A 45,596-nucleotide genomic window follows, 5' to 3' on the forward strand; every position below is an offset into this window, starting at 1 on the left:
AACAATGGGATGAAGTAATTAACACAAATCTTAAATCTGTTTTTAATTTAACAAAAGCGGCTCAAAAGCCGATGTTAAAACAACGCAGCGGATCCATCATTAATATGAGCTCTGTAGTTGGAGTTAAAGGGAATGCGGGTCAGGCCAATTACGCTGCTTCTAAAGCAGGAATTATAGGTTTTACCAAATCCGTAGCGCTTGAACTCGGATCCAGAAACATCCGGAGTAACGCGATTGCTCCTGGTTTTATTGAGACTGAAATGACAGCCGTTCTCGATGAAAAAGTAGTGCAAGGATGGAGAGATTCTATTCCCATGAAACGCGGCGGATCACCTGAAGATGTTGCCAATGCTTGTTTGTTTTTAGCATCGGATATGTCGGCCTATATTACCGGACAAACCCTCCACGTTTGTGGCGGAATGTTAACCTGATAATACATCGGTTTGAAAATTCTACTGACTTACCCGGCCTGGTATATACTGCTTTGCTTAGTGGCTGGAGCACTATATGCCGGGTTGCTTTATTACAGAGAAACCAGATTCGAAGAACTATCGAAAATCTGGAAAAGGATTTTGGCTGTTTCCAGATTTCTGGTGGTAAGTATTATTGCATTTTTTCTGCTTCAGCCATTGGTAAAAACAGAAAACAGAAGAGTAGAAAAACCAGTGGTGGTCATTGCTCAGGACAACTCCTCCTCTATTTTACAAAACAGCGATTCTTCGTTTTATTCTTCCGGATATTTATCCTCCATTCAACAATTACAAAAAGATCTTTCGGATGAATATGATGTTAGAACTTACACAATTGGCGAATCGGTACGTGAAGGATTAAACATCGATTTTAAGGACCGTACTACCGATCTGGGTACTTTGTTTGATGAATTATTTACCCGCTATTACAATCGAAATCTCGGTGCCGTTATTCTTGCCAGTGATGGAATCTATAACCACGGTTCTTCACCCGTTTACTCTGCACAACGCTTAAAAGGCGTTCCTGTTTTCACCATTGCACTGGGTGATACTACCGTGCGAAAAGATGTTTTAATTGGCGAAGTTGAATACAACCGCTTGGCTTATTTGGGAAATGATTTTCCGGTGAATGTAATTGTTGATGCAAAAAAATGTAAAGGTTCCGAGATTGATGTAAAGATTAGTCAGAATGGTCAAGCACTGAAATCGCAAAGGGTGAGTATTGCGGACGACCATTTTAGCAAATCCATCCCCTTTTTGTTGGAAGCGAGAAAAACAGGAATGCAACATTTCCGGATTGAAACCACCATTCTCGAAAATGAAGTAAGTACGCAGAATAATGTTCGAGATATTTACATTGAAGTCCTCGACTCCCGACAAAAAATTCTTCTCCTGGCCGCTGCCCCGCATCCGGATATTGCAGCCATTTCTTCTGCCATTACTTCCAATAAAAATTATGAAGTAGTAAGTAAAACAGTTTCAGAATTTACAGAGAATGTCAATGCCTATGATTTAATCATCCTGCACCAGATTCCTTCTATTACGAATCCCTCCAAAACAATCATCGACCAGGCGAAAACAGCAAAGGTTCCGCTGGTGTTTGTGTTGGGGTCTCAAAGCTCAATTCCATTGTTCAATACGCTGGAAACCGGATTGCAAATTCAAAATTTCAGAAACGGTACTACCAATGCATCGGCCGTATTTAATACCGGATTTACTCTCTTTTCCATGGATGAAAAATCGGGAAGAAACTTTCAGCGCTTTCCACCATTGCAAATTCCGTTTGGCGACTGGAAAAGCTCAGTGGCCATGAACACCTTGTTTTTTCAAAAAATCGGAACGGTTGAAACACGGATTCCTCTTGTAATGTACAATAGCGAACGTGATCAAAAAATTGGAATAATCGGCGGTGAAGGAATCTGGAGATGGAAAATGCAGGAATTTGCCATGAACGGAAATTCCAATTCGTTTAATGATTTTATTCAAAAATCGGTTCAATTTCTCGCCTCGCGGATTAATAAAAGTTACTTCCGCGTTAATGCAGAAAACCGTTACGAAGAGAACCAAAGCATTATCGTTTCTGCTGAATTGTACAATCAGAGTTACGAATTAATCAACGATGCTGAAGTGGAATTTATTTTGCTTCGCGAAGACAAAAAAGATTTTCGTTACCAGTTTTCACGCAGTGGTTCTGCTTATCGCCTCGATTTGGGTCGACTCCTCCCCGGTCAATATTCCTACACGGCCAACACCACTTCCAACGGAAAAAAATATTCGGTAAACGGTCAGTTCACCGTCACCCCGGTGATGGCGGAATTTACCAGAACTACGGCCGACCATCAGTTGCTGCGTCATTTAAGTTTCGTCACCAAAGGTGAAATGGTAAATAGCAGAGATGTTGCAAAATTGAAATCCATGCTCCAGCAATCAGAAGACATTGTTGAAGTGGTTTATCCGGAACGCCGGTTTGATGATCTGCTTCATTTTAGAAGTCTGTTTTTCCTGATTGTATTCTTATTGGCCATGGAATGGTTTATCCGGAAATGGCTGGGTGCTTATTGATTCAACGAAAAGAATCTTTTAGTTTTAAAAAGTACCGTTCAATAAGGTAATAGCTGATCAGTGCAGCAATTAATGCTCCAATGCAATTTTGAGGAAACTGTTGAAACCATAACTCGCTTCCCGGTCCTGTGCGCAGAAATAATCCCTGCCAGAGGTAAAATCCGTACGATATTTTTCCAAGGTAGTTCATGGGCGCAAATTCCAGGAATTGCACCGATGTGGATTCCGGTTTACAATAAATCCATCCCAACATGATCGCTGCTGCACTTCCCTGGATTATCCATGAAAGAAGCAAAAACTCTTCCGGCAAATAAAGTGGGGATATCCAAAAAAACAGGGCCAGAAAAGGAACCAACGGATGCAGTATTAATGTTTTTAACTCCCGCCTAAAATGAGCCATCAGTGCTCCAAAAGCAATGGGCGAAGCAGCCGGGAATAACCAACGCAAGGGACGATAAGCCTCCATCAGCGGCATCGATTTTCCTCCAACAGTGGTCTGTAAAAAGGGGAAAATTAAAATCAGAACCACCGACAGAACGATAACCAACAGAAGTGCAAAAGGCAATCCGTTTCGCGGAATCCATTTTACCAAAAGAGGCCAGGTTAAATAAAACTGCTCCTCAACACCCAGCGACCAGGTATGGGTCAACTCCACCACATTGTGAACCTGGGGCAAAAAATTATAATAATAAAAGATAGCCGCCAGATAGGCTTCGCGATTGACCAGCAGAATTTCTTTTTTATCTAAAGCAAAAACTACCAAAAGGAAAAACACCAATGCCGGAACCAAACGAAGCAACCTACGGATCATGAATTTTCCATAGTTGATGCTTCCTGTTTTTTCCTTTTCCACCTGCAACAGCATGGTGATTAAAAAACCCGACAAGGTAAAAAACAGCAATACGCCTGATTCCCCCGAAAACAATCGCCACACCCGTTCGTGCCAGAAAAATGATTCCGGCAAAAGCTCATACAATCCGGCGTGACTCCCCACCACGAGCAAGACGGCCAAGGCACGAATACCGTCGAATCCGGGGATGTATGTAGATTTGCTCGACAAATTCAATTTAATTTGAATTCAAATCTAATTAGAAATGTGGAAGAAGTTCGGGTTGATGCTGTTCCTTACCGGGATTGTTGTAACAGGGAAAGGACAATCGTTTGAAATTCCAAATGAGTGGACCGACGATTTTGAATTGGAATGGTATCGGTCTTCCGGTTCAAATCAGGGAATCGAGCGGATTAAGTTTAAAAAAAATTACTGCAATTACCGGGAATCACGACAAGGCCAGCTTTTGGAATTTCCCTTTAAATGGTCGGAAAAGGATCAAAATGCACTTCTGATTTTTCTTAAAGAGAAGCGGTTTAATCATATTAAAATCAATAAAATAAAGCAGGTTAAAACAGATAGCCCTTCAGATTATATTATATGCAGGTATAAGGGTCAGCAATACACTATCGGAAACGATAATCTGCAAAAAGTCCATCCCCGTGATTTAAAGCGCTACCAATCGATTCAACTTCATCTTTACAATCTGGCTCATCGTTATCTTGAACCTTTAAAGGTCAATTGCACCATTCCATTTTCAGACGAGCTGATTAATCAACTTACTGAAATTGAACTTGAATTTGTGGTGAACAATATGCAATTGAAGTGGAAATCTGGTGAGATCCCCGGGCACTTTTCAGTTCAATTATTCCCGGGTACATATTTGATCCATGTAAAGTATAGACTGAAAAATCAGGTCGACCTCAACTTAAAATCGAAATCGTTTTCGATAGAAATAAATGCCAATAAGGGGATCGGAATCAAATTTTCGGATAATGAAGTTTTATTTGAATAAAGATTAATTAAATAATTTTAAATCAAACGATTAAAATATTTGTATTCAAGCAGTATTTTGATCCAAAATTTCCTGAACCCATCCTTTTGCCAGCTCAAATTGTTCCTCCATACTGAGCATTGAATTATCGATTACCCGTGCATCAGCAGCCTGTACCAAGGGGGTTTCTTTTCGATGGGTGTCTTCATAATCTCTGCTGGCAATATTTTCCATCACTTCATCCATCGTCACCTGAACCCCTTTTGAGCGGAGTTCATCGTAACGTCGTTTGGCTCTGGTCTCCTTATCTGCTGTCATGAACATTTTAAGTTCAGCATCCGGAAAAACTGCTGTGCCAATATCGCGTCCATCCATTACAACCCCTTTGTTCTTTCCCATTTCTTGTTGTAGAGCAACCAACTTTAAACGGACTTCACGGATTAGACTCACCAATGAAACATAACGCGACACCTCCATTCCACGAATTTCGCCTTCCACATTTTCGCCATTAAGAAAAGTCTCCGAACGTTGAATTTCAGGGTTAAAATGGAAGGTAATGGATAATTGAGGTAAGATCTCTATTAGCTGATCCTTCAGAACATAATTATCCTTGACCATCCCATTCCGAATACAAAACAAAGTAACCGCTCTGTACATGGCTCCTGAATCGACATAAATAAAATTAAAATGCCGGGCCAGATGCTTGGCCAATGTGCTTTTCCCGCAGGAAGAATAACCGTCGATCGCGATGTTGATCTTTTTCAAGACGAAGGATTGAGAGGACAAATATAGCCTTTAGAACAGACTTTAATTGCGTTTAAAATCGTCCAACCGGAAAGAAAGTGTGATGTGATTAGAAAGTCCTGCCTGGTTATAGGTGGCCAGCGCATAGGAAAGCTGGAACTTTTTAATTTTCATTCCCATTCCAAATGAAAATCCTGCCAAGCCTCCTTTTTCATTCACCTTTAACTCTTTTCTCCTGCGGTAATTATATCCGAAACCAATGAAGAAATTCTTGGTCGTCAGCTCGGTACCTATCACCATGTGACGCATAAGTCTATCTCCGAATCCGGGTGTTTTTACAGGAATTTCCTGTCCGGTGGTTGGATCAATACTTGGTTTTAGCGTTGGATCTACATAACTCAAATCCCATTTCTGAAGATTTTCTGCAGCAAGATGAAAACGAAATGGTGCATGTTTCAGCTTTTGAGAAATGGCAAATTGAACTTCGAAGGGTAAAGATTCTCTGTTCCCGGTATACATGGGCTTTAGATTATACCCCAGGTTGCGCATCATCAAAGCAGCCGTGAATCCTTTACCGGGTTTGTGATAAGTTCCTGCCACATCCACAGCCATGGATAAGGCATTATAGGTGTAATAAGAAGAATAAATAGTTTTCAGATTCGCTCCAATTGAAAAGGAAGAATCGATTTGTCGACCCGCACTCAGGTTTAACACATAATCTCCGGCGCTAAATTCCCCCAGTTTTTCTCCGGCTTCATTTCGTTCTTCGAATCTTCCGTAATTAAGATAATTAAAGGTCGCAGCAAATGTTGCCAAGGAATCTTTGTGCTTTACATAACTGAGAAAACCATAGTTGATGTCGCCAAAATAATTGACATACGACAAGGAAAAGGTATTGTCCATGCCTTTATTCAGCAGAGAAGGATTGTAAATCCCCAGGGATGGATCAGCATCTTTAACAGCAATCATATTCCCACCCGAAGCAGCAATACGCGCACTGCTCACCAAATTGAGTGCAGAAGATGTGCTATTGCCTCCGGTTTGGGCATGGATGAGCCCCGGAAACAGGATGATGAGAATGGAAAATAAAACCTTGTTCATCGCTTTCAGAAACGCAATATAGCTATTCTTATTTTTTGGTACCGACAGAATTTTTCAGGTCTCCAACTTGTGGGTATTTTTTCCGAACAATCGGAAGCTCTTTTGGTTATTTTTGCGCAAAACAATCTGTATTATGAGCGAACAAGCCAGTGAACATGTGAGCTGCCTGATCATCGGATCGGGTCCTGCGGGATATACTGCTGCAATTTATGCGGCACGTGCTGAATTAAAACCGGTAATGTATCAGGGGTTACAACCGGGTGGACAATTAACCATTACCACCGAAGTAGAAAATTTTCCGGGTTACCCCGATGGCGTTGAGGGTCCTGAAATGATGATTCAATTACAAAAACAAGCTGAACGTTTCGGTACGCAGGTTCGTTATGGGATGGCTACGAAAGTAGATTTCAGTGGACCCGTACATAAAGTTTGGATTGATGAAACCACATTGATCACCGCCGATACAGTTATTGTATCTACAGGCGCATCGGCAAAATGGCTTGGAATTCCTTCTGAGCAACGTTTAAATGGATTTGGTGTTTCTGCATGTGCCGTTTGCGACGGATTCTTTTATCGTGGTCAGGATGTAGCCATTGTAGGTGCAGGAGATACTGCAGCAGAAGAAGCTACTTACCTCGCAAAATTATGTACCAAGGTTTACATGCTGGTGCGTAAAGGTGAAATGAGAGCATCCAAGGCGATGCAACAACGGGTATTAAATACACCAAATATCGAGGTGCTTTTCAATACCGAAACAGATGAAATTTTAGGCGACAAAGCCGTTGAAGGTGTACGTGTAAAAAATGACGTAACCGGAGAAAAACGCGATTTAAAAGTGACCGGATTCTTTGTTGCGATCGGACATAAACCCAACACCGACATTTTCAAAAACTGGCTTGATATGGATGAAACCGGATATTTAAAAGTAGTTCCGGGTACCACCAAAACAAATATCCCAGGAGTTTTCGCAGCGGGCGACTGTGCCGATAAAGTGTATCGTCAAGCCGTAACTGCAGCAGGAACCGGATGTATGGCAGCTTTGGATGCTGAGCGTTATTTAGCAGATAAAGGTCACCACTAACATTTAATAGCAATAAAAAAGCCCTCTTTAGGAGGGCTTTTTTTATGAAATAATGTACGATTAACGAACAAACAATTTTTCAGTTGCTCTTCCTTGATCAAACACAGCATTAACCACGTACATACCGGAAGCGAGTCCGCTTAAATCGAATGTAGCCGTTGTAGAAGTGAATGGGAACGAAGCAACTTCTTTACCTGTAAGGTCAAGAACGATTACGCGTCCATTGCTTAATTCTGCATTGTTATTTCTAAGATTCAACGTTTCGTTGGCAATGAACATATCAATTTGATTGCTCAAATCGAATGATTCAACTCCTGTAACTGTTGCACCAGCTGGAATACCAGTACCTGCAGTTCCATCATAAGCATAATCCTTAATGGTAAAAGTAGTACCGTTAGCAGCAACATCTAAACGTGCCCAACCGTAGTGGTTAGAACCGGAAATGTCGAATACTAATCCAAGGTATTTATTGCTTTGGCCTAACCAATCTCCAAATGGAACAGGGTTACCAAATACTACTGCATTCACACCAAGTGCCATACCTCCAAAAGATGAGGAAGTTGGAGCTGTGTTGAATGTAGCTGCGTTATCAATTAAATCATTCAGAGCCATTGCATCGGCATAGTTAGCAGGAATGGTTGTACCCGGATGTGATACAACACCATTGGAACCAACAGTATTGATCAATACGCCAACACCGGAATAAGGAATTCCGCTCATTGACCCGCTGCGGGCAGAAGTGGTGATAATGAAATCTGCATTACCATCGTTATCCAGATCAAGATTGTAGCTATTTCCAACACCAATGGTAGCATCAGCAATATCAGTGTAAACAATTTGTCCATTCGCTGCACCGGCAACTGTAGCTGCTCCTGCAACCAATGAATAATTCAGAAGACGTTTTGAACGAGTAGAATTTTTCTTTTTCATAGGTTCTTTGGTTAGTGGAACAATAATAAAAAAAATTCTGCCACGATTATCTACCGATGCTGAAGTAGATATTAGACAGCCTTAGTGGAAAAAAGAAAGGATCTGCGATAGAATTTCATCATTCTCCTGATCCAACAGATTCACTTTTAGCACTTCAAGTCCGCTACGTTGCGATTGCCATTGCAAGAACGCATCCTTCTCAATTCGATTTAGGTGCGATAGGTTGGCCGGAAATATTTTTTTAGAAGCCAGGTGTTCTTTTCCGCCAAACACCAATTGAGCGTTCAATAAACTTATTTCTTCGGGATCTGAAAGCAACAAACGAATCTTGAAATTTTCCGGTACACGCATTAATTGCGCCATGGTCATCAGGTGAATTTCTGTGTCACCCCCGGGTGATGAATTCAACAAAGACAACTGAAGTTCTGCTTTTTGGTCAACCTGAGAAGGTAAATGATTCAGCACCTTCACACCGTTGGAAAGAAGCTTCTCTCCTATTTCACCTATTCCCGAAGCAGGTGGTCCACTGATAACATTTATTTCCCTATTCTGATGTGCATTTAAAATCGCTAATTGTTCATTTGCTTTTTCTTCATTCTTCAATTGGTTGCGATACAATTGAATTAATTGATTCCGCGCTTTCAGCATTTCGGGATTTTGTTTCAAAGCAAACAAATAAGCATTTTCTGCATCTTCAACATCACCGTTTAATCGCAATGCTTCTCCCAATTGAAAATGGGCCTGTGGGAAAAAATTCCTGATTTCAATGGCATCTAAAAAATGATCTATGGCAGTATCTGCATCGCCGGAGCGTAACATCACCATTCCCATTCCAAAATGACCAAACACGTTTTTCGGATTGCGCTCCACTACTTGAGAATACCATTTTTCAGCATCCTTATATTCTTGTAAAACCAGAGAAGTATCACCCAGTCGCAATAAAATATCGATGGACTTCGGTGCTTTTTCGTGTGCCCGGTAAAATGATTTGTAAGCTAATTTACCACGGTGCTGACTCAAATAAATCTTCCCTATAAAATACCAAACCTGAATATCGAGCGAATCGGAAATTCCTTTTAGTTTTTCCAGTTCAAGCAGTGCATTATTCCACTGACGGGTATGTATCAGATTTTGTACGAGCAAGGTCCGGAATCGATGAATATCCGGAAACTGGTTGCATATTTTTTCAAGGATGGAAATCGCCTCTTCATACCTATGACGAAAGGATAAACTTTGTGCGAGATAATAATCTACTTCAGCTTTTGAAACGGCGATAATATGTTCTGTCGTTCCCTCAGGTCGTTCAATGTATCCCAATTCAATCAACTGCTCTAAGGCCTCCTGTGCATTCCAGGCATTCACTCTTAAATCACCGGGGTGAAGTCCGGGATCTAAATTTGTTTGATGGTTTTCCCAACTGTCGATCCATTTAATTTCGCGCTGCTCGGTAAATGAAGCCAGCAGCGGTTTCCCTATCATATCCTTAGCAACAGGGAGACCGAAATAATGCAGAATCGTGGGTGTAATATCGGTAACTGATGCACCGTAAATTTTTTCGTTGGTGGGAATTCCGGGTCCTTTTAGAAAATAAATTCCGAACGGACTATGCTCCTTTGTTGGTCCGGATGGTTCTTTGGGGACATAACGTGGACGAAGATCGCCTGATTCAAATCCATGATCCGATAGAATCATGATGGCGGTTTGTTCATCGATCAAATCAAGCATTCGACCCAGCATCATATCCTGAAACCGATATGCACCATCAACTATTTTGCTGTAGAATCTGAATTTTTCTTCCGGTACACTCGACAATTTTGGAGCACGAAATTTCATTGCCAGGTGCGACATATGATCGATAAAATCGAAATAAACACCCATGATATCCCATTCACTATGCTGCATGAGCCATGTACTTACGGCCTGAATAGTGGCAGCGTGCGCTAATTCTTTTCGAACTGCCCAAACTATTTTCTCATCCTCATGCGGAATTTGATATAATTCAGGAATAAAGGGCATTACTAATTCGGGTGTAATTTCATCCGGGTGTACGCGTAAATCTGCAATTTTATCACCAAGGTGATCCGGAAAAACAGTTCCCGGAGCGATTTTCCATTGAGAAGGATCGTGATGCGTAACCATTTGGAAAAAATTGGATACCATCACACCATTGATCGGTTCAGCAGGATGACTCGGCCACCATCCTACTATATTTGATTTTAATCCATATTGCGAAAACATATTCCAGAATGCTTTCACCTTACGTGATGTGGAAAAAAGCGGACGCAAGCCCTTTCCTTCCGGATCGGGTTCGGCAAAGCCAAGGATTCCATGTTTTTCAGGTTCAACACCAGTGGCGATGGTGGTCCATAACATCGGTGAAATCGGCGGATCCATCGTTGCCAGATTGCCTCTTACGCCTTTATCTAAAATACGTTTTAAAGCCGGCATTTCACCCTTAGCGAGCAAATCATCGATCACTTCCCAATCTGCCGCATCCCAGCCTAAAACCAGTAATTTTCGCTTAGAATTCATTATTTTCTGTTGCGGTATAAATCGCCGGAAACGGCATCGATCATGTCTTTTGCTTTTTCGGGTAATCCGATAAATTCTGCCACTTTAATGGCTGTAGCTTCGGGATTTTCGATGGTTTCTTTATAATTGATGATGATTTTTTCTACATCAGGAGATTCATTCATAAATTTCATAATCCCCTCAACCTGTTTTTTAAACACTTCGGCAATGGCAGGATTAACCGGTTGATCTTTTTTCCCCAGCATTACATTTTGAGAAACCAATACTTCATCAAGGTTTCTGTCCATATAAATGATTTTATATTTCAATCCCTTTTTAATAAATGGAATTAACTGGGCAATAATTTTTACGCATTTCCCTTGTGCCTGATCCATCCAGGAATTATCGGCAGCAAGTTTTTTTACCGGTTCATATTCGTAATATCCTTTCGGATTGGAATGGTCGGCAATTCTGATTTCATCGGTTAGAATACTGATTCCCGATTTAGAAATCATTTGCATCATCATGGATGTCCCGCTTCGTGGTAATCCGGAAACAATTAGAATTTCGTTTTGCATAGCGTAAAGTAATGAAAAAAAGAAAGGCCTGCGTTTCGGCAGACCTTTCTGTTATTTCGTAATCAATTATTTTACGAAGATCTTCTTAGTGAAAGTACCAGTTGGGTAAACGATACTTACAGTGTAGATACCAGAAGCAAGAGTGCTGATATCGAAAGAAGTTGAACCGTTAACAGTGTGCGTCATAGCAACCTGACCATTCATAGAAATGATGCTGAGGTTACCGGTAGATTCAACACCGTTAGCAGTTACTTGAAGCATGTTGTTGATGTTAGCAACAGATACCTTGCTAGCGATTTCCTCGTTAACAGATACGTTACCCATATCTCCAGCATTGATTGCTCCGTTAGCAGTTGTATTGAAAGCGAAATCTTTGAAGATTACGTGATCACCAGCTGCAGGGATGTCCATACGAACCCATCCGTAGTAAGTGTTACCACCAGTTACGAAACGAAGACCCATATAACCGTCAACTACACCGTCACCCCAGAATGAGCTGTAAGGAGTAGATCCGCTAACTACTAAAGTAAGAGTACCTGTAGAAGTCAACCAAGTTTGAGCAGCGTCGATAACGTCACCGTTATTTAACTTGAAAGGATAGTTATATCCAGCAGGAGCAGAACCAGCGATACCGTTAGAGCTAGTTAATGGAGCTGCAATAGCAAGCCATACCGCACCACTGTTTAAGTTGGTATCAACTACGGCAAAGTCAAACGTACCGTCTTGGTCGATATCAAGACCAATAGTACCGTTGCTCAGATCGTAATCCGGATTAACATCGTAATAAACTACTTGCGCATCAGCAGAAGCTGCACCAGCAAGAACAGTACCTGCAACTGCAGAATACTTCAAAAGATTTTTTTCAATGGTAGATTTTTTTTGCATAATCTCTAGATGATTAAGGTTTATGAGGGGTAAATTTACAATAATTTTTCATTTTCATTACATAGAAATCAAAAATAACCATTCAGGTTTTCCTCAGAGTTATTAACATCGACCATCAGGCCTCATTTTGAGATGAAAGCTCCAATTGTGCCAAATCAAAATCCTCACCCAGGAAGTAAGCCAGGGACTCCAATTCTGCTTCTTCACGGTTTAACAGGGCTTCGTAGCTGAGTTTATGGACTTGTATATGAGGACGTTGTTCCAAAAATTCTTCAGTTTCCTTTATTTGCTCACCCAATTCCATGGCATCTACCAGGTCAAATGCATTCTGACTACGCAATTTGCCTTCTGATTTTAATTGCTGGCGCGATTTCAGAATATCTGCGGAATTACGCTCCACCAGAATCAGTTTGTATTCGTAATTATCCGGCAAATAATTCAAAAAGTGCATTGGAATTTTTACGGCATGGCCATCGCAGTCCTTGAGAAACGCATTTTCATTCGCTAATTTCTGCATAGGAGTGTATTCAAATCTGCGATAAGGATTGTCCTTATCTCCGGCATCCATGGAATCGTATTTAACGGGATAACCCGCTTTTTCGAGTGTCTCCATCACCAAACTCATACCACTGCGTGCAGGTCCGCTTACCAATGTAATTTGACCTTTGATGTTTTCCCTCAGAATTTTTTCATGATGGGCGCGCTTGGCTTCCATGTTAAGCTCAGAATATATTTTCACGAGCCATCTTCTTGTCCGTGCTAATTTAGGTCCAATTACAGCAGCCACTTCAAAGGCTTCAGCCGCTTTATCTTTTATTCCCAAATGATACAAACAAGTTCCGATTCCCTGATGAGCAGGAATGTAGTAGTACGTATTTGAAATAACCTGCATCCATTCGTCAATCGCCTCTTCATAGCGACCAGTTTTTAAATAAACTGAAGCTAGACTGTTGCGTGCAAAAATATTATCGGGATCAATACTTACGGCCTTTTGAAAGTATTTCTCCGCTTCCGAAAAATTCTGACGCATTTGATACGCGACACCAATTTTGCGGTACATGTTGGCCGAATTTGGTGTTAGTTCAATCACTTTGCGAAACAATTCTTCGGCTTTAACCGGATTTTTATTGGCCAAATGAAAAGATGCTTCGTGGTACATCAGGAATGGTTGAGAATCTTCATTCCCTTGTGCTTTTAATTTTTCTAGTAGCGTAAAGGCTTCTTTATTCATTCCTAATGAAAGGTATAAACCTAATAGACGATACCCGTAACGGAGATTATCTTTTGCTTCCTTCGTTTCTTCTACCAGACGCTCTAACATAGGTAAAGCTTCACGACGCTTTCCTCCGTCAATAAGATTACGAGCCACATAATATTCACCTTCATTTACGGCCTGGCGAATGTTATGTGCTTTATCACCGGTTGGTGCTTCGATGTAACCTAAATCAACCAATTGTTGCATTGCCTCTTGCTGTGCCCATGGATCTTGTCCCTCACCCTTGTGCATGCCATCATTCCCTTCTACCTCTTCCCACGAATCGATATAGGATAAAGCAGGAGCTTTTTCATAGATCTGAACCAATGGTTTTCCTTCCATATCCCTGCCAATTGGTTTTTCGTATAGAGATAGAACGGTTGGAGTAATATCAATAACAGATCCTCCAAAAATGGCATGATTCTTTTTGATGCCGGGTCCCTTAATAGCAAAAAAGGCATAAGGCGAATGTTCGTAGGTTGGACCGGCGGGCTCTTTTGGTAATTGGCGCGGACGTAAGTGATCCGAATGGAAACCATGGTCTGAAACAATAATCACCGTAGTGTCATCATCAATTAACGACAAAATGCGATCGAGCATCATATCATGAAAACGATAAGCTCCTGTTATTGCTTCTTTATAAAAATCGAATTTATCTTCTGGTATGGTAGGTAATTTCGGTGGGTGATACTTCATCGTAGCATGCGAGAAGTGATCGATGGAATCCCAATACACGGCCATGAAATCCCAGTCCTCATTTTCCAATAAATAGGTGGCAGCATTGTGGATACTAAAAGTATGTGCCAATGTGGTTACAATAGCACCCATTACTTTGTCTTTCGACTTAATTGCTTCCTTGAATTTAGGAACAAAAGGTTGCATCATTGGTCCCGTTACTTCCGTTGGATGCACCCTGATATTTTTCATGGTTTCTTCAAGGCTCAATGGATGAACTGTTCCTGGAATCCATTTCCAATCTTCTCTGGTTTTATCTCTCGTTTGCTGGAAAAATTGCGAAACCATTACACCATTGATAGGCTCGGCAGGGTGACTCGGCCACCACCCTACTACATTGGATTTCATTCCTTCCTGATTGAAAATATTCCATAGTGCTTTCACTTTTCTGGAAGTAGAAGCAACAGGACGAATTCCATTAGCGGAATTTGGATCAGGATCCGGTTCAACAAAGCCATGAATCCCGTGTTTATCGGCACGTTTTCCGGTAGCGATGGAGGTCCACAACATAGGAGAAATCGGAGGATCTAAAGTGGCAAGTTTTCCGGAAGAACCTTCTTTTAAAAATTTAGCCAGCGTGGGCATCATTCCTTTAGCCACCAGGTCGTTAACTACTTTCCATTCGCAGGCATCCCAGCCTAATAATAATACCTTACGCTTGCTCATTCTCTTTCGTATCGTTTTCCTTTTGATCTTTCATTTTTGCTACTGCTTCATCACGAACCTCACGCCACATCAAATAGCCTTTATAGCCAAGAGCCATTATTCCTAATGCTCCTTCAACGGGGATATCTACCTTTTTACCGGGGGTAATATCCATTTTCGTTCTTTCTGACATTCCTGTATTTTTTTGCAAATGTAATAAATGAAACGCCCATGGCCTATTAATAATCCAGCCAGGCCGAATCGACGGAATCGTTATTGACCGGATGACTTCTCTTTTTTGTCCTTTTCATTGGACATCTTCTTCCGTTTCGCCTCTCTCCATGCCCGCAGTCCTACATCACCCAGTGCCAATAAACCTAACATTCCTTCAACGGGAATCTTTTCCGGGCTTAGCATTAATTTTTCCTTTTCCATTGGTGTAAAAATAAAAAAAGCGAAGGAAATCCTTCGCTTTTCTTAGTTGAATATCGATTAGTGCATTACTACCAACTTACGGGTACTAACTACCCTACCGCTGGTAATGGTTATGTAATATACACCATTGGTGAATTGGTTTGTCTCCAATCGGGTGGTTCGCAGTCCAGGAGCTAGTCCTTTTATTCCTTCGTTGTAAACTACCTTTCCGGAAACATCACTCACGTGAATTTGAACATCTCCTCCATTTACTAATTCGAAAGTTAGATTAACCATATCTTTCGAAGGATTTGGTGTAAGGAAAAACTGGAATCCATCGGGATTGATTTCATTGACTTCGTTTACGTTTACATTATCCCAAATCTGAATATCATCAACAGCAGCTTCTACAAGACTTCCACCATCCAGGTTTTGTCCAAGATGAGTTGAATCTGATGCAACGAATCGAATTTTAACTGTAGCTGTAGGTGTTACGTAATCCGCCACACGGAAGGCATATCTTCTCCAGCTTCGATCGGATGTTTTGGTATTTTCTACAGGAACCCAGGTAGTTCCTCCATCATTCGAAATAGAAACCTGCCACCAGTCAGCATTTGGATTTGCTCCTGAAGGAGGATTGTTGATGTACCAGCGATAATAAGTAACTGCCGGATTGGTATAGGGTGTCATGTTGATATTGGCCGATTGCAATGTGGTATGACCACCATCCACATCTGCGGTTCCAATTGCATCAGATGATGTTGCTGCATTTCCGGTAACAAAACAAAATTCTCCTGCAGGTGTATGCTGATAATACGGTTGAACCGCTGTGCTGGTATCTCCTGCAGTAGAGAACGATCCGATTGGAATTGTTGCTACCCAGTCGCCGGTTGTATTATTATCCGACACCAATCCCGTTTGCCAGGTTCCTAATTCATTGAGGAAATCGGCTACATCATCGGTTTTCTTCAAGGCATAACCTACCAGAATGAAATAAGGAATATTGGGATCCACTGCTTCTGCTCCAATGGGAATTACTGCGGTAAGGTTGGAGTTGATATCTTCTGCTCCCAGGTAATATGAAACAACTGTTCCAATTGGTTGCGAAGGAATATCGTAGGTGTAATTGTTTCCACCTGAATTGGTCATTGCAACTGCATTATAAGTTCCGTTATTTATTTTATAAAACAGTTTTACCGCATTGAGGTAATCGGTATAAGGAAAGTTCAGCGATAACGTTGCGTTAATGGTAATCGGATCGTTTTCGATGTGCGATGCCATGGAGGTATGATTCAACGTCGCATTGGAAATAAGTGTAATTCCATGCAGATAAAAGGCATCAACGATGGCCTGACCATTCGGTGTTCCGTTCAGTAAATTGGCATCATCGTCATCGGCCTGCAATACATCAATTAAAACATCGGTATAGGCTTTACCTTCATTTCCGTTGAAGGTTTGCGCTTGTAATCCGGGATAAGCTGCAACAAATAATTGTAAAGTGTGGTTCATATCGCTTCCGAGGTTGAGATAAGTATCCCACCAAGCTCCGGCAATGATTTCACCGTCGGAATGCACTTCGCCTACAATGTTGATCGGGTACACTTTTCTGTCCTGATCATAACGACGGATATAATCTGTTGCAACGGCATTATCTGTTCCATAACCGAGGACCGCATTTTCAGTAATGGAAAAAGCCCAGAAATCGGCATATCCTTCGCCCATGGCACCGTTAACGAAATTCCCTCCATTGTCGGTATAGAAATTATCATTGATACCATGTCCATATTCGTGATAAACAACATCACCTACTGTGGCAAACGAAGTGCAACCATTGGCTTGTGCATAAAAATTAATGGATGTTCCATTGTAAAAAGCATTGCAGTTTCCGGTGGTTAAGTCGACATTCGTTGGTAATGAAAAATCCATTCCCGTAAATGTGGGCATTACACTTTTCATGTGATCATGAACTACGTTTACGTGGTAATAGGCAGAACGCTCTCTGATATTTCCACCTGTGAAATCTACTGCATTGGCACCATCTACCAATCCAAAAGTGAAACTTGGAGTAACGTTGTTGGTGAATACGGTGGACCAATCTCCTTTTAAGAAAAAGGTTCCGGTTTGCGGACCAGCTATTCCAGTGGATGAAAACCCTGCTCCATCGGTAGTAAAGTTGTTTGCACTAATTGTAAAATCGAGGTTAGGAAGAATTTCGGTGGTTGCCGGATTATATGAATGCGTGGTGTAAACCTGACCCGTGGTTGTGACATCAATTCCTACCGGACGTTTTTTCGTTTTGTTGTTATCACCATGGTGAAAATGTTGAATGGTGTTCTGGCGATAAATCACATCTCCTGATGTTGCATCGATATAGGTAAGGTAGTTGGAAGGAATTTGATCTTCATCGATGGTTTCAACATTTACTTTGTAAACCAATTTGAATTCATAGGATTTATCTTTCGGAATGGGGAAAATAAAGAGGTTATTGTCCACCTGAACATTGCTAATAGTTCCCGGAATTCCTGCCATTGCGTAGGATGATGCTCCATTGGCATTTAAAGCCGCAGATGCAGGTGCCTGAATCTGATCATAAACATCAGCGCCGAACATGATAACTTCGCCGGCATTCGTGATTTTTACAGTTAAACGACTTTCCAGCACAGCATATCCGTTGTGCACCTGTGTAAAATTAACGAAGTGATGCTTTTCATTGGAAGTGATTCCTGCTAATACCAATTCACTTACGGGAATACGAAAATCGGATAATTGTCCGCTAATAAAATTCCTCGCTTTATCTTCTACACTTGCACCATTGACCATAATGGGTGTTCCAAATGCACGATGCGGTTTTCTGTTCTCTTCATTAAACATCACCCACCAATCGCCATTGCGTTGAAGAAAACGTTGCCAGGGTGCTTGTTGGCGTAATTCTGCCTGATAGTATTTATCGGGCATCCATTTTGCATTAAACGGCGTTTTTTCTGCCGGATCTAATTTACCGGTTACGTGTCCCCCACCAAAAGCATGGAGCGACAACAATAACAACACAGAGGTAGAGAGTTTCCTCATGAAAGAGAGCGTTTTTGGTTGAGCTCTCAATATCGGAAAAATCTCTGTTTATGCCAATTTAGTATGACTGAAAATGAAGGAACGGCATTCAGACCAGTATTTCCTGATCTTCTTCTTTTTTGTTCCAGGCCGAATATTTATTCCAACCCTGAATGATGGATCGCAATAATAAAAGTTTGATCAATAAAAGCAATGCCATGAATACATGAAAAACGTTGAAGTCATTATACTCCACAAAAAACAAATACACCTGTATGGCGGTACTTCCTCCCAATAATGAAGAAGCCAGCCAAAACGCAAAATCGAATCCTTTCCGAAAAAAGAAACTCATCACAACAAGTGAGAACGAATATCCCGCCAGGTATTTATTGTAAACAAACCATAACAAGCTTGTATCGTATTCCCATGTGAGTACGATCATGGATGAAATAATCAACATGATGGAGGAATAGATGACGAGTGCAAAAAATGGGAAGGTTAAAAAATCGAGCGGATTTACACCGGATACGGACAGATATTTGCCATTGCGTTTAAATTCGAATCCCGCCATTTCGCGGTTGAACCGCACAAGCAGGATTTCGCCATTGTTAAAAACAAATTCCTTACCCCGAACCAATTCTGCCATTGAATTAAAAACCCCAATTACCTGTCCATAATACGTTATCCGGCAAGGAATAAATCCCGGATCCCAATAAATGGCTAATTCTTCTTTTCCTTCTTTATTACTTGTAATTCGTTTTCCGGCCATAGTTTAAATATAGTACAATTCTTTACTTTTGCAGCGAATGAAAGAAGAGATCGATAAGGCCCTGGAGGTATTAAAAAACGGAGGGGTAATTTTATATCCCACCGATACGGTTTGGGGTTTAGGCTGCGATGCTACCAATGCCGATGCCGTTCAGCGGATTTATGATATTAAGCAGCGATCTGATTCCAAAAGCATGATTATTTTATTGGAAAATGAAGCAAGGCTTAACCGATACATCAAAGAAGTTCCGGATTTAGCCTGGGACCTGATTGAACTTTCTGAGGAACCATTAACCATTGTATATCCCGGTGCAACCCAATTGGCGCCGAATGCAATTGCGAACGACGGAACAGTGGCCATTCGCATTACCAGAGATGAATTTTGCAGTCAACTAATCCGCAAATTCAATAAGCCGATTGTTTCTACATCTGCCAATCTATCCGGAGAAGCAACACCTTCCCTATTCAGAGATATTTCTACTGAAATTAAATCTAAGGTCGACTATATCGTAAATTTGCGGCAGAACGATCAACAGAAGCGCAAAGCTTCAACTATTATCAAGCTTCAACTCAATGGCGAAATCACCATTCTCCGTAAATAAAGACCGATTGGTTTCCGCATTGGAGAATCCTATTTTTGCATTGATAGCAGAAGTAGCTAATCGTCAGAATAAACGCGCATTTGTAATTGGCGGTTATGTGCGGGATATTTTGTTGGGCAGACCCTGCAAGGATATCGATATCGTTACCGAAGGCAGTGGAATGGAACTGGCGGAAGAAGTTGGGAAGAAGCTGGGATGCAAGGTAACGCTATTCAAAAATTTCGGAACGGCTCATTTCAGGTATCAGGACCTCGATGTTGAATTTGTTGGAGCTAGAAAAGAATCCTACCAACGGGAATCGAGAAAACCCATCGTTGAGGAAGGGAGTCTGGAAGATGATCAAAACCGCAGAGATTTTACGATTAATGCATTAGCCATTGGACTAAATCAGTCGGATTTCGGAAAATTGATCGATCCCTTTGGAGGAGTGGAAGATCTTGAAAACGGAATCATCCGAACCCCACTGGATCCGGACATCACCTATTCCGACGATCCGCTTCGTATGATGCGTGCAATTCGCTTTTCTTCGCAGTTGCAGTTTACCATTGAAGAAAAATCCTTCGAAGCCATTGCCCGCAACAAACAGCGCATTGAAATCATTTCGAAGGAGCGCATTTCGGATGAACTCAATAAAATTATTTTATCCCCTATTCCATCGCACGGGTTTACTCAATTATTCGATACGGGATTACTCGAATTGATTTTCCCGGAAATGGCAAATCTTTATGGTGTAGAAGAGGTAAACGGACATAAGCATAAAGACAATTTTTACCATACCCTGCAAGTGCTGGATAATTTATCTAAAACCACGGATCAGTTATGGTTAAGATGGGCCGCCATTTTGCATGACATTGCCAAACCACCAACCAAAAAATATTATCCGGATCAGGGCTGGACATTCCACGGTCATGAAGATCTTGGTTCCAGAATGGTTCCCGGAATTTTTAAGCGACTGAAACTTCCGTTGGATCATAAAATGAAGTATGTGCAAAAACTGGTTTTCCTTCATTTACGTCCCATTGCTCTCACCAACGGAAACATCACCGACTCTGCGGTGCGCAGATTGTTGTTTGAAGTGGGTGATGATCTGGAAGATTTGATGAAATTATGCGAGGCAGATATCACAACCAAAAACAAAGCGAAGGAAGAGAAATACCTTCAACGCTTTAAGCACGTTCGTGAAGTTATTATGCAAGTGGAGGAAAGAGACCGCATCCGTAACTGGCAACCTCCCATTACCGGAGAATTAATTATGCAAAGTTTCAACCTGAAGCCTGGTCACGAAGTGGGAATAATTAAAAACAAAATCCGTGAAGCCATTCTCGACGGACAGATTAAAAATGATTTTGAAGAAGCCTTGCAATTAATGTATAAATTAGGAACTGAATTAGGACTAAAACGAAATAACTGATATGAATATTTACAGATTCAGAGTTGTGCTCGACACAAAAGATGATGTTTTCTGCGATGTGGATATCGATACACAAGCGAGTTTTGAGGATCTCTACAACACCATTGTAAAAACATTTAAGTTTGGTGGCGGGGTGATGTCGAGTTTTTACCTCAGTAACGAAAACTGGGATAAAGGGGAAGAAATTACTTTGCTGGATATGGGTGAAGGGGATCAAAAAATGTTGACCATGCAAGGATGTAAACTTGCCGACTACATGACGGAGCCTCGTCAGCGTTTGATTCTGGTTTATGATTTTATGCGCATGTGGTGTTTTCTCGTGGAATTAATTGGAGAAGACAGCGCTGAAAAAGGCGTTAAGTATCCTGATGTTCCAATGATGTTTGGTAATCCACCTAAAGAGGAAAGCAAACAAATGGAAGATACCATGTTTGGCGGTGATGAAATGAGTGGAACAGGCCGCATGGTAGATGAAGAATTCGGTATTGATGAGGATGATGATTTTGGAGAAGGTGAAGAAGGGATGGACGACGAGATTGGTGGAATGTTCAACGATTTTGGTTACGACGATTAATTCAATTTTTTATTCAAAAAAAAAGCCCCGATTCAATAAAGAACCGGGGCTTTTTTGTGTATTGATTGATTATCGTGTAATGATGATTTTCTTCACTGTTTCTTTTCCTTCACTTTTCAGTGATACAGTGTAAATACCTGTAGCTTTTTCGCCAAGACTAACCTGCTTAACGAAAGCACCACTAGATTTAATTACTTCAGTAAATACAATCTGACCCAAATCGTCGAACAATTCGAGCGTGTAGGTTTCATTCGCTTTTGCATCGAACGAAATGCTGAAGTTTCCACTGGATGGGTTCGGATAGATTACCAGTAAATGTGGATTAGCTTCATCTACTCCAGTTCCTGTTACGTTGATTGGAGAAGAATCGCCGGAAGAGCAACCGTTGATGGTTACCACTACTGAATAAACTCCATCTGAAGTTGCAGTGTAGGTTTGACTGGTTGCACCCGGAATAATGTTACCATTCAAATACCATTGGTTACCTGTAGCAGAGCTAGAAGTAAGTACAAATCCATTTTGTGTAATGGTTGGTGTAGAAGGTACGGAAGTAATGGTCATTGTAACCGGACTTCCAACAGTAGCTGTAGTTGGTGTAGCACAGTTTGCGTTAGAGGTCATAATAACAGAAACCACATCTCCTGTATTCAATGAAGAAGAAGAGAAAGATGATCCTGTTCCAGCCGGATTACCATTTACTGTCCATTGATATGTTGGTGTAGTTCCACCATTCGAAGGAGTTGCAGTAAAGGTTACGTTGGAACCTTGACAACTTGGATTAGCTCCTGAAGTGATGGCCATGGTTACAGCCGGAGTTACGTTTGCATTTACAGTTACTGCTACTGTACCTGCAGTACTTGTACAACCATTTGCAGTTGCAGTTACGGAATAGGTTCCGGTGTTTCCAGTAGTTGGAGATGCAATGGTTGGATTTTGGCTGCTTGAAGTATATCCGGAAGGACCTGTCCATGCATAAGTAGTTCCGGCAACTGTAGATGCAGTTAAGTTAAGTGCAGTACCTGCACAAACCGGTGAGTTACTTCCTGCAGTTGGAGCAGAAGGTGTTTGGTTAACTGTTACAGAAACCGAACCTGCAGCTGAAGTACATCCGCTCTTAGTTACAGTTACAGAATATGTACCGCTCATTGCCGTTGTGGCGCTTGGACGGGTTGGATTCTGACTGGTTGAAGTATAACCTGAAGGACCAGTCCATGCATAGGTTGCACCTGATACTGTAGCAGTGGTTAAATTCAATGTATTTCCTGAACACAATGGTGAATTGCTTCCCGGTGTAGGTGTAGCCGGAATAGTGTTTACAGTCATTGTAATTGAATTGGACGTAGCCGGAGATCCGATTACACCACCCAGGTTAGAAGTCATGATACATGTAACAACAGCTCCATTCGTTAATGAAGTGGTGGTATAGGTTGGACTGTTTGTTCCAACATTTGCACCATTCACCTGCCATTGATAGGAAGGAGTAGTTCCACCGTTAGTTGGAGTAGCAGTAAAGGTTACTGATGTTCCGGTACAGATGGTGTTATCGGCATCATTGCTAGTAATGGAAACCGAAGCAACTGGTCCTGGTACCTGCAATTGGAAGGAATAAATTCTTGTTTTAGCAGCAGTATAGGATCCGGTTGTTCCACCCATATATTCACCCGTGTGCCAGAAGGTAAATCCATCCGGATCGAGTGAAGTTTGAGAATAATCTCCGAAACGATTGATACCTCCTGTTTGAGAACAAACACCTGCCTGAACTGTAGTTTCAGCGAAAGTCATTGTTCCGAGTGGGTCGTTCGCTAAACGTCCGGTATAACATGGTGAAGGATAAATTGTGCTTGAACCTGATTTGGTATAACACAGCGCGATGTTTCCGTTATCATCCATTGCAATGGATCCGCACCAGCGTGAATAGGTTGCATCCGGAGTATATATACCTTGTTGGTAAACTGACCAAACCCCCGTAGTTTGATTTTGACGTAATTCTGCCCACATGATACTTCTTTGGGTAGAAGAAATTTTTACCGCCCAGTTTAAAACTACACTGTTGTAACCTGACCATTTTCTCCATTGTGCACGGTAGTTTAATACACCACCGATACCATCGAGTTTTTGAGTTGTTCCAGGTTGAGAAATATCATTCCATGATGCGTTGTATGAAGCATCAAATGCATTAGTAGCAAGATTGGTTGGACCAGTGAAAGTAGCTGTAGGAGTACCGCTCCAGTTTACTGAAAGCTGATAGATTTGAATTCCGTCGATAGCTCCACCACCCCATGCGTTGTCGGTGTAAGAGAAAATCGGACATGGTGTACCTACTGTAGGTAATCCACCGTTTCCATCTGCATCACCAGGAAGTGGAACGAAAAATCCACCACCTTGGGTTGGAGAAAATGTTTTATATAACGAACGAGCAGCAGGATTACCTACTAACATTTGATCTCTTTCGAATACAAACACTTTTTGTGTCCCCTGATTGGAAGTCATGTAGTATCCGTCTGCCCAAATAGAAAACTTCAGGTAATCCGGAAACTGTGGTGAAGTAAATGTATAGGTATAGTAAGATCCGGTGGGGTCATTGGTAGTAGAAATAGCGATATAAATTTTATTTCCACTTGTACCAAATTGTGAAATGAACCAACGGTCTGCGTAACGGTCGTACATAATGATAGGGTCACCATCATTAGGTGTAGCCGGACTCCAGATATTCCCCATGGTGGTAGTAAGTACATTTCCACCAGTAGTTTTATTAAATACTTTTAACGTGGTGGAGTTGATTGCCTGAACATAATAGTTTGTTCCTGCAGCTCCGGACGGGTCGAATGGACGAAATCCTGAAGCGCTTTGTCCCAACCAGTTTTGAATAGGTGCACGTTGATCGCGACCTCCGCCTCTTGTTTGGATAATGGCAGGATCGTTACCATAAAGTTCACCGTCTTTTTCTGCCGAGAAAACGAAGTTATGCGCCTTACGGTGCTTTCTGTCCTTCGATTCTTCTTCGCGAAGACGTTCGCGTTCGATTTTTTTAATGTTTACGGGGTTTTCTTTAGCAAGATCCCTAAGTGGTCTGGTAATATGAAATTCTTCACAAGTGATTACGCCAAAATCATCATTGTTTTGCGCAACAACCGGAGAAATCATTACCAGAAAGCCACCAAAAAAAGAAAGTAGATTCTTTTTCATGCAAGCAAAATTTAGGTTAAATGAGAGGCCTAAATTTAACCAAAAATGGTCTGTTGTTCCAACAAATAATTAACAAAAGGCGGTGGAAATGACCAAAACCTGAATTAATGAGACGAAAAAAGGTTTGATAATGATACTAGTAGGACCACTTAATATACATACCACCCCAGGTAAATCCTGCTCCGAAGGTGGTAAGAATCAAATTATCACCCTTTTTGAGGTCCTTTTCCCATTCCCACAAACAAAGTGGAAGGGTGGCCGATGTGGTATTTCCAAATCGCTGGATATTAAGCATAACCTTTTCCATGCCCACTCCCATTCGTTCGGCCGTAGCTTCAATAATACGTTTGTTGGCCTGATGGGGAACGAGATAGGCGATATCGTCGGAATTTAAGTTGTTTCGGCGCATCATTTCTTCCGCTACATCAGCCATTTTAACAACGGCTACTTTGAAGACGGACTGACCTTCCATGGTAACAAAATGCTGTTTGTTAAGAATGGTTTCATAGGAGGCAGGATTCAAAGAACCACCTGCTTTTTGGTATAAAAACTTCTTTCCGCTGCCATCCACATACATTCGGGCATCGATAATTCCGGTATCATCGGTGCTTGGTTCCAGCAACACTGCTCCTGCTCCATCTCCGAATAAAATGGAAGTGGAACGGTCGGTATAATCCATAATGCTCGACATTTTATCTGAGCCAATCACTAGAATTTTCTTGTGCGTTCCCGATTCAATAAACTTGGAACCGGTATTTAAAGCATATATAAAACTGGAACAAGCCGCCTGCACATCAAAACTCCAGGCATTGACTGCTCCAATCATATCGGAAACTATATTGGCTGTAGCCGGGTATTGATGGTCTGGCGTAACGGTTGCCACGATGACCAACTCAATGTCCTTCGCATCTGTTTTCGTTTTTTCTAAAACCATTTTGGCAGCTTCTGCAGCCATATAGGCGGAGGCCTTATCCTTATCCTTTAAAATTCTTCGCTCCGTGATTCCGCTTCTGGTTACGATCCATTCATTGGTGGTATCCATCATGGTTTCCATTTCTTCATTGGTAAGAATGTATTCCGGAACATATCCGCCAACGCCTGTAATTGCCGCTTTTGCCATAGTGATGTTTATTGCGAGTGTATGAATTGTTAAGGCAATTTATAGTAAGTATCCTTGTCCACCAATAAAAAAAAAGCTATAATTACACTATCTAAATCGATAATATCGATTAAAAATTGTTGTTAATAGTTTATATTTCAATTAAATAAAGAACAATTTAATTACAGTGTCCAAAAACAAAAATGAACATGTTTTCCGGCTTATCAAGTCGATGACCAAGGCTGAAAAAAGGGCCTTTAGAATGGAGCATCCGGAAAGTGATTTGAAGTACATGATTTTGTTTAAAGCCATTGATGAAAAAAATGAAATCGACGAACAAAAGCTACTTCGAAAAAACCCCACACTCCTACCCGCTCAAATCTCTAACCTTAAAGCTCATTTATACCGGGAAGTTTTATTAAGTATTCAACGCCTGGAAAGCAAGAACCATCCTGAAATACAAATTTCAGAAATGATGGATCAGGCACGCTTGCTTTACGACCGGTGTTTATATAACGATTGTTTGAGCATGATTGATAAGGCGAAGAAAAAAGCCTCTTCTAACGACAGTTTTCTTTTACTGCTGGAATTACTTGAATTGGAGAAACTGGCCGTATCGCGATCAGGTGTTTCCCACTCTGCCAAACGGGTCAATCAGATTATATCTGAAACTGAAAAAACGGCAAATGCTATCCGGAATATTAATTCATTTTCCAATTTATCGCTGCTATTAACGAACTATTATCAGCAAAGCGGATTTATCCGAAATAAAAGGGAACTGGATAAAATAAAAAAGCTTTTTTTTTCTTCATTGCCTCACTACAAGGAAACAGAATTATCTTTTCATGAATTGCTCTATCTCTATCAATCCTTTATCGGTTATTCCTTTTTTGTGCAGGATTTAAAAAACGGTTTGCATTACGCTTCTCAACTTGTCCGGCTTTTTGATTCGCATCCGGAAATGAAAATCAGAAGGACTGAAATGTATATTAAAGCCCTGAACAGTTTGCTGGTGGTGCAAAACAAATTGTATTTGTATAAAGATTTCATGGATACCCACCGAAAGTTAGTCGCACTGAAAAGAAATAAGCCCCTGCGTTTAACCGACAACATCAGTTTGCACCTTTTTAAAGCGATTTACATTCACGAAATAAACCGGCATTTTATGCTGGGCGAATTCCGTTCGGGTACAAAAATCGTTTTAAAGCTGGAGAAGGAATTAAATGATTTTATTCCCAAACTCGATACCCATACGGTGCTGATTTTTTATTATAAGATTGCGAGTCTGTATGTAGGTGCCGGAAATTATAAAATAGCCTTAAAATGGTTAAACAAAATTTTTCAGGCAGAAGAACCGGATCTGCGGGAGGATATCCATGCTTTTGCGCGAATACTCCGGTTGATTTGTTATTTCGAATTGCAGGATGATGAAATGGTGGACTCCGCCATTCGTTCTGCCTATCGTTTTTTATTGCAGAACCGGAATTTTGCCAAATATCATTTATTGATTATCCGCTTTTTAAAAAACCTGAAAAAAGGTGCTAAACCGGAGGAAATTATTCGTCAGTTTAAGGACCTGAAATCGAAAATGATGCTTCTGACCAACGATCCATTTGAAAAACGTGCATTTTTGTATTTCGATATGATCAGCTGGCTGGAAAGTAAAATTGAAAACAAATCCATCCAGGATATTATCAAGCTAAAAGCTCAAAAACGAATACAACAGGCATGAAAACGATCGGACTCCTATTACTCTCTAATATTTTTATGACCATAGCATGGTATGGTCACCTCAGTTTTAAACATGTTTCATTGTGGAAAGTCATTCTCATCTCCTGGGGAATTGCCTTTTTTGAATATTGTCTGATGGTCCCCGCCAACCGGATTGGTCATGGTCAGTTTAACGCCTTCGAATTAAAAACGATTCAGGAAGTCATTAGTCTGATTGTATTTATGATTTTCGCTGTTTTCTTTTTAAAGGAAGGTTTAAAATGGAATTACGTTTTGGGATTTGGATTGATCGTTGCCGCGGTGATGGTCATTTTTTACAAGGGAAATGCCTAAATGCTGTATTCCGAAATCAAGCCGATTGTTTTGATTCTAATTCAACAAAATATAGAAAAGTAGCAATAGAAAGATAACGTTACTTTGATTGGTGTGATGGGGTTGTTTTGATAAGGGAGGTGACGATTAAATACTATTACCACTTATTCATCTGAACTAATATTAATTCCCGAAACAGGGTGCTTATATTCCATTTTATCTAATGTCCCTTTCAACATTAGTTTTATTGCTTTTTTACCCATATTTGTTTTGAAATATTGCTCTCTTTTTAAGGCATCTTCTTCAAACAGGTAATGTTCTGTAAATATCAGTTTTAAAGGTCTTCTTGGTGCTGTGCTTTTATTTTGCCCGGAATTATGTCTTTTAATTCTTTCCTCCAGATCAGTAGTGAATCCAATATATAGCAGGTGATCCACTTCACTGAATAAAATATAAACACAGTATGGTAAATGCATATCCTAAATCATTTATTGATCCCCCCCCCCCTGAAGCAGATGCTCATTCTTCGCATCGCTTCAGGGTTGTGGAGAGAAAAAATTCAGTTCTTACGTTTATTATTATTCTTCCCTGAAGCAGATCCTCCTGCGTCGGATCGCTACAGGGCAATGAAGCGAAAAAGTCCAGGGCATACCCTGGACTTTTTCTGCTTCATTGGTAGCGGGGACGGGAGTTGAACCCGTGACCTCAGGGTTATGAATCCTGCGCTCTAACCAACTGAGCTACCCCGCCAGGATGTTCACCCCTAAAAAGAGGCTACTTTGTTGATTGAGGGCGCAAATATAGTTTTTTTTAAAAATCAGGAGTGAAAAGCTGAAAAAAAATGAAAGCACAACCAAGATTAGCCTTAGGTTTGCAAAAAAAACAGAACTTGAAAGGACTATTCAGCAATTTTTTCGTTTGGTTATTCCTTCTTGCCTTGCTGGCATGTTTGCCTTTCATTTCCATGGAAAAATTGAGCGGACATCTTAGCATTACCTCTCATCATTCTCCCGCCGGCGATTTATTATTTCCCTATATCACCCATTTGGGTGACGGTTTATTTGCCGGTGTGTTGATTCTGATTTGTCTATCCTTTTCATACCGATCCGGTCTTTTTCTGATGCTTACATTGGGACTATCTTCATTGATTGCGCAAACATTAAAGCATTTGGTATTTGATGATTATTTCAGACCCGCTCATTATTTATCCGGAACTCCTGGTTTTCATCCGGTTGAAGGGGTGATTTTGCATCTCAACAACAGCTTTCCTTCGGGGCACTCTACCACTGCCTTTGCCATTTTTGCAGCATTAGCTTTTAGTACGCAACGAAAATGGCTTCAGGTAACGTGGTTTATCCTTGCGGCAATAGCTGCCTATTCCCGCGTTTACTTGTCGCAACATTTTATTATGGATGCATATGCCGGAATGTGTATTGGAACTCTGACCTCTCTTTCGCTCTATTTTCTGTTTTATGTAAAATCGGAGTGGGGACTTAGCAATGGATTTTTGAAAGCGGTAAGATGAAAAACATCATGAATTATCCTCGTCTCGCGATTCTGGCTTTTGGAATTTTATTTTTTATTCCAATGCTGGGAACAACCCATTTATTCGATTGGGACGAAATCAATTTTGCAGAATGTGCACGGGAAATGATGGTGACGGGTGATTACTCAACCGTGCAGATCAATTACCAACCGTTCTGGGAAAAACCACCGGTTTTTATTTGGATGCAGGTGCTTTCCATGAAAATTTTTGGCATCAATGAATTTGGTGCACGCTTTCCGAATGCTGTTGCGGGAATTATCACGCTCATGGTCTTGTTCGCTGCAGGAAAGCGATTAAAAAACGAACGCCTCGGTTGGTGGTGGGTGATGTTGTATGCCGGTTCTCTATTACCACATTTGTATTTTAAATCAGGGATTATCGACCCCTGGTTCAATCTTTTTATTTTTCTTTCTTTTTATCGTTTTTACCTGGCTTCCACTTTACAACAAGCAGAACATCCGCTTAAAGAATATGCATTAGCCGGTTTGTTTTTAGGTTTAGCGGTAATGACCAAGGGACCCGTTGCTATTCTGATAGCGGGAATGAGTCTGTTTATTTTCTGGGCCTTTCACCGGTTTAGAAAATTATTCAGCATAAGCGGAATTTTAATGCTGATTCTATTTACTGCATTAAGCGGAGGAATATGGTTTATGATGCTCATTGCAAAAGGACAAGCCCATATCATTTCCGATTTTATCGTGTATCAAATCCGCCTGTTTAGCACCCAGGATGCGGGTCATGGCGGACCATTTTATTATCACTTTGTGATCTTGTTAATCGGATGTTTTCCTGCAAGTATTCCCGCTATTGGCGGTTTATTTTACAAGAACAAAGAAGATGCAGGATTCCGTTTGTGGATGAAGATAATGTTTTGGGTTACGCTCATCTTGTTCTCCATTGTAAAAACCAAAATCGTTCATTATTCCTCCCTTTGTTATTTTCCTCTTACCTATCTCGCTGCCGATTACCTTTTTACCATATCCGAAAACAAAGCATTTCATTGGAGAAAGTGGATGTCCATCACCCTGTTATCCATTGGAGCGATATTGGGAATTGTGCTGACATTTATACCCTTTATTCTAAAAAATAAAGCCCAATTCCTGAATGAAAAAACAGTAAAAGATCCTTTTGCCTTAGCAAATCTGGAAGCGGATATTCATTGGTCGGGTGCTGAATCGATGATTGGGATTATGTTGTTGATCCTGGTGATTATTGGTTTTATTTTTATTCAACGTCAGGATTTGGTTAAAGGATTTTTGAGTTTTTCTATTGGAATTGTATTAACCCTTATTGGTGCAAGTGCTCTTTTATTGCCAAAAATTGAAGGTTATTCGCAACGGTCGGCCATTGAATTTTACCAAGGTATAAAAGGCAAGGATGTGTATCTCCAACCGATGGGTTTCAAGAGTTATGCTTACTTGTTTTATTCAGAAAAAATGCCGCAAAAAGATCCTCGTCACGGTGATGAAACCTGGCTTTGCACGGGTGATATTGATAAACCGGCATTTTTAATTTCCAAGATTCAGCAAAAAGAGCATTATTCGCAGCTGTATCCTGAATTAAACATCATTGGTGAAAAAAATGGCTTTGTATTTTATTACCGCCCGAATCGCGCTGATAAAAGAAATCCGGACAAATTATTTATTCATCCGGAGGATTAATTCATCTCCTTCTTGATTATGATTTTCTGAAGATTTTCGAATTGGCCATTCCCCATTTGGTAAAGCGGTACTGGAACGAAACTTTTAATACGCCAAGTCCATATTTAACCGAGCGGCGGAAGTTGATGGAGGATGCTTCATCGAAGTATTTGGTTGGACAGGTCACCTCCCCTATTTCGAATCCTGCAAAGAAAATCTGAGCCAGCATCTGATTATCGAAAACGAAATCGTCGTCGTTGGCTTCGATGTTTATTTTTCCAAATATCTCTTTAGAGAACGCTCTGTATCCGGTGTGGTATTCGGAAAGTTTTTGTCCCATTAAAATATTCTGCGACAAGGTGAGGAAGCGGTTGGCGACATATTTATATTTCGGCATTCCACCTTTTAGCGCTCCTTTTCCTAAAATACGTGAACCCATTGTAACAGGATAAACCTCATAGGCAATTACGCTGGCCATTGCATGAATCAGTTTAGGCGTATACTGGTAATCGGGATGAAGCATAATGATGATATCTGCTCCAATCTCCAGTGCTTTGTTGTAGCAGGATTTTTGGTTACCACCATAACCGCGGTTGTTTTCGTGACGGATAATGTGTTTGATTCCTAATTGCCGACCCACATCCGATGTTTGATCCTTACTTGCATCATCCACCAATACCACATCATCTACAATATCAAATGGAATTTCCTTATAGGTCATTTCAAGGGTTTGAGCTGCATTATAGGCAGGCAACACCACAACAATTTTTTTTCCGTTCAGCATGCTGCAAAAATACAGATTCAATTGAATTCACAACATTATTCAACATCTGTTCATAATTCTCCTTCTCTTTGTTGTATTTTTTTATTACATTGGAATCAAATCAATTACCTGATGAGCAATAAAGTAAAGTTCGAACTTGAGTTTCCGCTCAGGTCCTCTAATAAAGTTCTCTATAATTCTGTAAGCACCCCTGATGGTTTATCGGAATGGTTTGCGGATGATGTAAATATTAAGAACGACATCTACATTTTTAAATGGGACGGTACCGAAGAAAGGGCACGCCTGGTGAGTAAAAAGCCCTTTGAACATGTCCGTTTCCAATGGGAAAGGGATGATGAAGAAGAAAGTACGGTGTTTGAATTCATCATTAAAACCGATCCGCTTACGATGGAAGTCGCTCTGATGGTGGTTGACCATGCCGATGAAGATGATGTGGAAGACAGTCAATTTCTCTGGAACAATCAAATCAGCGTACTGAAACAACGTTTAGGCGCCTGATTCCCGTCCTGCTGCAATTTTACGTAGGTTTGCAGCGTTAATTCGCCGTGAACAAGCTAACACGCCTCATACTAAAATCGTATTTGGGTCCCTTTTTGCTGACCTTTGCCATTGCCATGATTTTTCTGATCATGCAATTTCTTTGGAAGTATGTGGATGATCTGATGGGTAAAGGACTGGAATGGTATGTGATTGCTGAACTGCTGTTCTATGCCTCCGCCAACCTGGTTCCCATGGCATTGCCGCTTGCCATTTTATTAAGCTCAATTATGCTGTTTGGTAATTTGGGCGAAAGCAGTGAACTCACCGCCATGAAATCGTCCGGACTCTCCCTGCTGCGGATTATGCGTCCCCTCACCATTTTTATTTTCCTACTGAGTTTTGCCGCTTTCCTGTTTGCGAATTATCTATGGCCGGTTGCCAATATGAAATTCAGATCGCTGATTTTCGATATACAGCAGCAAAAACCAAGCTTATCGCTGAATGAAAAGTCCTTTTACAACGATATTCCCGGATACAGCATCCGGATCATGGAAAAAAACAAGAAGGGCGATGAGTTTAAGGATGTCCTTATTTTCGATCACAGCGAAGGCAATGTGGTTTACAAACGCGATATCTGGGCCGAAGGTGGAAGTATAGAACAAATCAATGGCGGTAAGGCGATGATCTTCCATTTAACCAATGGAAAAATCTACCAGGAAGTTCAACCCCGAATGGTGAAAGGCGGTGTATATCCCTATCAGAAAATATATTTTAAACGGGCTAATCTGAATTTCGACTTATCCGCCTTCCAGTTGCAACGCACCAATGTAGATGTGTACAATACCCATTACGAAATGCTGAATATGGAGCAGCTCGCTACACAGGAAGATTCGTTAAAGGTTGAGATGAGGAGAAAAAAAGAAGAATTGGCACGAAACATTGAACGTAGATATCTTTTATTCCGAAAAGCAGGTAGCGCACAGGATCCGGAGATCGTGGCCACCGGCAGTATTATTCCGGTTTTAAAACCGAATTCCGTCGACACCAATCTCCTGGCTGCAACACCATCAAAACCTATTTTGCAATCGTTTGAAGCACGAAGCAGAGAGGACAAAAAACGCATTGTGGATGGTGCTTTAAATATGGCTCGCGGTAATGTGGACTATCTGATTGGCCGGAGAGATGAATTTAACGGAAGAGACGAATTCATACAGCGTCATCGTTTAGAATGGCATCGTAAACTCACCTTGTCGGTAGCCTGCATTATTCTCTTTTTCATTGGTGCTCCGCTGGGTGCAATTATTCGCAAAGGCGGACTTGGCGCTCCCATTGTGGCTTCTACTTTGTTATTCATTTTGTATTATATCATCTCCATCACAGGTGAAAAAATGGCCAAATCGGGCGTTATTGATCCATTTTGGGGAATGTGGATCAGTTCGATCATTTTATTTCCGGTCGGATTTTTCCTCACGTATAAGTCGAACCGCGACTCTACGCTTTTCGATTTGGATTTTTACCTGCGGATTTTGGGTCTCAAGCGCCTAAAAAAACCTAAATTTGCAGCCAATGAAAATTCTTCAACTCTGCAATAAACCTCCTATTCCCGCGGTTGATGGTGGCTGTATAGCAATGAACACCATTACCCAGGGTTTGTTAAAGGCAGGTCACGAAGTGAAGATTTTGACCATCGAAACGCAAAAACATCCTGCACTTTACCAGGAGATGCCGGAAGCGTATAAAACAAAAACCCGTATTGAAAGTGTGTTTATTGATACGAGTGTAAATCTCGTTGATGCATTTTCGGCATTGGTGACTTCCGATTCCTACAATGTAAGCCGCTTTTTCTCTCCCGATTACGATCGCAGGCTGGTCCAGATTTTAAGTGAAGAGCAATTTGACATTATTCATCTGGAAAGTCTGTTCATGACCCCCTATATCGCAACGATTCGTCGCCATTCCAAAGCCCCTATTGTACTACGCTCTCACAATCTCGAATACATCATTTGGGAACGCATGGCCGAAGTTTCGAGGAATCAGGCGAAAAAAGCGTATTTAAAATTACTGGCGCGTCAGTTAAAAAAATACGAGATGCAGGTGATCAACACGGTGGATGGTATTGCTGCCATCAGTGGAGAAGATGCAAAAAAGTATCATCAGCAGAAATGTAAAAAACCAATCATCAATCTGGCCTTTGGAATCAATCTTTCGGGTTACAAGCCGGTTGAACTACAACGTGAACAAACAACGGTATTTCATATCGGGTCGATGGACTGGACACCCAATATTGAAGGAATCGATTGGTTTTTAAAAATGGTTTGGCCCATTGTACAAAAGAAAAATCCGCAATTAAAACTACATCTCGCCGGAAGAAAGATGCCATCTCATTTAAATCAATATTCCGACCAGAATGTGGTTATTGACGGTGAAGTAAGCGATGCAAAAGAATTCATCAATCAACATTGTGTAATGGTGGTGCCTCTGCTTACGGCCGGTGGAATGCGGGTAAAAATTATTGAAGCCATGGCCATGAAAAAAGCCATCGTTTCAACCCGAATCGGTGCAGAAGGAATCGACTATGAGAAAGGAAAACATTTGCTCATTGCGGATGAACCCGAACAATTTGCCGATGCCATTTTATCGGTAACGTCGCAACCGGAATGTTGCAAAGAATTAGGAACAAGTGCACGAAGACTTGTGGAAGAGCATTACGACAATGAAGTGCTCACGGAAAAGTTAATCGGCTTTTATCATACCCTGTTAAAGAAATGAAACTATTCGTGATTCTTTCGCGGGTTCCATGGCCATTGGAAAAAGGAGACAAACTCCGCGCCTGGTATCAATTGAAAGAATTATCGAAAAAGCATGAGATTTGTTTGGTCTGCATCAGCGATTCTCCCATTGATACGGAAGCCAGAAAACAGCTTGAAAAATTTTGTAAGGAGGTTCACATTTTCCGGATGCACAAAGCAGGCATGTTTTTCCGTTTGTTGCTTGGTTTGTTTTCCAAATTACCTTTTCAGGTGTTGTATTTCCACCAAAAAAGCATTCACCGTAAAACGGAACGAATCATTGCACGGTTTAAACCGGATCATATTTTTTGTCAACTCATCCGCTGTTCGGAATACGTAAAAAATATTCATCATATTCCGAAGACACTCGATTACATGGATTCTTTTTCCAAGGGTGTTGAACGCCGTATTCCCCTGGCCGGATTTTTTGCGCGTCCCTTTTTCAAATCAGAAACACGCCGCTTGGTGGAATATGAAAATCTGATTTTCGATTATTTCGAACATAAGTGCATCATCACGTTACAGGACCGCCAAAATATTTACCATCCCGATCAGGAACAAATTGCCATTATTCCCAATGGAGTTGATTTCGATTTTTTCCATCCGATTGAACGTGAGAAAAAATTTGATCTGGTCTTTAACGGAAACATGAACTATCCGCCCAATGTGGATTGCGTAAAATATATTGCAGAAGAAATTTTACCTCTTGCTAAATTAAAAGGCAGGGAACTTCAGTTTTTAATTTCCGGAGCATCTCCGTCGCCGGAGGTGTTGGCATTGGCCAAATTACCCGGTGTAAAGGTGAGTGGTTGGGTGGACGACCAACGGGAATCCTATGCATCAGCTAAAGTGTTTATTGCTCCTTTTCGCATTGGAACCGGATTGCAAAACAAGTTACTTGAAGCCATGGCCATGGAAATTCCCTGCATTACTTCACGATTGGCCAATAACGCGTTAAAAGCAGAAAAGGACAGCATGATTTTAGTGGCAGATCAACCGGAGGAATTGGTGAATTCGATTTTTTATTTGCTTGATCATCCAGAGATTTCAGCACAAATGGCAAGCCGGGGCGCTGCCTATATCCGCGAAACCTATAATTGGTCCTCCTCCACCTCCCGATTAGAGCAATTAATGCTTAGCTAATTCATTCTTTTCGTTGTAAATTTGCATTCCAAAACGACCGCGAAGATGGAATACAAATTAAATACGATCGAAGAAGCCATTGAGGACATCCGCAATGGTAAGGTGATTATTGTGGTGGACGATGAAGATCGTGAGAATGAAGGAGACTTCTTAACCGCGGCACGTAATGTGACTCCGGAAATCATCAATTTTATGGCTACGCACGGAAGAGGATTAATCTGTGCGCCATTGGTAGAAACACGTTGTGATGAACTGGGCTTGACCTTAATGGTTCAACAAAACAGTGCTACCTATGAAACGCCATTTACAGTTTCGGTGGATCTGATCGGGCATGGAACTTCTACCGGAATTTCTGCATCGGATCGTGCAAAAACAATTAAAGCCTTAATCAATCCGGAAACGCGTCCCGATGAATTGGGTAAACCCGGACATATTTTCCCTCTGCGCGCAAAAAAAGAAGGCGTATTACGCAGGGCGGGTCACACCGAAGCCGCCACCGATCTTGCGCGTTTAGCAGGCTTTGAACCGGCGGGTGTGATTGTTGAAATTATGAATGAAGACGGCAGCATGGCCCGTTTACCGGAATTGATGGTGATCGCTCAAAAATTCGATTTAAAAATCGTTTCCATTGAAGATTTAATCGCCTATCGTCTGAAAAAAGAATCCTTAATTGAACGTCAGATTGTTGTTGATTTACCCACTGAATTAGGTCATTTTAAACTCTACTCCTACACCCAAACCACCAATGGAATGGATCATCTTGCATTGGTAAAAGGCGAATGGGAAAAAGATGAACCCATTTTGGTTCGTGTTCACTCCAGTTGCATGACCGGCGACATTTTCGGAAGCTGCCGCTGCGATTGTGGTCCCCAATTACACAAAGCCATGGAGATGATCGAAAAAGAAGGCAAGGGCGTGATTTTATACATGAATCAGGAAGGCCGCGGTATTGGATTACTCAATAAACTAAAAGCCTACAAACTGCAGGAAGAAGGGTTGGATACTGTGGAAGCGAACCTGAAGCTTGGATTTAAAATGGATGAGCGCGACTATGGTGTGGGAGCTCAGATTTTACGTGATTTAGGGGTGACAAAAATGCGTTTGATGAGTAACAACCCGAAAAAACGAACCGGGATGATTTCATACGGCCTGGAAGTTGTGGAAAACGTTGCTATTGAGATCAATGCGAATCCGCATAACGCCGCCTATCTCAAAACCAAAAAAGAGAAAATGGGTCATTCACTGAACCAGGATCAGTTAAAATAACTTAATTTTTGGGCACTGTTTTTGATTTGATTATATTGCACTAACTCTAAAATTAAAAAGTCATGAAAAAGATTATCGTTGCTGTTGCGCTTTTCGCATTCGTTGGAACTTCTACTGCTTATACTTATGCTGCTGTAAACGGAACTAAAACCGAGAAAGTTGATAAAGATAAAGACAAGAAGAAGAAAGAAAGTAAAGACAAAAAAGCTTGTTGTTCTAAAGAAGGAGCTAATGCTTCAACTTCCGGAACTGCTACAGGAAAAAGCTGTTGCAGCAAAGGTAGTTCAACTACCGGTTCTTCCTGCCATGGAAAAACTGAAGAGAAAAAAGAAGAAAAGAAATAATTATTCGATTTTCATAGAAAGCCCTCACCCACCGGTGGGGGTTTTTCATTTAGAGCAGTTCCTTTAATTGGATCAGGGAATGGATTTCGTGATTCGCCTTTACCTGATGTTCTTTTTGAACGGGATTAAATAAAATGGTAAACAAACCCATCTCCCCTGCTCCACGAATATCAATATCAGGTTCATCTCCAATCATCACCGAGTGATGTGGCATTGCATTGGAGATTCCCATGGCATATTTAAAAATATCAGGATGCGGTTTGCGCACACCGGCCATTTCGGAAGTGATTACGCCCTTAAAAAAAGTATTGATTTTCGTATTTCTCATTTTACGTCCCTGAATTTCTTCAAAGCCGTTGGTGATAATGTACATGGGATATTTAGCTGCTAAATATTCGAGGACCTCATGCGCATGGGGAAAAAGATTGGTTTTTTCGGGCGACAATTCCACATATCCATCAGCAAACTTTTCGTGCATGGCAGGATCTTCTACGCCATAGGCAGAAAGTGCTTCACGAAATCTTCCGATTCGCAGTTCTGCTTTCTCCATTTCTCCTTTACGATAGGCTTCCCAATAGAGGTGATTTATTTTTTTGTAGTCGGCAATAAATTGAAGGGTATTTCCAATGACGGATTCCAGTCCGTGAATACGAATTAAATCCTGCAATGCTTCGGAGGAATTTTTTTCAAAATCCCAAATGGTGTGGTCGAGATCAAAAAAAATGGTTTTTACCTGATCTCTCATCCAAATAAAGTATTGATGAGTTTCATGACCTGATCATTCAGGAACGTGAGAATAAAGGCCCATCCAATGGTGGAAATAAAAAGTGCCGTAAGTGTTTTTATTTTATTGGGAAAAAATCGTGCGGCCAGAATTGATCCAATGGGAATAGAAATGATGCAAGGTGTTACAATGGCGATGCCGATGATTCCAAAACGGTTTTTAATGCGTACTACTTTTCGTTTAAAAGGGGTAAATACTTTACGCACCACCACAATTCCTGCTTCGCGTTTTTGCTGGTCCTTTTTCTTACGCCGGTTTTGCGACCAACTGATAATAGAATCTGCTCCCAGGTAAAAAAAGGAGACACCGAATAATCCGCTTACCGCAACAAGTATTACGGTTTCCCAGGTAGTGAATCCTGCCCCCAATGCAGCGGATGGCGCAAATAGAAATTTGGTTGCTCCAAGGAAAAATACAGTTATGAGTCCGATCCAGTTCAATCCCTACAACTTTACACCAAACGCTAAATCACCTGCATCTCCAAGTCCGGGAACAATATATGCCTGCGCCGTTAATTCCTCATCAATGGCTCCTATCCATATCGTTGTATTGTGCGGCATATTTTTCTTTACATAAGCCACACCTTCTGCGCTTCCGATTACGGAAACCACGTGAACGTGACGAGGCGTTCCGTTTTTAAGCATGGATTTATAAGCAGCAACCATCGATCGTCCGGTGGCCAGCATCGGATCGCAAAGAATCAGATCTTTTCCCTCCAATGAAGGAGAAGCCAAATACTCGAGATGAATATCGAAGGTGTCGTCGTTATGATGTTGACGGTACGCTGAGATAAACGCATTTTCTGCCCGGTCGAAATAATTCAGCATGCCGATATGCAGTGGTAATCCCGCACGGAGAATGGTAGCTAAAACCGGCTGCTGAGCGATGAGATGGCAATTGGCCGTACCGAGTGGGGTCTCCACTTCGCGGGGTTCAAAATGCAATGTTTTAGAAACCTCATAAGCTAAAACCTCACCGATGCGTTCCATATTCCTTCTGAAACGTAAAGGATCTTTTTGAATATGCACATCGCGGAGTTCTGCGATAAAGGTTGAAAATACAGAGTTGATTAAAGCAAGATTATGTACGGGTATCATTTTAAAATAAAATCAGTGTGCGACAACAATTCCTATGGTTTGTTTTAAAATTTCGATGGTGTGTTCAATTTCTTCTTTGGTGGTGTATTTAGAAAATGAAAAGCGGATATTACTTCGTGTAGGATCTACCCCCAATGCACCCAATACATGCGATCCTTTGTTGCTTCCCGAACTACAAGCCGATCCGCCGGATGCCGCAATACCTGCAATATCGAGCGAAAACAACATCATATCCGATTTTTCATTGGGCGGGAACGACACATTCAACACCGTGTAGAGCGAACTTCCTTCTGCATCGCCATTAAACTGAACGCCGGGAATCTCTGCCTTTAAACGTTCGATCATGAATCGTTTTAAACCCGAAATATGATCCATGTGTTCCTGCATTTCGGAATGTGCAATTTCAAAGGCCTTACCTAATCCAACAATCCCGTATAAATTTTCGGTACCACCGCGGTGACCACGCTCTTGTGCGCCTCCGTGTACAAATGGTTCCAGTTTTAATCCTTCGCGGCGGAATAAAAATCCCACGCCTTTTGGACCGTGAAATTTATGCGCTCCACAAGCTAAAAAATCGACAGGAATCACTTTGGTATCGATGGGATAATGGCCCATGGTTTGAACCGTATCGGAATGAAAAAGCGCCTGGTATTGTTTACACATTTCAGCCACCTTTTTAATCGGCAATAAATTCCCGATTTCATTATTGGCATGCATCAGTGAAACCAATTTTTTTTCCTCATCCGCAGCTAATACCTGTTCCAATTGTTCTAAATCGAGGTGACCATTACCTTTCACGTTTAACCAGGTTACCTTCACTCCATACGCTTTTTCTGCCTCCTCAATGGAGTGCAAAACCGCATGGTGTTCCAATGGCGATGAAATAATATGCTTTACCCCAAGATCTCTGCAGGAACATAAAATCGCCGTATTATCAGCTTCTGTTCCTCCACTGGTAAAAATGATTTCACCGGGTGATGCATTTAAGAGCGCAGCAATCGATTTTCTGGCCGCTTCAATGGCCGATCTTGTTTTTCTGCCGAAGGAATGCGTTGAAGAAGGATTTCCAAAATCTTCCTTCATCAATGGCAACATGGCCTCCAACACCAATGGATCCATCGCTGTGGTAGCGGCATTGTCCAGATAAATCTTTTTCATAATGTAAAAATAAGGAAATTAAACCGATAGAAAAGGGAAAATCGGGGATTTCGATGACCGCTGGGATTTTAACTATCTTGTGCGGGTCATGACTGTTTTTAGGTATCACATCTATTGCATGTTCCTGCTTTTAGTGGGCGGATTTTCTGCATGCGACCAACAGTCGACCCCTACCACCGCAGGATCTTCCAACCCTAAGCCGGATTTAATAAATCAGGAATTCTCTGCCGATCCGGATGTGAACCCAGCTGAACGTTTGGTGGACAGTCTGATTGACAGCAATCATGATTCCATTTTGCTCCAGCTGTGTTATGGAACGTATTACCATCACCAGGGTGATTATTATTTAAGTTTCAGTAATCCGGAGGGTCCCGATGATTCTGCATTTTGTTATGTTGAGGAACGGTTGAAAATGGGAAAAGCTGAAGTGGTATTTATACGAACCGCTTTTAATCCGAGTCAGATTACAAGTCCCCGTTTCTTCGAAGAATCTGCTTTCATATTGCTCCCTCAGGGTAAAAAATGGAAAATATGCGATGCCTATCTGCACAAATCCATCGATAATCATGATGAAATTTCAGTGATTGTAAAGGAAGATTCCATTCAATTTTTAAAACGACTTATCAGCGGAAATTATTCGCCGGGTTTCTATTATGAATCAGCAGAAATTAGTGTGATTGATCATTTAAAATTTAAAGCCGCCAAATTGGTTCTTTCTCTCAAAAACAACAATTACGCTACTGAACAATGCATGTATGCCACAGAAAATTCCGAATGCAGTTGCGTTAGCGACAGCGGTGCATTTTCGTATCGCTATAGGCAGGATTTAAATGCGTTGTGGATCGACTACAGTTCAGTGAATGAGTTTGCATCGGATTGTGCACATCCCGAGCGCAAAGAAGTTTACAGGCAAAAACAAATTACAGCGATGAATGGCGATACCCTTGTAGAGTGTTTTTACGAGAAAAAAGGTCCGGCCATGACGGACCATGAGGTGGATTCCATTCCCTATTCCACCCTTAAGTCCATCTTTTTGAAGCGATAAGTCTGAACAGGGGGATTAATTCTTTGTTATCCTCTTTTCTTTTGGCCTTCGGGTCTTATATTTGGGGACATTTTTCGATTATGAGCACAGTTGAACATAAAAAACAAGATCTGGAATTCAATAAGAACGAGGACCAGATGAAACTTTTGATTTCTCAAATGAATCGTCGCCTTGATGTTATTCACGAAGGTGGCGGTGCAAAGCGTATTGAGAAACTGCATAAGGAAGGTAAACTCTCTGCTCGTGAGCGCCTGGATTATTTGTTTGATGAGGATAGTCCACGTTTAGAAATCGGAGCATTTGCGGGTTATGAAATGTATGAAGAACACGGTGGTTGTCCCGCCGGTGGTGTGGTGGTGATGATGGGATATGTTTCCGGAAAGCAATGTATTGCCGTTGCCAATGATGCCACCGTTAAAGCCGGTGCATGGTTTCCGATTACTGGCAAGAAAAATTTACGCGCACAGGAAATCGCTATCGAGAACCGTTTACCCATTATTTACCTGGTTGACTCTGCAGGTGTGTATTTGCCTATGCAGGACGAAATTTTTCCGGACAAAGAACATTTTGGTCGCATTTTCCGCAATAATGCCATTATGAGCTCCATGGGTATTCTTCAGATTGCTGCAGTAATGGGATCTTGCGTTGCGGGTGGTGCTTATTTACCTATCATGAGCGATGAGGCTATGATTGTAGATAAAACCGGAAGTATTTTTCTGGCCGGATCGTATTTGGTAAAGGCAGCAATAGGTGAGGATATCGACAATGAAACACTTGGAGGCGCTACCACCCATTGTGAGATTTCGGGGGTAACGGATTATAAATGCAAGAACGACGAAGATTGTCTGGATCGCATCCGCAATATCATGTCGAAAGTTGGCGACTATGAAAAGGCCGGATTCAACCGCAGTACTCCTGCTCCACCGAAAAAGGACGAAAACGAACTCTATGGTATCCTCCCCGATTCGCGTGTAAAACCTTACGACATGCGCGAGATCATCGACCGCTTGGTGGATGATTCTGAATTTGAAGAATACAAGGAACTGTATGGAAAAAGCATTATCTGCGGATTAGCCCGTATAGATGGCTGGGCTGTGGGTATTGTGGCCAACCAGCGAATGGTAGTAAAAAGTAAAAAAGGCGAAATGCAGCAAGGCGGTGTAATTTATAGCGACAGTGCCGATAAAGCCGCACGCTTCATTATGAATTGCAATCAGAAAAAAATTCCTTTGGTGTTTTTACAGGATGTAACCGGATTTATGGTTGGTTCACGCTCTGAACATGGCGGAATTATTAAAGATGGAGCCAAACTTGTTAATGCGCAAAGTAATTCTGTTGTACCCAAGTTCACCATTGTGATAGGAAACTCCTATGGCGCCGGAAACTACGCCATGTGCGGAAAAGCGTATGATCCGCGATTAATTGCCGGGTGGCCTACTGCACAAATTGCGGTAATGGGAGGAGCTCAAGCCGCAAAAGTTCTGGTGCAGATAGAAGTAGCTTCTTTAAAAGCAAAAGGGGAAGAAATTACCCCTGAACGCGAGAAAGAATTATTCGAAAAAATCAAAGCAAAATACGATAAACAAACCACGCCTTATTATGCCGCTTCCCGCTTATGGATGGATGCCATTATTGATCCGCTGGATACGCGTAAATGGATTTCCATGGGAATTGAAGCCGCTAATCACGCTCCTCTTACCAAGGCGTACAATGTTGGCGTAATTCAGGTTTAAAAAAAAGGCAGTTATACTGCCTTTTTTTATAATGCTACACGAGCAAAAGCTAAATAAAAACTCATAAAGGCAACTACCAATCCCAACAATGCGAAAAGCAAGGCGCTACCGGTTTTTGATTTAAAATAAGAAATAAGGCCTAGTATGAATCCTATTCCAGCAAGAATTGTTCCCGCTAATCCACTTAGATCACTTAAACTTCTGTATTCACTATAACGCGCAAATTCTGCAGGACCGGCATTTGGATTATCAAGGATGCCTAAATGAGGTTGAACTACAAAATAGTTGTACAAAAAAGCTACCGCTCCTAATGCAACCAATACCATTGAAATAACATTTAATTTTTTCATAAATCATATTTATTGCTGAATATCAGTAAATTGTTTTGTTTTACAATGAAAAAAAAATGACGCTTCTAAACATTTTGTTCACATTTATGTTCTTCATGTTTAAACATTACTTCTACATTTGCATCTCTAAACAGGTTTAATTTAAAATTTTATAAAATGTCAGTTTTAGTAGGAAGAAAAGCTCCCTCTTTTACAGCTGCTGCTGTAGTAAACGGAAATCAGGTGGTGAATGATTTTTCACTGGACCAATACCTGGGTAAGAAGCACGTGTTGTTCTTCTTTTATCCTAAAGATTTCACGTTTGTTTGTCCAACCGAATTACACGCGTTCCAAAACAAACTTGCTGAGTTTGAAAAACGCAATGTTGCCGTGGTTGCCTGTTCTACCGACACCGAAGAATCGCATTGGGGTTGGTTGCAAATGAGCAAAGATCAAGGCGGAATTAAAGGGGTAACTTATCCGATTGTTGCAGATACCTCTAAAACCGTTTCTGATGCTTACGGTGTACTTGCCGGTGAATATGATTATGACGACGAAGGCGAATTAGTAGCCAGCGGTCCGATGATTGCTTACCGAGGATTGTTTTTAATTGACAAAAGCGGTACTGTAATGCACCAGGTGGTGAATATGTTCCCATTGGGACGCAGCGTTGATGAAGCACTTCGTATGGTGGATGCACTTCAATTCTTCGAAGAAAACGGAGAGGTTTGTCCTGCAGACTGGCATAAAGGTTCCGAAGGAATGAAAGCAACCCACGATGGCGTTGCGAACTACCTCGCCAAACACTAATTCTTATCAAGAACAGAAAGGTCCGGGATTCCGGACCTTTTTTTTTGCAACAAGATTTCATTTTCGGTCAATCGATGAGCTAAGTCCAGGTAAAAGGGCGCTTTTTGTTATTGTTTGGACTTTTAACTCGTCTATAAATTTTATATCTTTCTTTAATAAAAATGCTGACTGATAATGCCAAATTCTAAAATTTGAATTTTACCTATTACCGGAAGAATAAAATAGATTCAGAAATAAATGCCAGCAAACAACCTATTTTTCATGCCCTTATTGGAAATCCCTCCCGGGACCTATTTTGTAAAAGTAATCGTTGATGATTGCATAATTGGGGTTAAAAAACTTGTAGTTATAAAATGAAAAAACTCATTCTATACCTCTGTTTTTGTTTCATCATTCCTGTTGGCCATGCACAGGTTTATTTTAACAGGGATATTGATCACTTTTCGGCCCCCTCGGAATGTGGAACAGGTATCGTGAGTGACTCCGGAAATTACTTTATTAATTACATGGTGTACAGTTCGGGAGCCACCAATGGATATGGATTGATGAAATTAGACAGTTTTGGAAATACCTTATTTGACCGATTTTATCCACTGAATGGTTATCGGGCGTTTAGTGGTCTATCCGGATGTTTTATTCAAACATTGGGTGGTAATTTAGTGGGCTGTGGAGATCTCACCGATA

General features: G+C 41.2%; 42 protein-coding genes and 1 tRNA gene (1 of these 43 only partly in view). 21 read left to right on the plus strand and 22 right to left on the minus strand.

Annotated elements, in window-relative coordinates; genetic code table 11:
• Window positions 1–431: the 3' portion of a 3-oxoacyl-[acyl-carrier-protein] reductase gene (gene fabG, locus K1X56_03750; protein ID MBX7093813.1), read on the plus strand. 316 nt of this gene lie to the left of the window's left edge; 431 of the gene's 747 nt are visible here — the last part of the coding sequence; its start codon lies off the left edge, out of view; it ends in the stop codon at window positions 429–431.
• Between the two features lie 12 nt (window positions 432–443).
• Entirely contained in the window at window positions 444–2,531 is a 2,088-nt protein-coding gene (locus tag K1X56_03755; GenBank protein MBX7093814.1) for a hypothetical protein, read from the plus strand.
• A gap of 1 nt (window position 2,532) precedes the next feature.
• Here K1X56_03755 and K1X56_03760 read toward each other — a convergent pair whose 3' ends face one another.
• On the minus strand, window positions 2,533–3,591 hold the full coding sequence (locus K1X56_03760; GenBank protein ID MBX7093815.1) for an acyltransferase: 1,059 nt from the start codon (window positions 3,589–3,591) through the stop codon (window positions 2,533–2,535).
• Between the two features lie 34 nt (window positions 3,592–3,625).
• On the opposite strand from K1X56_03760, the gene K1X56_03765 reads away from it, so the two are divergent.
• Window positions 3,626–4,375, plus strand: coding sequence for a hypothetical protein (locus K1X56_03765; protein MBX7093816.1), 750 nt, complete (start codon window positions 3,626–3,628; stop codon window positions 4,373–4,375).
• Window positions 4,376–4,420: 45 nt separating this feature from the next.
• Here K1X56_03765 and cmk read toward each other — a convergent pair whose 3' ends face one another.
• Both cmk and porQ read right to left on the minus strand, forming a co-directional pair.
• Window positions 4,421–5,119, minus strand: coding sequence for a (d)CMP kinase (gene cmk / locus K1X56_03770; protein MBX7093817.1), 699 nt, complete (start codon window positions 5,117–5,119; stop codon window positions 4,421–4,423).
• A gap of 42 nt (window positions 5,120–5,161) precedes the next feature.
• On the minus strand, window positions 5,162–6,199 hold the full coding sequence (gene porQ, locus K1X56_03775) for a type IX secretion system protein PorQ (protein MBX7093818.1): 1,038 nt from the start codon (window positions 6,197–6,199) through the stop codon (window positions 5,162–5,164).
• Between the two features lie 133 nt (window positions 6,200–6,332).
• Between porQ and trxB the strand changes: the two genes are divergently transcribed.
• The gene (gene trxB, locus K1X56_03780; GenBank protein MBX7093819.1) at window positions 6,333–7,280 is read left to right on the plus strand and encodes a thioredoxin-disulfide reductase; all 948 of its coding nucleotides are present in this window, start codon (window positions 6,333–6,335) and stop codon (window positions 7,278–7,280) included.
• A 60-nt stretch (window positions 7,281–7,340) separates the two neighbouring features.
• On the opposite strand, the gene K1X56_03785 is transcribed toward trxB, so the two are convergent.
• The 9 genes from K1X56_03785 to K1X56_03825 form a co-directional block, all read right to left on the minus strand.
• Window positions 7,341–8,210 (minus strand): T9SS type A sorting domain-containing protein, encoded by an 870-nt coding sequence (locus tag K1X56_03785; protein MBX7093820.1) that lies wholly within the window; start codon window positions 8,208–8,210, stop codon window positions 7,341–7,343.
• Window positions 8,211–8,291: 81 nt separating this feature from the next.
• Window positions 8,292–10,742: an alkaline phosphatase family protein gene (locus tag K1X56_03790; protein ID MBX7093821.1), complete on the minus strand. Its 2,451-nt coding sequence runs from the start codon at window positions 10,740–10,742 to the stop codon at window positions 8,292–8,294.
• A complete protein-coding gene (locus K1X56_03795; GenBank protein ID MBX7093822.1) occupies window positions 10,742–11,299 on the minus strand; it encodes a sulfotransferase domain-containing protein in 558 nt (185 codons plus the stop codon). The genes K1X56_03790 and K1X56_03795 overlap by 1 nt, the downstream gene beginning before the upstream one ends.
• Before the next feature lie 66 nt (window positions 11,300–11,365).
• Window positions 11,366–12,184, minus strand: coding sequence for a T9SS type A sorting domain-containing protein (locus K1X56_03800; GenBank protein MBX7093823.1), 819 nt, complete (start codon window positions 12,182–12,184; stop codon window positions 11,366–11,368).
• Window positions 12,185–12,299: 115 nt separating this feature from the next.
• Window positions 12,300–14,840, minus strand: coding sequence for an alkaline phosphatase family protein (locus K1X56_03805; protein MBX7093824.1), 2,541 nt, complete (start codon window positions 14,838–14,840; stop codon window positions 12,300–12,302).
• Window positions 14,827–15,012 (minus strand): hypothetical protein, encoded by a 186-nt coding sequence (locus K1X56_03810; protein ID MBX7093825.1) that lies wholly within the window; start codon window positions 15,010–15,012, stop codon window positions 14,827–14,829. Before K1X56_03810 ends, K1X56_03805 begins: the two co-directional genes overlap by 14 nt.
• A gap of 80 nt (window positions 15,013–15,092) precedes the next feature.
• Window positions 15,093–15,254, minus strand: coding sequence for a hypothetical protein (locus K1X56_03815; GenBank protein ID MBX7093826.1), 162 nt, complete (start codon window positions 15,252–15,254; stop codon window positions 15,093–15,095).
• A 57-nt stretch (window positions 15,255–15,311) separates the two neighbouring features.
• Entirely contained in the window at window positions 15,312–18,302 is a 2,991-nt protein-coding gene (locus K1X56_03820; GenBank protein MBX7093827.1) for a T9SS type A sorting domain-containing protein, read from the minus strand.
• A gap of 88 nt (window positions 18,303–18,390) precedes the next feature.
• Window positions 18,391–19,050 carry a hypothetical protein gene (locus K1X56_03825; protein ID MBX7093828.1) on the minus strand — a complete coding sequence of 220 codons (660 nt, stop codon included), beginning with the start codon at window positions 19,048–19,050 and terminating at the stop codon, window positions 18,391–18,393.
• Window positions 19,051–19,087: 37 nt separating this feature from the next.
• On the opposite strand from K1X56_03825, the gene K1X56_03830 reads away from it, so the two are divergent.
• Genes K1X56_03830 through K1X56_03840 form a run of 3 tightly spaced genes read left to right on the plus strand, consistent with a single transcriptional unit; the run spans window position 19,088 to window position 21,636 of the window.
• Entirely contained in the window at window positions 19,088–19,651 is a 564-nt protein-coding gene (locus K1X56_03830; GenBank protein ID MBX7093829.1) for a threonylcarbamoyl-AMP synthase, read from the plus strand.
• Window positions 19,623–21,062 (plus strand): CCA tRNA nucleotidyltransferase, encoded by a 1,440-nt coding sequence (locus K1X56_03835; GenBank protein ID MBX7093830.1) that lies wholly within the window; start codon window positions 19,623–19,625, stop codon window positions 21,060–21,062. The genes K1X56_03830 and K1X56_03835 overlap by 29 nt, the downstream gene beginning before the upstream one ends.
• A gap of 1 nt (window position 21,063) precedes the next feature.
• Complete coding sequence (locus K1X56_03840) at window positions 21,064–21,636, plus strand: hypothetical protein (protein ID MBX7093831.1); 573 nt, start codon at window positions 21,064–21,066, stop codon at window positions 21,634–21,636.
• Window positions 21,637–21,705: 69 nt separating this feature from the next.
• Here K1X56_03840 and K1X56_03845 read toward each other — a convergent pair whose 3' ends face one another.
• Both K1X56_03845 and K1X56_03850 read right to left on the minus strand, forming a co-directional pair.
• Window positions 21,706–24,822, minus strand: coding sequence for a T9SS type A sorting domain-containing protein (locus tag K1X56_03845; GenBank protein ID MBX7093832.1), 3,117 nt, complete (start codon window positions 24,820–24,822; stop codon window positions 21,706–21,708).
• A 136-nt stretch (window positions 24,823–24,958) separates the two neighbouring features.
• Window positions 24,959–25,942: a ketoacyl-ACP synthase III gene (locus K1X56_03850; GenBank protein MBX7093833.1), complete on the minus strand. Its 984-nt coding sequence runs from the start codon at window positions 25,940–25,942 to the stop codon at window positions 24,959–24,961.
• A 211-nt stretch (window positions 25,943–26,153) separates the two neighbouring features.
• Between K1X56_03850 and K1X56_03855 the strand changes: the two genes are divergently transcribed.
• Window positions 26,154–27,653 (plus strand): hypothetical protein, encoded by a 1,500-nt coding sequence (locus K1X56_03855; GenBank protein MBX7093834.1) that lies wholly within the window; start codon window positions 26,154–26,156, stop codon window positions 27,651–27,653.
• Entirely contained in the window at window positions 27,650–27,985 is a 336-nt protein-coding gene (locus K1X56_03860; protein ID MBX7093835.1) for a DMT family protein, read from the plus strand. Before K1X56_03855 ends, K1X56_03860 begins: the two co-directional genes overlap by 4 nt.
• 143 nt (window positions 27,986–28,128) lie before the next feature.
• Here K1X56_03860 and K1X56_03865 read toward each other — a convergent pair whose 3' ends face one another.
• The gene (locus tag K1X56_03865; GenBank protein MBX7093836.1) at window positions 28,129–28,440 is read right to left on the minus strand and encodes a GIY-YIG nuclease family protein; all 312 of its coding nucleotides are present in this window, start codon (window positions 28,438–28,440) and stop codon (window positions 28,129–28,131) included.
• Window positions 28,441–28,637: 197 nt separating this feature from the next.
• Window positions 28,638–28,714 (minus strand) — tRNA-Met (locus K1X56_03870).
• Window positions 28,715–28,853: 139 nt separating this feature from the next.
• On the opposite strand from K1X56_03870, the gene K1X56_03875 reads away from it, so the two are divergent.
• Together K1X56_03875 and K1X56_03880 are read left to right on the plus strand one after the other, a co-directional pair.
• Window positions 28,854–29,489, plus strand: coding sequence for a phosphatase PAP2 family protein (locus K1X56_03875; protein MBX7093837.1), 636 nt, complete (start codon window positions 28,854–28,856; stop codon window positions 29,487–29,489).
• Window positions 29,486–31,171 (plus strand): glycosyltransferase family 39 protein, encoded by a 1,686-nt coding sequence (locus tag K1X56_03880; GenBank protein MBX7093838.1) that lies wholly within the window; start codon window positions 29,486–29,488, stop codon window positions 31,169–31,171. Before K1X56_03875 ends, K1X56_03880 begins: the two co-directional genes overlap by 4 nt.
• 16 nt (window positions 31,172–31,187) lie before the next feature.
• On the opposite strand, the gene K1X56_03885 is transcribed toward K1X56_03880, so the two are convergent.
• Entirely contained in the window at window positions 31,188–31,934 is a 747-nt protein-coding gene (locus K1X56_03885) for a glycosyltransferase family 2 protein (protein MBX7093839.1), read from the minus strand.
• A gap of 111 nt (window positions 31,935–32,045) precedes the next feature.
• Between K1X56_03885 and K1X56_03890 the strand changes: the two genes are divergently transcribed.
• The 6 genes from K1X56_03890 (at window position 32,046) to K1X56_03915 (ending at window position 37,956) form a co-directional block, all read left to right on the plus strand.
• A complete protein-coding gene (locus K1X56_03890; GenBank protein MBX7093840.1) occupies window positions 32,046–32,432 on the plus strand; it encodes an SRPBCC domain-containing protein in 387 nt (128 codons plus the stop codon).
• Window positions 32,433–32,479: 47 nt separating this feature from the next.
• Window positions 32,480–34,006, plus strand: a complete 1,527-nt coding sequence (locus K1X56_03895) for an LptF/LptG family permease (protein ID MBX7093841.1) — start codon at window positions 32,480–32,482, stop codon at window positions 34,004–34,006.
• On the plus strand, window positions 33,981–35,183 hold the full coding sequence (locus tag K1X56_03900; GenBank protein ID MBX7093842.1) for a glycosyltransferase family 4 protein: 1,203 nt from the start codon (window positions 33,981–33,983) through the stop codon (window positions 35,181–35,183). Before K1X56_03895 ends, K1X56_03900 begins: the two co-directional genes overlap by 26 nt.
• Complete coding sequence (locus K1X56_03905; GenBank protein ID MBX7093843.1) at window positions 35,180–36,346, plus strand: glycosyltransferase; 1,167 nt, start codon at window positions 35,180–35,182, stop codon at window positions 36,344–36,346. The genes K1X56_03900 and K1X56_03905 overlap by 4 nt, the downstream gene beginning before the upstream one ends.
• 45 nt (window positions 36,347–36,391) lie before the next feature.
• Window positions 36,392–37,612: a bifunctional 3,4-dihydroxy-2-butanone-4-phosphate synthase/GTP cyclohydrolase II gene (locus tag K1X56_03910; GenBank protein MBX7093844.1), complete on the plus strand. Its 1,221-nt coding sequence runs from the start codon at window positions 36,392–36,394 to the stop codon at window positions 37,610–37,612.
• 62 nt (window positions 37,613–37,674) lie between these two features.
• On the plus strand, window positions 37,675–37,956 hold the full coding sequence (locus tag K1X56_03915; protein ID MBX7093845.1) for a hypothetical protein: 282 nt from the start codon (window positions 37,675–37,677) through the stop codon (window positions 37,954–37,956).
• A gap of 49 nt (window positions 37,957–38,005) precedes the next feature.
• On the opposite strand, the gene K1X56_03920 is transcribed toward K1X56_03915, so the two are convergent.
• The 4 genes from K1X56_03920 to K1X56_03935 are packed head-to-tail and all read right to left on the minus strand — an operon-like array spanning window position 38,006 to window position 40,995.
• Complete coding sequence (locus K1X56_03920; GenBank protein MBX7093846.1) at window positions 38,006–38,701, minus strand: YjjG family noncanonical pyrimidine nucleotidase; 696 nt, start codon at window positions 38,699–38,701, stop codon at window positions 38,006–38,008.
• Window positions 38,698–39,180, minus strand: coding sequence for a hypothetical protein (locus K1X56_03925; protein MBX7093847.1), 483 nt, complete (start codon window positions 39,178–39,180; stop codon window positions 38,698–38,700). Before K1X56_03925 ends, K1X56_03920 begins: the two co-directional genes overlap by 4 nt.
• Window positions 39,181–39,183: 3 nt before the next feature.
• Window positions 39,184–39,834, minus strand: a complete 651-nt coding sequence (upp, locus tag K1X56_03930; protein ID MBX7093848.1) for a uracil phosphoribosyltransferase — start codon at window positions 39,832–39,834, stop codon at window positions 39,184–39,186.
• 15 nt (window positions 39,835–39,849) lie between these two features.
• Window positions 39,850–40,995, minus strand: a complete 1,146-nt coding sequence (locus tag K1X56_03935; protein ID MBX7093849.1) for a cysteine desulfurase — start codon at window positions 40,993–40,995, stop codon at window positions 39,850–39,852.
• Window positions 40,996–41,113: 118 nt separating this feature from the next.
• On the opposite strand from K1X56_03935, the gene K1X56_03940 reads away from it, so the two are divergent.
• Together K1X56_03940 and K1X56_03945 are read left to right on the plus strand one after the other, a co-directional pair.
• Window positions 41,114–42,040, plus strand: coding sequence for a hypothetical protein (locus tag K1X56_03940; protein MBX7093850.1), 927 nt, complete (start codon window positions 41,114–41,116; stop codon window positions 42,038–42,040).
• 80 nt (window positions 42,041–42,120) lie between these two features.
• Window positions 42,121–43,773: an acyl-CoA carboxylase subunit beta gene (locus K1X56_03945; GenBank protein ID MBX7093851.1), complete on the plus strand. Its 1,653-nt coding sequence runs from the start codon at window positions 42,121–42,123 to the stop codon at window positions 43,771–43,773.
• A 26-nt stretch (window positions 43,774–43,799) separates the two neighbouring features.
• Here K1X56_03945 and K1X56_03950 read toward each other — a convergent pair whose 3' ends face one another.
• Complete coding sequence (locus K1X56_03950) at window positions 43,800–44,123, minus strand: hypothetical protein (GenBank protein ID MBX7093852.1); 324 nt, start codon at window positions 44,121–44,123, stop codon at window positions 43,800–43,802.
• A gap of 156 nt (window positions 44,124–44,279) precedes the next feature.
• Here K1X56_03950 and K1X56_03955 point away from each other — a divergent pair, with 156 nt between their 5' ends.
• Entirely contained in the window at window positions 44,280–44,912 is a 633-nt protein-coding gene (locus tag K1X56_03955) for a peroxiredoxin (GenBank protein MBX7093853.1), read from the plus strand.
• A 353-nt stretch (window positions 44,913–45,265) separates the two neighbouring features.
• Window positions 45,266–45,596, plus strand: a 331-nt coding sequence (locus K1X56_03960; protein MBX7093854.1) for a hypothetical protein, incomplete at its 3' end; no start/stop codon positions are given.

This window comes from Flavobacteriales bacterium (assembly GCA_019694795.1).
In the GTDB taxonomy this organism is placed as follows: Bacteria; Bacteroidota; Bacteroidia; order Flavobacteriales_D; family UBA2798; genus UBA2798.

Excerpts from the sequence above, each read along its gene's own strand:
- K1X56_03765 (MBX7093816.1), top strand. The coding sequence starts at position 3,626 with ATGTGGAAGAAGTTCGGGTTGATGCTGTTCCTTACCGGGATTGTTGTA.
- porQ (MBX7093818.1), bottom strand. The coding sequence starts at position 6,199 with ATGAACAAGGTTTTATTTTCCATTCTCATCATCCTGTTTCCGGGGCTC.
- trxB (MBX7093819.1), top strand. The coding sequence starts at position 6,333 with ATGAGCGAACAAGCCAGTGAACATGTGAGCTGCCTGATCATCGGATCG.
- K1X56_03785 (MBX7093820.1), bottom strand. The coding sequence starts at position 8,210 with ATGAAAAAGAAAAATTCTACTCGTTCAAAACGTCTTCTGAATTATTCA.
- K1X56_03790 (MBX7093821.1), bottom strand. The coding sequence starts at position 10,742 with ATGAATTCTAAGCGAAAATTACTGGTTTTAGGCTGGGATGCGGCAGAT.
- K1X56_03795 (MBX7093822.1), bottom strand. The coding sequence starts at position 11,299 with ATGCAAAACGAAATTCTAATTGTTTCCGGATTACCACGAAGCGGGACA.
- K1X56_03800 (MBX7093823.1), bottom strand. The coding sequence starts at position 12,184 with ATGCAAAAAAAATCTACCATTGAAAAAAATCTTTTGAAGTATTCTGCA.
- K1X56_03805 (MBX7093824.1), bottom strand. The coding sequence starts at position 14,840 with ATGAGCAAGCGTAAGGTATTATTATTAGGCTGGGATGCCTGCGAATGG.
- K1X56_03810 (MBX7093825.1), bottom strand. The coding sequence starts at position 15,012 with ATGTCAGAAAGAACGAAAATGGATATTACCCCCGGTAAAAAGGTAGAT.
- K1X56_03815 (MBX7093826.1), bottom strand. The coding sequence starts at position 15,254 with ATGGAAAAGGAAAAATTAATGCTAAGCCCGGAAAAGATTCCCGTTGAA.
- K1X56_03820 (MBX7093827.1), bottom strand. The coding sequence starts at position 18,302 with ATGAGGAAACTCTCTACCTCTGTGTTGTTATTGTTGTCGCTCCATGCT.
- K1X56_03825 (MBX7093828.1), bottom strand. The coding sequence starts at position 19,050 with ATGGCCGGAAAACGAATTACAAGTAATAAAGAAGGAAAAGAAGAATTA.
- K1X56_03830 (MBX7093829.1), top strand. The coding sequence starts at position 19,088 with ATGAAAGAAGAGATCGATAAGGCCCTGGAGGTATTAAAAAACGGAGGG.
- K1X56_03835 (MBX7093830.1), top strand. The coding sequence starts at position 19,623 with ATGGCGAAATCACCATTCTCCGTAAATAAAGACCGATTGGTTTCCGCA.
- K1X56_03840 (MBX7093831.1), top strand. The coding sequence starts at position 21,064 with ATGAATATTTACAGATTCAGAGTTGTGCTCGACACAAAAGATGATGTT.
- K1X56_03845 (MBX7093832.1), bottom strand. The coding sequence starts at position 24,822 with ATGAAAAAGAATCTACTTTCTTTTTTTGGTGGCTTTCTGGTAATGATT.
- K1X56_03850 (MBX7093833.1), bottom strand. The coding sequence starts at position 25,942 with ATGGCAAAAGCGGCAATTACAGGCGTTGGCGGATATGTTCCGGAATAC.
- K1X56_03855 (MBX7093834.1), top strand. The coding sequence starts at position 26,154 with ATGACCAAGGCTGAAAAAAGGGCCTTTAGAATGGAGCATCCGGAAAGT.
- K1X56_03860 (MBX7093835.1), top strand. The coding sequence starts at position 27,650 with ATGAAAACGATCGGACTCCTATTACTCTCTAATATTTTTATGACCATA.
- K1X56_03865 (MBX7093836.1), bottom strand. The coding sequence starts at position 28,440 with ATGCATTTACCATACTGTGTTTATATTTTATTCAGTGAAGTGGATCAC.
- K1X56_03880 (MBX7093838.1), top strand. The coding sequence starts at position 29,486 with ATGAAAAACATCATGAATTATCCTCGTCTCGCGATTCTGGCTTTTGGA.
- K1X56_03885 (MBX7093839.1), bottom strand. The coding sequence starts at position 31,934 with ATGCTGAACGGAAAAAAAATTGTTGTGGTGTTGCCTGCCTATAATGCA.
- K1X56_03890 (MBX7093840.1), top strand. The coding sequence starts at position 32,046 with ATGAGCAATAAAGTAAAGTTCGAACTTGAGTTTCCGCTCAGGTCCTCT.
- K1X56_03900 (MBX7093842.1), top strand. The coding sequence starts at position 33,981 with ATGAAAATTCTTCAACTCTGCAATAAACCTCCTATTCCCGCGGTTGAT.
- K1X56_03905 (MBX7093843.1), top strand. The coding sequence starts at position 35,180 with ATGAAACTATTCGTGATTCTTTCGCGGGTTCCATGGCCATTGGAAAAA.
- K1X56_03910 (MBX7093844.1), top strand. The coding sequence starts at position 36,392 with ATGGAATACAAATTAAATACGATCGAAGAAGCCATTGAGGACATCCGC.
- K1X56_03915 (MBX7093845.1), top strand. The coding sequence starts at position 37,675 with ATGAAAAAGATTATCGTTGCTGTTGCGCTTTTCGCATTCGTTGGAACT.
- K1X56_03920 (MBX7093846.1), bottom strand. The coding sequence starts at position 38,701 with ATGAGAGATCAGGTAAAAACCATTTTTTTTGATCTCGACCACACCATT.
- K1X56_03935 (MBX7093849.1), bottom strand. The coding sequence starts at position 40,995 with ATGAAAAAGATTTATCTGGACAATGCCGCTACCACAGCGATGGATCCA.
- K1X56_03940 (MBX7093850.1), top strand. The coding sequence starts at position 41,114 with ATGTTCCTGCTTTTAGTGGGCGGATTTTCTGCATGCGACCAACAGTCG.
- K1X56_03945 (MBX7093851.1), top strand. The coding sequence starts at position 42,121 with ATGAGCACAGTTGAACATAAAAAACAAGATCTGGAATTCAATAAGAAC.
- K1X56_03950 (MBX7093852.1), bottom strand. The coding sequence starts at position 44,123 with ATGAAAAAATTAAATGTTATTTCAATGGTATTGGTTGCATTAGGAGCG.
- K1X56_03955 (MBX7093853.1), top strand. The coding sequence starts at position 44,280 with ATGTCAGTTTTAGTAGGAAGAAAAGCTCCCTCTTTTACAGCTGCTGCT.